A 53,713-nucleotide genomic window follows, 5' to 3' on the forward strand; every position below is an offset into this window, starting at 1 on the left:
GGTGGGGGTGTCCGGACGTGGCGGCGCCCTGAACGAGCGAAGCGAAGTGAAGTGCGCAGTCCGGACACCCCCACCCCCGCGGAGGCACCGGCCCCCGCGACCCCACGGGTGAGGCCCGACGGGATAGGTTCCCGCCATGACCACGACCACACACCGCCACCGCCCCCACGAGCGTCGCGTCAGCCCGGTCTTCCTGGCGATCCTCGCCGTGATGGGCGTCACCGGCTGGGCCGTGTGGACGGACTTCGCCGCCTCCACCAGCCTGGCGATCTTCCTCTTCGTGACCTCGGCGTGGATCGTCTCGCTCTGCCTCCACGAGTACGCGCACGCCCGCACGGCACTGCACGGCGGCGACATCACGGTCGGCGCGAAGGGCTATCTGACCCTGAACCCGCTGGCGTACACGCACGCCGTGCTGAGCGTGATCCTGCCGGTCCTCTTCGTCATCATGGGCGGCATCGGCCTGCCCGGCGGCGCGGTCTTCATCGAGCGGGACCGGGTCAGGGGCCGCTGGAAGCACAGCGCGATCTCGGCGGCGGGCCCCCTGGCCAACGTGCTGTTCGCGGTCGTGTGCACGGCCCCGTTCTGGCTGGGCGCCCTCGACGGCGTACCGGCCGCGTTCCGCTACGCGCTCGCGTTCCTGGCGTTCCTCCAGGTGACGGCGGCGCTCCTGAACTCGCTGCCGGTGCCGGGCCTCGACGGCTACGGGGTGATCGAGCCCTGGCTGTCGTACCGCTTCAAGCGCCAGATCGAGCCGTACGCGCCGTACGGCTTCTTCGTCGTGATGGCGCTGCTCTTCGTCCCGGCGATCAACGGAGCGTTCTTCGACGGGGTCGACGCCCTGATGCAGGCGCTGGGCGTCCCGGACGTATCCCGCTACTGCGGCTCCCAGCTGTACCGCTTCTGGGAGTCAGCACCCGAGATCTGCGCGGTCTAGCCCTCCGCCGCGCCCGAGGCCTTGGCGCGCCGGATGTAGTACCAGGCCATGTTCGACGAGAGACCGGCCAGCAGCACCCAGACGATGCCGAGGAAGCTGCCCTGGACGAAGGAGACGACGGCCGCGGTGACGGCGAGCGCGCAGACGACCAGGGCGTAGAGGGCGAGGCGGGGCATGGAGGTCGGCTCCTGTCGGAACGGCGATGGTGCCCGACCAGTGTCCCCCATACCGGGACCAAGCCCCGCGCGGGACCCCGCAGAGCCCCGCGCGCGGCTCAAAAGACCTAGACGTCGGTGACCCGAAGCCCCGCGTGCGCCTTGTACCGCCGGTTCACGGAGATCAGGTTGGCGACGAGCGACTCGACCTGGTGCGCGTTGCGCAGCCGCCCGGCGAAGACGCCGCGCATGCCGGGGATGCGCCCGGCCAGCGCCTGGACGATCTCGACGTCCGCGCGGACCTCGCCGAGGACCATGACGTCGGTGTCGATCTCGTCGATGGACGCGTCCTGGAGCAGCACGGCGGACAGGTGGTGGAAGGCGGCGGTGACCCGCGCGTCGGGCAGCAGCGCGGCAGCCTGCTCGGCGGCCGAACCCTCCTCGGGCTTGAGGGCGTAGGCGCCCTGCTTGTCGAAGCCGAGCGGATTGACGCAGTCGACGACCAGCTTGCCGACGAGCTCCGGGCGCAGCGCCTCCAGGGTCTTCGCGTGCCCGTCCCACGGCACGGCGACGATGACGATGTCGCTGCGCCGCGCGCACTCGGCGTTGTCGGCGCCCTCGACGCCGAGCCCGAGCTCGTCGGCCGCGGCCTGGGCCCGGTCGGCGGCGCGCGAGCCGATGATCACCTTCTGGCCGGCCTTGGCGAGCCGGTAGGCAAGGCCACGGCCCTGGTCGCCGGTGCCGCCGAGCACACCGACGACGAGCCCGGAGACATCGGGAAGGTCCCAGGGGTCCTTGGGGGCGGAAGCGGCGGCAGGGCGGGAGGAGGACGAGGAAGTCATGCCCCCGACATTACCGACCGGTCGCCCGGCCCGACCCCGTACGGGTGAGACTTCCGCGAACCCCCGCGCACGCCCCCGGCGCGGGCCCATGATGGGGCGCCATGGACGCCGTACGTGTCGCGCTGCTGCGTGAAGTGCTCGCCGGTACGGAGTGGCCGGCGGCGGCCCGCCGCTTCGCGGGCTCCCTGCGCTCCTCGGTCGTCTCGCACGGCGGCGGGCTGCTGCTCGTGGGGACGGAGGAGTACGAGCCCTGGCACCTGGCCGCGCATCTGGTCGACGAGTCGGCCTGGTCCGGCTGCCCGGAGCTGGCGCCGACGCTGGTGCGCCACCGGGTACGCCCCGGGGATCCGGCGCACCTGGCCGTGGGCCTGGGCAGGATCGAGACGGCCGGCCGAGGGGCGACGCTGCTGATGGTGGCGCCGACGCGCCCGGCGGAGGGGCTGCTCGAACGGGTCCACGACGCGCGCAGGGCGGGGGCGACGGTGCTGTCCCTGGACGCCGGCGACCCGGAGCTGCGCGGCCTGGCGCACGAGACGCTGGCGGTGGCGGCGGACGCGGAGGTGGACCTGGACACGGTCCAGCACCTGGTGAGCGCGGCGACCGGCGAGAACTGCCTGCCCCCGGCCCCGAGGGGCCGCCTGCGCTTCCGGGACCGGTTGTCGAGGCTGGCGGACCAGCTGACGGCCCCGCCACCGGCCCGGTGGTGAAGGCGCTCGAAGCGAAGCCGAGAAGACGCCGCGGCACGCCGTGACACGCCGTAATTCGGTTGCTCGGGGCAAGGGCTCCGCTCAGCATGGCACCTCGTGAAACGCCTCCTCCCCGACCTGGCCCCCTGGCGCTCCTCCCACGACTTCCGCCTGCTGTGGGTGCAGGGCCTCGTGGCGTACTTCGCCGGCTTCATGGCGCTGATCGCGCTGCCGCTCCAGATCAAGGAGCTCACGGACTCACCGCTGGCGGTGGGCGCGATGGGCGCAGTGGAGCTGGTCCCGCTGATCGTCTTCGGGCTGTACGGCGGGGCGCTCGCCGACGCCGTGGACCGCCGCAAGGTGATCGTGGCGACGGAGGCGGGCCTGGCACTGCTCGCGCTCGTCCTGTTCCTGAACGCGCTGCTGGAGCGGCCGCTGCTGTGGCCGCTGTACGTGGTCGCGGCGGGGGTCTCGGCGCTGGCCGGACTGCAACGCCCGGCGCTGGACTCGCTGATGGCGAGGATCGTGCCGCACGAGCAGCAGACGGCCGCGGCGGCGCTGAACTCGCTGCGCTGGCAGTTGGGCTCGATCGCGGGCCCGGCGCTCGCGGGCCTCGTCGTGGCGTACGCGGGTCACGCCCCGGCGTACGCGGTGGGGATGGCGGGCTTCGTACTGTCGGTGGCGCTGTGCCGACGCCTGTCGCCCGCTCCTCCCAAGCGGGACGCGGACAAGCCGTCGCTGCGCGGGATCGTGGAGGGCGCGCGGTACGCGTGGTCGCGCCCGGTGCTGCTCGGCACGTACGCGATCGATCTCGCGGCGATGTTCTTCGCCTTCCCGAACACGATCTTCCCGTTCCTCGCGGAGGACCTGGACGCGGAGTGGTCGCTGGGCCTGATGTACGCGGCCGGTTCGATCGGCTCCCTGGTCCTGGGCCTGACCAGCGGCTGGACGTCGAAGGTGCGGCGGCACGGGCTGCTGGTGGTGGCGGGGGCGACGGGCTGGGGTCTGGCCATCGCGGCGGCGGGCTGGTTCGGGAACGTGTGGCTGGTGCTGCTGTGCCTGGCGTTCGCGGGCGCCGGCGACATGCTGAGCGGCCTCGGCAGGGCGACGATCTGGAACCAGACGATCCCGGAGGAGCTGCGCGGCCGCCTGGCGGGCATCGAGGTGCTGTCGTACAGCGTGGGCCCGCAGCTCGGCCAGGTCCGGGCGGGCGCGATGGCCGGCTGGACGGGCACGCGGGCGGCGGTCTGGTCGGGCGGGGTGGCCTGCGTGGCGTCGGTAGGCCTGCTGTGCCTGGCGCTGCCGAAGCTGCTGGCGTACGACGCGAGGACGGACGAGGACGCGCTGGCCCGGAAGGCGGCGGTGGCGTAAAGAAAAGGGGCCCCAGGCCATGTCCGGACACGGCCCACCGGACACGGCCTGACCACCCCACCCCCTACCCCCACCCCCCCTATCCCCCGACCCGCCGTCGCCCCGCCCGTTCCTTCAGGAACAGGACGGCGAGGACGGCGACCCCCGCCGACTCGACGGCGAGCGTGGGCACGACCAGGTCCGCGTCGATCGACTCCTGGAAACCGAAGAGACCCGTGGTGAGGCTCAGGACGAGCGCTCCGAGGGTGCCCGCGGTGAAGAGCGCGGTGCCCGCGGCGACCGCCTCCAGGAGACGGCCGGGCGTCACGAGCAGCGCCGCCGCGAGGGCGAAGCCGACGATGCCGTTCAGCAGGAAGAGCACGCCGATGGTGGCGAGCTCGCGGTAGCCGCCGGCCCACAGGTGCAGGTGGATCGCGGCCATCGTGGCGGTCAGGGCGACACCGGTCAGCCGCAGTACGGCCGTCACGACGGCGCTTCTAGTAGCCGGTACCCGTGCCGCTGCCGTTGCCATTGCCGTTCCCGTTGCTCGGGGTCGTGCCGGACGTGCCGCCGACCGTGATCTGGGTCTTCATGCCCAGGTCCTTGTGGCCGTCGACCGGGCAGTAGACCTGGTAGGTGGTGCCGGACTTCAGGGTCACCGTGAGGGTGGCGGAGTCGCCCGGGGCGAGCGTCTTGGTGCGGTTCTCCGCGCCGCCGCCCTCGATCTCCAGGGCATGGTCGTGCTGACCGTCGTTCTTCGCGACGAAGGTGTACTGGCCCGGCTTGTCGGGCTGCGGGGAGAGCGCGATGTGGAAGTCGGTGAGATCGGCCTTCACCTGGGTGCCCGTGGCGCCGGCGGACGGCGCCGGCGCGGGGGTGCTGCTGCTACTGCTGCTGCCGCCGCCTCCCCCGCCGCCGCAGGCGGCCAGGAGGGCGGCCAGGGCGGCGCCGGACAGGCCGAGGGCGATACGGCCCCGGGTCCGGCGGGTGCGAGAGGTACGCGGCGTACGCGTCGTTTCGGTCATGGTCAGTTCCTCCGCAGGAGATACGACCGAGCGGGGCGAAGGGATTGCGCGGGCGGACGGACAATGGACACCAGCAACACCAGCAACACCAGGCAATCCCTTCGGGGCCGCGAAACGTATCCACGGGTATGCGGCACATGGGCACTTCCCTCGGGCAGGTCCCCGACGAGGCACTGCTCTCCGGTCTGACCACGGGCGACCAGGAGATCGCGGTGGCGTTCGTGCGCCGTTTCCAGCGGACCGTGTTCGGGGTGGCCGTCGCCGTCGTCGGCGACACCCAGCTGGCCGAGGACATCGCCCAGCAGACCTTCGAGCGCGCCTGGCGGCACGCCCAGGTGTACGACCCGCGGCGCGGCTCGGTGCGGACCTGGCTGACGACGATCGCGCACAACCTGGCCATCGACGCCGTACGGGCCCGGCGGGCCACCCCGGTGGCCCCGGAGGACCTGGACGCGCTGCTCGGCGCCATGACGGACACGCCCGAGCGGTACGCGGTGGCCGAGGAGGGCTCGGAGCGGGTCCGGCGGGCGGTGGCGACGCTGCCGCGCGAGCAGGCGCGGGCGCTGGTGATGGCGGGGATCTACGGGATGACCGCGCGGGAGGTCGCCGCGCGGGAGTCCGTACCGCTGGGCACCGCCAAGACCCGGATCAGGACGGGGACGGCGAAGCTGCGGGCGGCTCTGGAGCGGGAGGAGGAGCGGTGAGCGGCGTGGAGTGCGAGCGGCTGCGGGAGCTCGGTGCGGAGCTGGCGCTGGGGGTCCTCCCGGCCCTGGAGCGGGCCGAGGCGGTCGCCCATCTGGACCGCTGCCCGGAGTGCCGGGAGTACGTGGAGCAGCTGACGGCGGTCGGGGACGGGCTGCTGGGCCTGCTGCCGGAGGCGGAACCACCGGTCGGCTTCGAGAGCCGGGTGGTGGCGACCCTGGCACCGGCACAGGCACCCACGTCGGCACCAACACAGGCCCGCGCCCCCCGCCGATACAGGCTGCGCCGACTACGCCTGGCCGCCGCCGCGGTGGCCGCGGCCCTGGCCTGCGGCTTCGGCGGATGGGCCGTCGGCACCGTGGTGGAGAGCGCACCGGCGGTCTCGACGCATCCGGGGCATCCGGGCCTCTTCGAGGCGGCCCTGATGTCACCCGCCGGGCACGAGGTGGGCCAGGTCTTCGCCCACTCCGGACGAACGGGGCAGCCGGGCTGGGTCTCCATGTCGGTGGACCTGGAGGGCGGCGGCCACGGACCGGTGCGCTGCGTACTGGTCGCAGCCGACGGCAGCTCGACGGAGCTCGGCTCGTTCGCGCTCAAGGACGGATACGGCTACTGGGCCGCCCCGGCCCAGCTGGGCCCCGCGGCACCGACCGGAGTCCGGCTGCTCGGCACGGACGGGACCGTACTGGCGACCGCGAACTTCGCCTAGGCGAAGGCCCTAGCGACCCTCGCCCTCGCCCCCGTCACCACCCCGCTTGTCATGCCACCGAGGATCCGTCTCCCACTCCAGGTTCCGCTCCCGCGCCGTCTCCATGGCGTGGGCGGCCTCCTCGGGGGTGGCGTAGGGGCCGAAGCGGTTCTTGGCCGGGCACTCGGGGCCCTCCTCGACCTTCTTGTGCTCCAGGCAGTAGTACCACTCGCCCGGCTTGCCCACCGTGCGCTTCTTGAACAGGGCCATCGTCGGCTCCTTCCTCTGTCGCCATGCTGCCCCAGACGCGGTCGTTAGACTCGCTGACATGTCTGGCCAGTCGCTTCTCGTACCGGGGGAGCTCTCCCCCCACCGTTCCGTTCCCGGGTCCATCCGCCGCCCCGAGTACGTCGGAAAGCCCGCCCCCACCCCGTACTCCGGGCCCGAGGTGCAGGACTCCGACACGATCGAGCGGATGCGGATCGCCGGCCGTATCGCCGCACAGGCGATGGAGGAGGCCGCCAAGCACATCGCGCCGGGGGTGACCACGGACGAGCTGGACCGGGTCGCGCACGAGTTCATGTGCGACCACGGGGCCTACCCGTCGACACTCGGCTACCGCGGCTTCCCGAAGTCGCTGTGCTCGTCGGTCAACGAGGTCATCTGTCACGGCATCCCGGACTCGACCGTCCTGAAGGACGGCGACATCGTGAACCTGGACGTGACCGCGTACATCAACGGCGTCCACGGCGACAACAACGCGACCTACCTGTGCGGCGACGTGGACGAGGAGTCCCGGCTGCTCGTCGAGCGGACCCGCGAGTCCCTGAACCGGGCCATCAAGGCGGTCAAGCCGGGCCGGCAGGTCAACATCATCGGCCGGGTCATCGAGTCGTACGCCAAGCGCTTCGGCTACGGCGTCGTGCGCGACTTCACGGGGCACGGCATCAACTCGTCGTTCCATTCCGGGCTGATCATTCCGCACTACGACTCGCCGCACCACACGACGGTCATCCAGCCCGGCATGACGTTCACGATCGAGCCGATGCTGACCCTGGGCACCCACGAGTACGACATGTGGGAGGACGGCTGGACCGTGGTGACCAAGGACCGGAAGCGGACGGCGCAGTTCGAGCACACGCTCGTGGTGACGGAGACCGGGGCCGAGATTCTTACGTTGCCCTGACCCGATCCGGGGGTAGCTTTTTACCGACAGGACGTCGGGAACCAGTTGACTTAGGTATGCCTAACTAGGCAGGATCATCGTGGTCAATGTCGGTTCCCGACCCCCCGACCCCCCGACGGTCCCGGAGGCACGCCTTGGACACGCCCTTCTCGACGCTCATCCGCACCGCCTCGCACGAGCAGCACACGGAAGCCGAGTCGTCGACGTTCATGAGCGACCTCCTCGGCGGCCACCTGGCCGTGGACGCCTACGCGCGCTACACGGAGCAGCTGTGGTTCGTGTACCGGGCCCTGGAGGAGGGCGCCGAGGCCTTGAGGTCCGACCCGGTGGCCGGCCCCTTCATACAGCCGGAGCTGTTCCGCACGGCCGCCCTGGAGCAGGACCTCGCCCACCTGCGGGGCCCGGACTGGCGCGCGACCGTCACCGCGCTGCCCGCCACCGAGGCGTACGCGGCGCGGGTCGCCGAGTGCGCCCGTGACTGGCCCGCCGGATACGTGGCGCACCACTACACCCGCTATCTGGGCGACCTGTCGGGCGGCCAGATCATCCGGGACAAGGCCGAGCGGACCTGGGGCTTCGCGCGCAAGGGCGACGGCGTGCGCTTCTACGTCTTCGACGCCATCGGCAACCCCGCCGCGTTCAAGCGGGGTTACCGGGAGCTGCTCGACGCGGTGAACGCGGACGATCTGGAGAAGCAGCGGATCGTCGACGAGTGCAAGCGCGCGTTCGACTTCAACGGGGCGGTGTTCCGGGAGCTGGCGAACGAGTTCCCGCTGACGGCGGCCTGATCACTGAGCAGGGGGGCGACCCCCCCCCGCTCCCCCTCAAACTCAAACGACGAAGGTCCGCTCCAGCCGGACCCGCCCGCCCAGCTCGACGATGCCGTCCGGTCCGGGCGCGGTGAGCAACTGCGAGCCGCGCCCCTGGGTGATGTTGAGCGCCCGCCCCAGCTCGGCGGTGAGCAGCAGCGCCGCCGCGCCCGTCGCCTCGTCCTCGTCGATGCCGTCGCCGCGCCCGGGGAAGGCCCGCGCCCGGATCCGCCCGGCGGCCTCGTCCTCCCAGGCCCAGGCATAGATCCACTCCCCCGGCTCCGGGACGTCCAGGGCGTCGACCTCGGCGGCGGAGGCGTAACGGCGCAGGGTGCGCGGCGGGGCCCATTCGGCGCGGGCCTCGATCCAGGTGAACTCGCCGTCGCCGCGCACCCACACCTCGCCGGCGGGCGGCCGGACGACCTCCAGGTCGAGCAGCCAGGCCGCGCCGACGAGCGGGTGCCCGGCGAAGGGCAGCCGAAGGCCCGGGGTGTAGATGTCGACGATCCCGCGCTCCGGGTCGTCCACGAACACGGTCTCGCTGAAGCCGAGCTCCTTGGCGAGCGCCTGCCGGGACGCCTCGTCGGGGTGGCCGCGCCCCTCCCGTACGACTCCGAGAGCGTTGCCGTGCCGGCCGTCGCCCGCACAGAAGACCCGCAGGACGTCGATGTCAGTGACCGTCGTGTTCATGGCGGAATTGAAGCATTCGGAGGCACCTCCGGACAGGCGCCCCGGCTCCCTACTCACGCGTAACCCGAATCGGGACAATCCACCCCACTTGACCAGCCCTTGACCAAGCCCTGAAGCCCCCATGAGGCAGCTGTGACCAGGCCGTGTCCGGGGCGTCGGTCCTGAGAGGTGAATCACTGGACGGGTGGGTACTGCTGAGGTAAGCCTCGGTTAAGTTAGGTCCGCCTCACCCCGTCCCCAGCGTCGTGTCCCCGAGTGGAGCCCTCATGCGAGCCGTCCGTCTCACCGTCGTCACCGCCGCCGCCACAGCGGCGACTCTGGCCGCCGTCACGGGCTGCACCCAGAAAAGCGACGCGAAGTCGGAGGACGGCGCGGTGCAGGTCGTCGCCAAGGACGACTCCTGCGAGGTGTCGAAGAAGGACTTCCCGGCCGGTCACCTGAAGCTGAACGTGGAGAACCGCGGCAGCAAGATCACCGAGGTCTACGTCCTGTACCCGGACGACCGGATCGTGGCCGAGCGCGAGAACATCGGCCCCGGCACCAAGGCGTCGATCACCGCCGAGATCAAGGCCGGCGACTACGAGATCGTGTGCAAGCCCGGCATGAAGGGCGACGGCATCCGGCAGAAGGTCACCGCGACCGGCGCCGGTTCCGCCGCCGTCAAGCGCTCCCCCGAGATGGACGCCGCCGTCGCCGCCTACCGCCAGTACGTGCAGGCGCAGGCCGACGCGACCATGCCCAAGGTGAAGGTGTTCACCGACGCGGTGCGCGCCGGTGACATCGAGGGCGCGAAGAAGGCCTACGCCGACTCCCGTATCGGCTGGGAGCGCACCGAGCCGGTCGCCGAGTCCTTCGGCGACATCGACCCCAAGGTCGACGTCCGCGAGGACGGCCTGGAGGCCGGCCAGGACCCGGCCAAGGACTGGACCGGCTGGCACCGCCTGGAGAAGGCGCTGTGGCAGGACAAGAAGATCGGCGACCGCGAGAAGCAGCTCGCCGACCTCCTCGACAAGGACCTGGCCGACTGGCAGAAGCGGGTCGGCAAGGCCGACATCACGCCCACCTCCATGGCCAACGGCGCCAAGGAGCTCCTCGACGAGGTCGCCACCGGCAAGGTGACCGGCGAGGAGGAGCGTTACTCCCACACCGACCTGGTCGACTTCAAGGGCAACGTCGAGGGCGCCCAGAAGTCCTTCGAGCTCCTGAAGCCGGTCGCCGTCAAGAACGACCCCAAGCTGGTCGCCGAGCTCGACAAGCAGTTCGCCGCCCTGAACACGCTGCTCGACAAGTACCGCGCGGACAAGACGAGCTACGTCTTCACCTCGTACGAGAAGGTCGGCAAGGAGCAGCGCAAGGAGCTCTCGGACAGCGTCAACGCGCTCGCCGAGCCGCTCTCCAAGCTGGCCGCCGCGGTCGTGAAGTAGAAGAGGGGACGATCCTGATGAGCACGCCCTCTGACGAGAGCATCACGGAGAGCACGGAGCCGGCCGAGTCCGCCGCGCAGGGCACCACGCCCTCCCGCCGCAGCGTCATCGGCTGGGGCGGGGCCGGGCTCGCGCTCGGCGCCGTCGCGGCCGGCACCACCGTCGCCCTGACCCGGGGCGGCGGCGAGGCCACCCAGACCGTCGCCGAGAGCGGCGCGGCCGTCCCCTTCCACGGCGCGCACCAGGCCGGCATCGCCACCGCCGTCCAGGACCGCCTGCACTTCGCGTCCTTCGACGTGAAGACGAAGGACCGCGCCGAGCTGATCCAGCTCCTGAAGGACTGGACCCGGGCCGCCGAGCGCATGACGGCAGGACACGAGGTCGGCGAGGGCGCGTACGGCGGCCTGCCCGAGGCCCCGCCGGACGACACGGGCGAGGCCCTCGGCCTCAAGCCCTCCCGGCTCACCCTCACCATCGGCTTCGGCCCCTCGCTCTTCGACGGCCGTTTCGGTCTCGCGGAGAAGCGGCCCGGCGCCCTGGTGGAGCTGCCCAAGTTCCCCGGCGACAACCTGGACCCGGCCCGCACCGGCGGCGACCTGTGCGTCCAGGCCTGCGCGGACGACCCGCAGGTCGCCGTGCACGCCATCCGCAACCTGGCCCGCATCGGCTTCGGCAAGGTCGCGGTGCGCTGGTCCCAGCTGGGCTTCGGCAAGACGTCCTCGACGACCCCGGACGCCCAGACCCCGCGCAACCTGTTCGGGTTCAAGGACGGCACCCGCAACATCGCCGGCACCGAGACCGACCGCCTCGCGCAGCACGTGTGGGTGTCGGGCAAGGGCGCCGAGGGTCCGGCGGCCTGGATGGACGGCGGCTCGTACCTCGTCGCGCGCCGGATCCGGATGAACGTCGAGACCTGGGACCGCACCTCGCTCGCCGAGCAGGAGGACGTCTTCGGCCGCGACAAGAAGGAAGGCGCGGCCGTCGGCAAGGCCAAGGAGCACGACGAGCCGTTCCTGAAGGCGATGAAGCCGGACGCGCACGTGCGCCTGGCGCACCCCGACTCCAACGGCGGGGCGACGATCCTGCGCCGCGGCTACTCCTTCACGGACGGCACGGACGGCCTGGGCCGCCTGGACGCGGGCCTGTTCTTCCTCGCGTACATGCGGGACGTCCGTACCGGCTTCATCCCGGTGCAGACCTCGCTGGCCCGCAACGACGCGCTCAACGAGTACACCCAGCACGTGGGTTCGGCACTGTTCGCGATCCCGCCGGGCGTCCAGGGCAAGGACGACTGGTGGGGCCGGGCGCTGTTCGCCTGAGGTCGCGTACAACCCCGTCATAGGAAGGGACCGACGTGTTCGGCAACTATCTGATCGGCCTGCGTGAGGGTCTTGAGGCCAGCCTGGTCGTCTGCATCCTCATCGCGTACCTGGTGAAGACCGGGCGCAGGGACGCCCTGCGGCCGATCTGGATCGGCATCGGCGTCGCCGTCGCGCTCGCGCTGGCGTTCGGCGCCGGCCTCACGTTCGGCTCGCAGGAGCTGACCTTCGAGGCGCAGGAGCTGCTCGGCGGTTCGCTGTCGATCGTCGCCGTGGTCCTGGTGACCTGGATGGTCTTCTGGATGCGGCGCACCGCGCGGCATCTGAAGACCGAGCTGCACGGCAGGCTGGACGCGGCGCTCCAGATGGGCACGGGCGCGCTGGTCGCGACCGCGTTCCTGGCGGTCGGCCGGGAGGGCCTGGAGACGGCGCTGTTCGTGTGGGCGTCGGTGCGGGCCTCCTCGGACGGCACGCACGCGCCGCTGATCGGCGTGGTCCTGGGCCTGCTGACGGCGGTGTTCCTGGGCTGGCTGTTCTACCGGGGCGCGCTGAAGATCAACCTGGCGAAGTTCTTCACCTGGACCGGCGGCATGCTGGTCGTGGTCGCCGCCGGTGTGCTCGCGTACGGCGTGCACGACCTCCAGGAGGCGGACTTCCTCGGCGGTCTCGCCAACAAGGCCTTCGACGTCTCCGCGACGATCCCGCCGGACAGCTGGTACGGCACGCTCCTGAAGGGCGTGTTCAACTTCCAGCCCGACCCGACGGTCCTTCAGGTCACGGTGTGGGCGCTGTATCTGGTCCCGACGCTCGCCCTGTTCCTGGCCCCGGTAGGGTCGGGGGCGTCCAAGCGGGTGGCGAAGCAGAAGGCGACCGAGACCGATGAGAAGGCTGAGGCGACCGGCGTGGAGACGGCCGGCTGACACGCTCCTCGCGGCGGCGACGGCTTCCGTCCTCGCCCTGACCGCGAGCGGCTGCGTGACGGTGCACGGCGAGCGGGAGCTGACCCCCGCCGCGACGAAGGCCGAGGCCGAGCAGGCCCTCAAGGACTTCACGGACGCCTACAACAAGGCCGACAAGGCGTACGACCCGGCCCTCGACGCGGGCCGGGTCACCGGTCCGATGGGCGAGATCAACCAGGCGGGCCTGAGGTCGCGCCAGAAGTCCACCCCCGGCGGCAACCCGGACCACCGGCCGCTGGAGCTCACGGACGCGAAGTTCTCCATTCCCCGGAAGGCCGGCTGGCCGCGCTTCTTCGTCGCGGACACCGACTCGAACCGGGACACCGACCAGGGGCCCGGCGACAACCGCTGGCTCCTGGTCTTCGTGCGTGGCGGCGCCCAGCAGCTCTGGGAGGTCGCCTATCTGTCGATCCTGAGCCCCGGCGACATCCCCGCGTTCAAGAGCGAGGCGGGGTACGCGGTGCCGGTCGGCGCCGGGTCGCAGGGCCTGGCGGTCGCGCCGCAGGAGCTGGGCGAGCGGTACGTGTCGTTCCTGAAGGACGGCGGCACCGGACAGCGGGGGCCGTGGGCGCCCGGCCCGCACACCACCGAGTGGCGGGCGGCGCGCGCGCAGGACGCCAAGCGGCCCGGGATGGTCACGCAGTACGTCGACCGGGCCGACAGCGCCGGGGACTTCGCGCCGCTGGGGCTCGCGACGCGGGACGGCGGGGCCCTGGTCTTCTTCGCCACCCGCTACTTCGAGCGCGAGACGGCGGCCCCGGGCTACCGGCCGAAGGTCGGCAAGGACGTGCGGGCGCTGCTGACCGGCGAGGTCAAGAACACGATCACCAAGCGGTGGGTGTCCAGCCAGTCGGTGGTGGTGAAGCCGGCGGGCACGGAACGCGACGCGGTCACGGTCGTGGGCCGGCTCCAGGGCGTGACGGCGGCGGAGGGGTCGTAGCCCCTCCTCTCCCACCGTCCTTCGCGCCGTACGGGCTCAGCGGCCGATCGGCCAGGCCGCCTCGTGCTCCGCGGGTTCCCCCTGCTCGGCCCGGAGTGCCGCGTGGCGGGCGCAGGCGTCGGTGAGGGTCTCCAGGAGGTTCAGCGGGTCGGGCAGCGGGTGCTCGGGGCCGCGCAGCCAGGAGTGGACGGGCTGGCTGCCCTCGTCACCCGGGAGCCGGGACGGCGGCACGAGCACGTAGCTGCCCCGGCAGTGCCAGCGGAGCCCCGGGTGCTCGTCCATGGTCTCGGGGTGGCAGTCCAGCTCGCAGGGCCACCACTCGTCCTCGTCCTCGGGGGTGCCGCGGGTGGCGGTGAAGAAGAGCATCCGGCCGTCGTCGGCGCGGTCCTCGGCGGCGCCGGAGACGGCGACGGGGCCGACGTCGACGCCCTCGGCGAGCAGCCGGTCGAGAGCGGCCTGACCTGCGGCGAGGGGGACGTCGAGGACGTCGTGGACCATGCCGGTGGCGGTGACGAAGTTCGCCTCGGGCTCGTTGCGGGCCCAGCGCTCGATCTGGGCGCGGTCGGTGGTCGACTGCGTCTGCCAGGCGAAGGAGACGGGGTGCCGGGCGGGTGTGGGACAGCCGATCCGCTCACAGGAACAGCGGTAGCCGACGGGGTACGCGGCGGGGGCCAGCGGCATCCCGGCGGCGGCGACGGCCAGGAGCGCGTTCTCGCGGTCGTTCTCGACGTCGGCCGCGCTCCGCTTGGGGCGCCTGCGCAGCCACTGTGCGAGTTTGCTCTCCGTGCCGCGGTAGCGGCCGATGCCGTCGCCCATCTATCCCCTCACACCTCGTGCTCGCCCGTTCGGTCCCACGGGCTCTCCATGGTCCCACCATCCTGCGCCTCGGGTGACCGGAGTCGGGAACCGGGGGGTGGGCCGGTTCTCACGGACGGGCCCCGAGGCCGCGCAGGGCGTAGTCGACGAGGGTGTCGGCGTAGGCGTGGGTGAGCGGCAGGGTGCGGTGCAGCCAGCGGTGGTGGAGCGGTCCGACGAGCAGTTCCAGGGCGATCCGGGGGTCGACGCCGGGGTCGATGTCGCCGGCCGCCTGGGCGGCCTCGATGCGGCGCACGTACAGCTGGAGCGAGGGTTCGAGGAGCCTGGCGGTGAACTCGGCGCCGAGGGCCGGGTCCACGATGCCCTCGGCGGCGAGGGCGCGGGTGGGGCGGTCGTAGACGGGGTCGTTGAGCTCGTCGACGGTGGCCCGCAGGACCAGCTTGAGGTCGGCGGCGAGGTCGCCGGTGTCGGGGATCTCACTCCCGCCGCTGCCGCCGAGCGCCTCGCTCGCCTGCTCGGCCAGGTCGAGGAAGGCCTCCATGAGGACGGCGGGCTTGGAGTTGACCGGCCACCAGCGGTAGATGGTCTGCTTGCCGACGCCCGCGCGGGAGGCGATGCCCTCGACGGTGGTCCTGGCGTAGCCGTTCTCGGAGACGAGGTCGAGGGCGGCGGCGTAGATGGCGCGGCGGGAGCGCTCGCTGCGGCGGGAGGAGTCGGGGGCCTTGTCGGGGGCCTTGTCGGGTCCCTTGTCGGGTCCCTTGGTGTCGGTCATTCCGTAAACGTAGCAGCCAGCGAGACGTATCGTCTCGCCACTCTCTCCGCCACCCACTCGTCATCCGAACCACCCGAACGGTCCACTGCGCACGGCCCCCGGAGAGCGGACCATGGGCTCAACGCTCAGCGACCGTAGAGGAGCCCTCTTTGCGCCACACTCCGCGCGAGGCCTCGCCCCGCCGTTATCTGATGTGCCCACCCACGCACTTCAAGGTGACGTACTCCATCAACCCCTGGATGGACCCCACCAAGCCGGTCGACCTGCCGCTGGCCCTCGCGCAGTGGGAGGACCTGCGCGACCGCTACCGCGCGCTCGGCCACACCGTGGAGCTGCTCGACCCGAGTCCGGGACTGCCGGACATGGTCTTCGCCGCCAACGGCGCCACCGTGGTGGACGGCCGCGTCCTCGGCGCGAGGTTCGCGTACCCGGAGCGCTCGGACGAGGCGGCCGCGCACCTGGACTGGTTCCGCAGGAACGGTTACCCGGACGACGGTGTCCGGGTGCCGGAGCACGTGAACGAGGGCGAGGGCGACTTCGCCGTCACCGACTCCTGGATCCTGGCCGGCCGGGGCTTCCGCTCCAGTCCGCTCTCGCACGACGAGGCCCAGGAGTTCTTCGGCCGCCCGGTGATCGGCCTGGAGCTGGTCGACCCGCGCTACTACCACCTGGACACCGCGCTGTGCGTCCTGGACGACGCCCGGGACGAGGTCATGTACTACCCGGACGCCTTCTCCCCCGGCAGCCGCTCCGTCCTGGAGCGGCTCTTCCCCGACGCCCTGATCGCCACCGCCGAGGACGCCGCCGCCCTCGGTCTGAACGCGGTGAGCGACGGCCGGAACGTGCTGCTCCCCCAGGCGGCCGTGGGGCTCTACGGCCCGCTGCGGGAGCGCGGCTTCGAGCCGGTCGGCATGGACCTGGGCGAGCTGCTCAAGGGCGGCGGCAGCGTGAAGTGCTGCACCCAGGAGCTGCGCGACTAGGGCCGCCGGAAAACCTAGCCCTCCTCGGGCGGCCAGGAGTCGCCCCACTCGATGTCACGGGCCTGCTTGTACAGGGGCCCGTGGCGCTTGGTGACCGTCTCGCGGGCGAGGCCGTCGGGACCGCACAGCTCCAGCAGGACCTGGCCCTTGCGGATCTGCGGGCGGCGGACGATGCGGGCGGCCGTCGGGGTCACCGGGAAGCGCGCCGCGGCGACGTACGCGTACTTCTCGTCCTCGTACGGCAGCGAGCCGCCCTTCACCTTCCGGTGGAGGGAGGAGCGGCTGACCCGGGCCGAGAAGTGGCACCAGTCGGTGCCCGGCGCGATCGGGCAGGCGCCGCTGTGCGGGCAGGGCGCGGCGACGGTGAAGCCGCGCTCGATCAGGAGGGTGCGGGCGGCGATGATCCGCTCGTAGCCGTCGGGGGTGCCCGGCTCCACGATGACGACGGCCTGGGCGGCGCGGGCGGCCTCGGTGACGAGCGCGGTGCGGTCGGCCTCGGTGAGCTCGTTCAGGACGTACGAGACGGTCACCAGGTCCGTGTCGGCGAGCCGCAGCGCCCCGCCGATCCGCTCCCGGCGCCACTCGGCCTCGAAGGCGCCCTCGGCGAGCTCCCGGCCCAGGGCGAGGGCGGGCTCGGCCCAGTCCAGGACGGTGGTGCGGGCGGCGCCCTCCCAGGCCTCCGCGACGGCCCAGCCCGCCGCGCCGGTGCCGCCGCCGACGTCGGTGTGGGTGGCCGGCGTCCAGTCGGGCGCGGCGTCCACCAGGCCGTACAGGGCGCCGCGTACCGCCTCGAAGGTGGCGGGCATCCGGTAGGCGGCGTAGGCGGCGACGTCGGACCGGTCGCGCAGCAGGGGCGCGTCGGTCGGGGTGGTCCCCCGGTAGTTGGCGATCAGCCGCTCGACGGCCTGGGCGGCCTGGCGCGGCGGCAGCCCGTCGAGGAGCGCGGCGAGGGCGGCGCGCAGGGAGTCGGCGGAGGGGTGGGAGGCGTTCACCGGCCCATTTTAGGCGGGCCCGGCGGGCGTCCGGGCGGACGCCTGGGCGGGCGCCTGGACGGACGCCTAAGCAGGCGTCTGAGCGGGCGTCTAAGCAGGCGTCTGAGCGGGCGTCTAAGCAGGCGTCTAAGCAGGCACCTCGGCGGCCCGGCGCCAGGGGCGGCAGAGCAGCAGGAAGCAGGCGACGGCAGCCACCGCGCAGACGACCTGGACGAGGGCCATGGGGACGGCGGTGTGCTCGCCCGCGATGCCGACGAGCGGCGAGGCGACGGCGCCGATGAGGAAGGAGGAGGTGCCGAGCAGGGCGGAGCCGGAGCCGGCCGCGTGCGGGGTGCGCATCAGGGCCTGGGCCTGGGTGTTGGGCATGGCGAGGCCCATCGCCGACATCAGCACGAAGAGCCCGGCGGCCACGGCCACGAGTCCGGGCTCGCCGAAGACGCCGGTGGTCATCAGGAGCAGGGCGACGGAGGCGAGCAGGATGATGCCGAGGCCCCAGCCGAGCACCTTGTCGAGGCTGACCCGGCCGACGAGCAGCCGCCCGTTGATCTGGCCGACGGCGACGAGGCCGACGGAGTTGAGCCCGAAGAGCAGGCTGAAGGTCTGCGGGGAGGCGCCGTAGATCTCCTGGACGACGAAGGGCGAGGCGGAGATGTACGCGAAGAGGACGGCGAAGGCGAGGCCGCCGGCCAGCATGTAGCCGGTGAAGACCCGGTCGGCGAGCAGGCCGCGCATGGTGCGCAGGGCCTCGCCGACACCGCCCGCGTGGCGCCGCTCGGGCGGCAGGCTCTCGGGCAGGAAGCGCCAGACGACCAGGGTGAGGAGGAGTCCGACGCCGGTGAGGACGTAGAAGACGCCCCGCCAGTCGGTGATCCGCAGGATCTGGCCGCCGATGAGCGGGGCGATGATCGGGGCGACCCCGGAGATCAGCATCAGGGTGGAGAAGAACCGGGCCATCTCGACGCCGTCGTACAGGTCGCGGACGACGGCGCGGGCGATCACGATGCCGGCCGCGCCCGCGAGGCCCTGGAGCAGCCGGAAGCCGATGAGGAGTCCGGCGGAGGGGGCGAGGGCGCAGACGGCGGTGGCGAGGACGTACACGATCATGCCGACGAGCAGCGGGCGCCGCCGGCCCCACTTGTCGCTCATGGGGCCGACGACGAGCTGGCCGAGCGCCATGCCGGCGAGGCAGGCGGTCAGGGTGAGCTGGACGGTGGCGGCGGGTGCGCGGAGCACCTCGGTGACCTCCGGCAGGGCCGGCAGGTACATGTCCATGGAGAGCGGCGGGAGTGCGGTGAGGCCGCCGAGCACGAGGGTCACGAGCAGCCCCGCCTTGCGGGCGGTGGCGGCCGGGACGCCGGCTATGTGGGGTTTGGTGGTGGTCCGGCCGCTCTCCGGCATCGCTGCTCCGTTTCGTTGAATCCTTCCCTATGTTAGGGGCGTCGGACGGGGGTGGGACCCGGGGCGTCAGGCCGGGCTGGACCTCGGGGCGTCAGGCGGGCGTGAGCCCAGGGCTTCCCGCCTCGGTGACGAAGGAGGCGGCGGTGCTCACCGGGGCTCCGGGGGTCGTGACGGCGGAGACCGTACGGAAGTCGGCCCGCGCGCTGTCCCGCCCGAGCGTGACGGTGACGTACCCGCGGCGCCCGTTGTAGAACTTCAGGTGCGGGTTGGCCTGGAGCAGGGTGGCGTGGTTGGCCGGCTTGTCGGCGCCGTTGCGGCCGCTGGCGATCGAGGTGGTGACGAGCTCGGTGCCGACGGTCCTGGACGCCGGGTCCCTGAAGTCGGCCTTGATGTCGGCGGCGAAGGCGACATGGACGTCGCCGGTGAGCACCAGCAGGTTGTCGACGCCGGTCGCGGCGGCCCCCGCGAGGACCCGCTGCCGGGAGGCCCGGTAGCCGTCCCAGGCGTCCATGGACAGCTTGTAGCCGGCGGTCGGCAGAGTGCGCCGCTCCGCGAACATGACCTGCTGCGGCACCACGTTCCACAGGGCCTTCGAGTCGCGCCAGCCGTCGATCAGCCAGCGTTCCTGGGCGGCGCCGGTGAGGGTGCGCTCCGGGTCGTCGATCGCGGGGCCCGGCACCTGCCAGCCGTCGCCGTACGCCTGGTCGGAGCGGTACTGGCGGGTGTCGAGGACGTCGAACTGGGCGAGCGTGCCGAAGGTCAGGCGCCGGTAGAGCCGGGCGTCCGGCCCGGTGGGCCGCTGGGGCGCCCGCAGCGGCTGGTTCTCCCAGTAGGCCCGGTAGGCGGCCGCGCGGCGGATCAGGAACTCCTCCGGCGGCACGTCGTTCTGCGGGATGTCGTCGGCGTAGTTGTCCTCGGTCTCGTGGTCGTCCCAGGTGACGACGAAGGGGTGGGCGGCGTGCGCGGCGATCAGGTCGGGGTCCGACTTGTAGAGGGCGTAGCGCAGCCGGTAGTCCTCCAGGGTGAGCGTCTCGTGGGCGAAGACGTCGGGGAGGGTGCCGGGCTTGTAGTGACGGTCGGCGGCGGTGGAGTCGATGGGGTACTCGTAGATGTAGTCGCCGAGGTGGAAGACGACGTCCAGGTCCTCCTGGGCGAGATGCCGGTGGGCGGTGAAGTAGCCGTCGGGGTACGCCTGGCAGGAGACGGCCGCGAGCCGGAGCCGGGAGGCGCGGGCGCCGGGAGCGGGCGCGGTGCGGGTGCGGCCGGTCCGGCTGGTCCAGGGGCCGGCCCGGAAGCGGTAGAAGTACACGCGGCCGGGGGCGAGTCCGGCGACCTCGACGTGGACGGTGTGGTCGAACTCGGAGTGCGCGGCGGTGGTTCCACGCCGGACCCCCTTGGTGAACCGCTCGTCCTGGGCGAGCTCCCACTGGACGGCGATCCGGGCCCCGGCGGGCAGGCCGCCGCCGGGCTCGTACGGGCGGGGGGCGAGCCGCGTCCACAGCAGGGCGGAGCCGGGCAGCGGGTCGCCGGACGCGACCCCCAGGGTGAACGGGTCGTCGGATACGCGGCGGGCGTCGAGTTCGGCGGCGGCGGCCGTTCCGGTGGCGGGCAGGTTCACCGCGAAGGCGAGCGCGGCGGCGGCGCCGGTGGCGGTGAGGAAGCGGCGGCGCCCCAAGTGGCGGGCGACGGCTCGCAGTTCGTCGGCGTGGGTCCGTACGTGCGTCATGTACCCCTCCCCTGACGGATGTTCTCCTTCCGGTATTGCAGGGGGCCGGGACGACCTCACGTTGTCGGGTACAGAACATCCACGTGTCGGACGGATGAGTTCATGGAGCAAGGGCCTGCCGTACGCTGCGCGCCCATGAGCATCGCAGTGGTGACGGGAGCGGGATCGGGCATCGGCCGGAGCGTGGCGCGGGCCCTGGCGGAGGCCGGCTGGCAGGTGGCCCTGGCCGGCCGCCGCCTTGCCGCCCTGGAGGAGACGGCATCCCCGCTACCCCCCTCGGCCGTCCTGTGCGTCCCGACGGACGTGACCTCACCCGCTCAGGTCACATCCCTCTTCACGGCGGTACGGGACCACTTCGGCCGGGTCGACCTGCTCTTCAACAACGCGGGTACGTTCGCGGGCGGCGGCGTCCCCGTGGAGGACCTGGACCCCGAGACCTGGCGCCAGGTGGTGGACGTCAACCTGACGGGCGCGTTCCTGTGCGCGCAGGCCGCCTTCCGCGCGATGAAGGACCAGTCGCCGCAGGGCGGCCGGATCATCAACAACGGCTCGATCTCGGCGCATGTGCCGCGCCCGCACTCGATCGCCTACACGGCGACGAAGCACGCGATGACGGGCCTGACGAAGTCCCTGTCGCTGGACGGACGCCCGTACCGGATCGCCTGCGGCCAGCTCGACATCGGCAACGCGGCGACCGAGATGACGGCCCGCATGCAGACCGGCATCCTCCAGGCCAACGGCGAGCTGGCGGCGGAGCCGGTGATGGACGCGGCGGACGTGGCGGCGACGGTGGTGCACATGGCGGCGCTGCCACTGGAGGCGAACGTGCAGTTCGCGACGGTGATGGCGACGACGATGCCGTACATCGGGCGGGGCTGAGCCCCGCCCGGCGCCCCCCTACGCCTGCCCGGTCTCGAACCGCGACACCTTCCCCCCGTCCACGGTGAATCGCCAGGCGGTCCGCATGGCCCCCCAGGTGTCATTGACATAGGTGGCAACGAGGACCCGCCCTCCCTCGGCCTCCGCCTCGACCTCCATACGCCCCCCGGAGGAGAAGACCTCCCGCTCGGTCCAGTCGGCCAGATCCCGGTCCGACCCGTCGTCGGACATGGTGGCACCGGGGGCGAGAGCAGCCTGGAAGGCCGCCCGGTCATTGGCATTGAGCGCGACGACGAAGGCCCGCACGGCGGGGTCACTGAGCTGCTCCACGGGAATGGTCATGCACCACCCGTACACCGGGGGAGGCCGCGGCCGGGGATCCCACACCGGGAGGAGCCTTCTCCTGGGCCAGCGCGGGGCGTGAGGGGCAGACGAGTCGGGCTGTACGCCGGGTTCACTCGGCGGAGCTTTGTGACCTGCATCTTCGGGTAGCGGACCCCGGTTGACCTGCGGAAGCGGGTCACGGAGGTGCACGCAGGTGCACGGAGGTTCACACCCCCGATCGCACCGGATCGCACCGGCGGCGGAGAGCGCACGACGGGACCAGATCCCGGAAAGCAGAAGGCCCCCGGCGGGAACCAGGGGCCGTCTGAACTACCGGGAATGGAACTCCCCGATGTTCCACCCCTCAAGACTTTGGCCGGTCACGGGGCGGTACTCGGAAGCACTGATCCGAGCGGCTCCATGCTGCCAGATTTCGGGTCAGCGGGACAGGCGGATGCCCGTTTTGCGCTGCCCGTACAACAACGTCTTGGCCTGCTGGCCAAGCTCCCGGTGTTGTCCCCCCGGATGCACCACCTCCTGGCCGAGGGAGACACCGACGGCACCTACGCCCGGTGGTCTCGCCAGCGGGGCGGCAAGGACTCCGCGGCAGCCGATCACGCCTGGATTGTCACCCGCGCCGTGGCCGCTGCCGCCGCTCGCGCCGGATGGTCCCGGACTGACTTCATCCAGGTCATGCTCGACGGCCCCTACAAGGCCGGTGCGCACGCGCGCCTCATAGAGCGCCGCCGCGAACGCACCCGGGCCGTCGAGTGGCTCTCCCGGGCTTGGGAGGGCGCCTCCGCTCACGTCGTGTCGACCGATGCCATCTCTGCCCGTACGGACTTCCACACCGCCCTCGCCGAGCTCCGCGCCCAGGTCGAACGGACCCCGTGGCCGGGCGTCGCGGGGAAGACCGACCTGAGGAACCTGATCGCCCGACTGGACGTCTGTGAGCAGGCCGGCGGCTGGGACCACGCCGTTTCCGAACGGGACCTGGCCGAGCGGATGGGGTGCAGCCGGGAAACGGTACGGAGGTCGAACGGGCGTCTCGTCGAGCGGGGTCTGCTCCGCCAGCTCAACAGCGGCTCCGCCACCGAGGCCGCGGGCTGGATGCTGATCAAGCCGGTGGTGGAGCGTTCGTCTCAGAGCTGGACCACTACCCAGGGGCCGAAGGCTGGGGGGGTCCTGAGTGGCCCAACGGCGAGACAGCCCGCGGCCGATACCGACTCCCGCGCGGCCTCGAAGGTCATGCCGGAGGACGTCTTCACCCACTTCGGGCTCGGGGGCAGTGGCCTCGCCGTCGTCGCCGCGCTCGCGGAGAACCCGGATCAGACGATCGAACAGCTCCAGGGCACCGCCTCCGTCTCCCGCCCGACCGCGTACCGGGCCATCGGCAAGCTCCTCGCTCTCGGCCTGGTCGTGAAGGAAGGAGAGACCTACCGGCTTTCCGAGCAGGCCCTCAACGGCGTCGGCGCGCGGACCGAAAAGTGCCCGGCGCCGGTCCGGACGTGGGATGAGGCCGCCGAGCGCCTCGGCGTCACTGGGGCCAGCGAGCGCCGCAAGAACCGGCACGCGGCCCAGCGCGAGCACTGGGAGAAGCTCAGTGCCCGCCGCGCCGAGAACCGCTCTACTGCTGCTCCCCGATGCCGCCCGCACGTCGCGGACATGGACCTGGTCGGCGAGGACGGCCTGGTGGTCGACCCGTTGTCCGGCGAGGTGATCGACGGCCTGTATGTCGCCGATGACGGGGGCTGGATCTGGCACGAGACCGAGCCCGATCGAGCCGTGCTCCGTGCCCGCGCACGCGCCGCGGAGGAGGCATGGATGGCCGCCTGACCTGCGATGTCTCACCACTGGACCACCTCAAGATCAGATGGAAGAAGTTAATGCACAAGCAGCAAGCCCCCGCCGCGGAGACAGGCACGCGCGCGGGCCTCGCCCAGCTCACCGGCGCGCGGAGGAAGCTCGCCCTCGCCGTCGGGATCGGCGCCGTGGTGATCGCCGGTATCGGGTTCGCCGGGTCCTACGGGGCTGTGGTCGACCTCGCGGTGGCCAAGGGGTTCGGCGGCTTCGCGCACGTCCTACCGATCGGCATCGACGCGGGCATCGCCGTACTCCTCGCACTCGACCCGCTCCTCACCTGGCTCGGGGTTCCCTTCCCCGTCCTCCGTCACGTGGCGTGGCTGTTGACGGCCGCGACCATCGCCTTCAACGCCGCCGCCGCGTGGCCCGACCCCATCGCGGTCGGCCTTCACTCCGCCATGCCGATCTTGTTCGTGGTCGTGGTCGAAGCCGTACGCCACGCCGTCGGCCGCCTCGCCGACATCACCGCCGACCGACACATGGAGGGCATCCGGCTCTGGCGATGGCTCCTCTCCCCGGTTGCCACGCTCAAGCTGTGGCGTCGGATGAAGCTGTGGGAGCTGCGCCGGTACGAGGACGCCGTGGGCCTGGAGCGGGACCGGCTGATCTACCAGGCCCGGCTTCAAGCCCGGTTCGGGCGTGGGTGGCGGCGCAAGGCCCCCATCGAGGCGGTCATGCCGCTGAGGCTGGCCAAGCTAGGCATCTCGCTCGTCGAAACCGCGCCCGCCGGCCTCGCGGCAGCGGGCATCGCAGTGGAACGGCACCCCAGTCCTCAGCCCGTCCACGCTGGCGTTCCAAAACTGGCCATACCCGAGGAGCGAGTCCTGACCGCACGCGAAGTGGTCGACGTCCCTTCCCCGAAGACGGTCCTCGCAGCGGACAAGCCGCGGCACGAAGTCCACGTGCGCATCCCGGTGCAGGACATGCCGGAGCCCGAAAAGACCGAACAGCCGGAGGCGGGACAAGCCGAGGAGGCGACCGCAGCGCCTACCGTGAAGGCCGAGCGGCAGAAGCCGGACACGCGGGCGACCGACCGTGACAGCAAGCCGGAAAAGCCGCAGGTGACGCCCGTCAGTCCGGAGTCGAAGAGCCCACTTGCCGCCCGCAACGCGCGGGTGTCCAAGGAGGCGGCCAAACGGTACGCCGCCTACTCCGACGGCTGGTCCCAGGCACAGAAGGACACACCGGACATCACCTTCTCCGAGTTCGCCGAGCAGCTTGGCGTGTCCACCCGGACACTCCGCCGAGCCCTCGCGGACAAGGTCGACGCCTGACCGGCACCTGGTGGTCGCTCTCGGACCGAACGCACCGGTTCGAGGACGGCCGCGAGGTCCCCGGCCTCGCACCCCCTACTCGAAAGGAAGGCCCCATGCCCACACCCGACCCCGCCAAGGCCGCCATCACCGCAGCCGGGGCCATACGCAAGATCAACCACGCCAGTCTCGACGGCCGGCTCATCGCCCCGCAGATCTCCAGCACGGTCCAGGGCCTCGTGGCCGCCGTCGACCGGATGCCACAGGCCCTCGCCCAGCTCGCCGCTCAGCTCCGCCGCCGCCAGGAACAGGGGCAGGTCCGGATGGATGACGGCTCGGAATCCGGCGACGCCGTCCGCGCAGTGTTGGCCTACCTCGACGACGCCGCAGGCGACCTGGAGGCCCTGTCGGTCTCCCTGCACAACGCCGCCTCGCCGCTCTTCTACATGGCGCACGCCGACACGAAGGAGATCGCTGTATGACCACCCCCATTCGCTTCCAGTGCCCCGCCGAACACGACGGGCTGAGCGCCCCGACCTACGGCATCCACAGCTCCCGCCCGGAGTTCATTCGCGCCTCCGTCGACCGCAACGCCTGCGAACACATCACCGACGCCGAGCGGGCCGAGCTGTGGGCGGGGCGCGTCCCCGCCCGACTCAAGCCGAAGGACGAGACCGAGTGACCCGCCGCCAGCTCGGCACCGGACCGAGTAGCCAGAAGACCGCCCCGCCGCCGCGTGGTCCGTCCCCGGTGGACGTGCGCCTCACGGGCGACGACACCGCCGTACGCCGTCTCGTGGCCGCGATGCAGTCGGCCGGGAACTGTGGGTCGGCGAGCTTCCGGCCGATGCGAGACGGAGAAGGCACTCGCGCCTACCTCATGGTCGTTGTTCCGGAGGGGACGTCATGACCGGTGACCGACCTCCAGCCCCACGCCTCCCCACCGAGACCGAGTTCTTCGCGCGGAAGGACCGCAAGCGCCGGCTGGCCGACACGTTCGTCCGCGATACCACCGCGGCGCTGGCCGAGACCATCCGCGGCAGGGGTGCCGTTCTCGACACCCCGACCTGCCTGCGCGAGATGCGGGACGTTCTGCGCGATGTGGGTCGGCGCCGACACCGAGACCGGCCGCCCGCTCCTCGCGACGGCCCTCGACTACCTCCACCGCGCAACCGAGAAAACCATGTAACTCCCATCCCCTGCACCGGAGATCCGGATCAGTGGAGGCTTCACCACGACAGCGAAGCGCGAGAAATCCCAACGCGCTAGATATCTTGACGCGCGAGAAATTTCCATGGTTGGCTTCGTAGCACCTGAACACAACCGAAAGAAGGGGGAGTGCGTGGCACGCGCCCGCACCATCCGCAAGTTCCACGCGGAGCTCCGCGTCGGGGACCTACACGTCGATCAGACCCTCAACTCCGCCCACTTGTTCGGCACCAAGACCAGCGAAGACGCCGGACCGTCCGCCCAGCGGAAGAAGGACGCCGCCTGGACGGCACGACTCACGAAGATGTGGGACCCCTTCGCGCTGCTCCCGGCGATCGTCTCCCTCCGCAAGGACGGCCGGTACTACCTGCTCGACGGCCAGCACTCCACGGAGGTGGCGGTGGAGAAGGAAGGCGCCGACTTCCTCCGGGACTGCATGGTCTACGAGGGGCTCACCGACGAGCAGGAGGCGAAGCTGTTCCTGGCGGCGAACCGCGACCGCAAGGCCGTGAAGCCGTTCGACATCTTCCGCGTCTCCATCACCGCCGGCGACCCGCGCAACACCCGTATCCTCAAGGAGGTCGAGAGCCTCGGCCTGGGCATCTCGGGCAGCACCTCGGCGAACAAGATCGGCGCGGTCCAGGCGCTCACCGCCATCGCGGTGATGGACGAGAAGCACGCCGCCCGGGACGAGAACAAGAACCTGATTTACCCCCTCGACCTCCCCGAGGGACGTTCCCCGCTGATCCCGCAGGTACTCCAGGTCGTTGAGGACGCGTGGGGCCGCAACTCCGCGACGTGGGAGGGGATCATGCTGCGCGCCGTCGCTATGGTCCTCGACCGCAACCCCGGCGCCCGGCTCGACCGCCTTAGCCGCAAGCTCGCTGGCCACAGCAAGCGCAAGCCGATCACGGTCGCGCAGTGGAAGGAGTCCTCCATCGCAAACACCGTCGGCGGCGGCGGCTCCTCCTCCCGCTCGGCCCCCCTCGCAAAGCTCATCGTCAATGAGTACAACGACGGCCTGACCGACACCTCGGAGCACCTGCTCCATCCCGGCCGACCCGACAAGGATTGAGCCACCCCACACGAAGGCCCCCGCCCCGGAGATCCGGACCCGGCGGGGGCCTTCGTCGTTTTCGGGCCGTATTCAACTTCCCTGGCTCAAGGCTCCCTTGACGCGCTCGGGTCCGAGCGAAATCGTCATGCAAAAGTGCGCAACCGACTCGACATGGGAGATCGCCATGGATCTACAGTTCGTCGGGATAGACCCCAACACCCAAGGCAACGGCTCGCCCACCGTCTGGGTGGACGCGGACCAGCAGGAGATCGTGATCCAGGGGTGGAAGGCCGATGAGGACATGTCGGCCAAGATCAGTGAGACCGAGTGGGTGCCGAGCCACGAGACCGGCATCCCCGAGCACGAGACCAGTTCAAGCGCACGGGCGTCCACCCCGACGCGGACCCCGCGACCGCGGACTGGGGCGGCTGGGTGCCGCTGGTGAAGGAAACCGTCGCTCGCGGTGTCGTGATGCGCCGGGCCCGCATCGTCTCCGAGCCGGTCACCGACTACATCCGCTTCGAGCACGCCGGAACCACCGTGAACCTGGCCGCTGGCGAGCTGGTGCGCTGGCTTCCGCGCCGGATGGCCTCGGACATCACGTTGCCCGGAAACGACTTCTGGATCTTCGACAACAAGGTGGTCCAGTTCAACCACTTCACCGGCGCCGGCGACTGGGCGACCCCGAAGTATTCGATGTCCGAGGACGCGGACGTGGTCAAGCTCTGCGTCTCCGCCTTCGAAGCGGTCTGGGAGCGCGGCATCCCGCACGAGCAGTACACCGTCTGAGCCCGCCCGACACCGAACAGACAGCCCATGCCCACCTCTCCCTCCTCCAGCGCTCAGGCCGCACGCGAGGCCGTCGCCGCGCGCCTGCGGGAGCTGATGCTGGACGCCGGGATCGACGGCAAGCGGCTGTCTGCCCGGTGTGGCTGGAACCCGGCGAAGACCTCGCGCGTGCTGACCGCCAAAGCGGCGCCCTCCGAGAGCGACATTCGTCTCTGGTGTGCCGCCTGCAACGCCGACAACCAGGCCGCCGACCTCATCGCCACCTCCCGCGCCGTCGAGTCGATGTACCAGGAATGGCGCCGCCTCCAGCGCAACGGGATGCGCAAGTTTCAGGAACAGGTCTACGCCCTCAACGAGAAGGCGTCCCGCCAGCGCGTCTACGTGTCCAACGTCGTACCCGGCTTCTTCCAGACACCCGCGTACGCCACCGCCCTGATGCGCTCCACCACCCGCTTCCAGGGCACCCCGGACGACGTCGCCGAGGCCGTCACCGCCCGAATTGCCCGCAGCCGCTTCCTCTACGAAGGCGGCCACCGTTTCGCCGTGGTCATCGAGGAGGGCGTGCTGCGCCACCGCTTCGGCACCGCCGAGGAGATGGCCGGCCAGCTACGGCATCTGCTCACGGTGATGCCTCTGGCCTCCGTCTCCCTCGGCGTCATCCCCTCGGGGGCCGAACGCACCGTCTGGCCGCTGGAGGCGTTCTACCTGTTCGACGACGAGCACGTGGTCGTCGAGACGCTCACCGCAGAGATCAACGTGCACCAGCCTCGCGAACTCGCCGACTATGCCCGCGCCTTCGCCGAGCTGTCCAAGATGGCCGTCTACGGCGACCAGGCCCGCACTCTCATCACGGCCGCGATCGACGCTCTCCGGTGAATCCGCGCAATCAGCCGCAAACGCATTGAGGGGTAATCACCGGTCTCCCTAGCGTGTGGAGTGCCGCTCGGGGGCTTGAAGGACCCTCCAAGCGGCCCCCCGAAAGCAGCGGCCCGTACCGCGCCCGCCCGTAGTGCGGGCCGCTGCGCCAACTCCACACGAGGAGAAGCCGATGACCGCGCCCCTCCCTCGCCCCACGCCGGACAGCGCCACGGACGAAGAGCCCCCGGCCTATGGCGTACCGAGCGCCCGCCTCGTCTCCCGAGCCGAGGCCGGTCTCGCCCGGTTCCTGGAGCGCGAGCCCGACCAGGCCGACGAGGAGGCCGCGCAGTGAGCACCGCCGGCTCCTTCTTCCACGAGGACAGCCACCCCTGGCTGCACAAGCAGGTCCGCGACATCGCGAGCAGTGGCGAGGGGGAGCTCACCGCCATCGTCCACGAGAAGAACGGCACCCGGACCGTCCGCGTCGCGCACATCCGTCCCGCCTCCGGCATCGAATGGACGACGGCCGCGGACAACCTCCAGCTCATCCCGTGAGACAGCGCTAGCGGTCCTCGCGTACGCCGTCGTCGCCACCGTCGCCGTTCTCGCTCTGGCCATCGCCGGCACGCCCGGCGGGTAGCCCACCGACTTCCGCCCGCCGGAGAACCGGCCAGGAGCGGATGCACCACCAGGCACCACTCGAAACACCGTCGAGAGGAGCACCACCATGTCCAGCACCACCATCGAACGCCGCGAGCTCGGCCGCTTCCTGGCCGTCGCCAGGAAGCAGTTCGCCGACGGCGAGGGTCCTGCCGAGATGTTCTCCCGGGCCGTGGACGCCGCGTGGCACCAGATTCTCGGCACCTCCGAGTACGCGGCGTTCAGCACCGCGCACGCCGGGACCGTCCTGGGGCACCGCGAGATGAGCGGCTCCGGCCCGATCGGCTGGGTGGCCACGTACGAGGAGGCGTACGGGCCGCTGCCCGAGATCTGGTTCACCGACGCCGACGGCATCCTCGACGAGGGCGCGCTCGCCCGATACAAGGAGACCGGCAAGGTGGCGGCCGAGTGGGACTGCGGTCCCACCACCGGGGATGGCGACGACGCCGCGCCGGGCAGCCGGTGACCCTCACACGTATCGACGGAGCGTCCCGGCCTACCGCTGGGGCGCTCCGCCTCGTTGAGGCCAGCACCACCAGGCCGAACTCCATCGACATCGCCGAGTACGTGGAGCGGATGACGGCCCACTGCCCCTACTTGTCCCCCTCTGTGGAGCGCGGGTTGACCACCTGGACCGTCTGCCGCGCCGACGGCAGCGCAGACGCGGTGGAAGCCGAGCTGTTCCATGCCGGTGCGCAGGCCGCCGAATGGCTACGGCCTCTGATCCACCGGCCGCACGGGTTCCTGTGGTGCGAGAACATCGTCATCCTGGGCGAGGTGCCCGGGGTCCGGCACCGTGATCTGTTGGCGTGGCCGCACTGGGCTCTCAAGAACCTGTATGGGCCCGTTGGGATCATGTTCGGCAAGTTCTACGCGGGCGAGCAGGAGGACACACGGGCAGGCGAGCACATCCCGGTCGCCCCGGTCTCGTTCCTCCCCGTGAGAGCCGTGATGCGTCGGCGCGACCCGCAATTCCTCCACGCGACCCCCGACCTGGCCGCCGCGCTCGCCGTGGCCAACGACGACGGCCGCAACGTCTTCGAGCACACCCCTTACGACTGGACGGAGATCCGCACATGGGCGAAGCGCTTCCTCCCCCCGGTGAAGCCCTCGACTGCCTCAAGGCCCACATCGGCGAGCCCTTCACGACCCGGCTCCTGAGCGACCGCCGCGGCTCGCGGGCCTGGAAGATCGAGGGCCCCGAGGGCACCGTCGCGTTGAAGGCGAACACCCCCGACGACGACACCGCCCGCGACAAGGCCGCCGAGACGGCGCAGGAGGACGACCACCTCGTTCGCCTCACCGACGTGGGCGCGCTGAGCCGCGGATACCGGGTCGGCGCCGGAGCCTGGGAGGGCGGCCGGTGGCTCGCGGTGCGCTGGATCGACGGCGCCCCCGTGTGGCGGGCGTTCGCCCCCGCACGCGGACCCCAAGACGACCGTCCGTCCGTACGCCCCTGGCTCCTGGGCGTCGCCTGGACGTGGGCCGAGCGGCTGGGACAAATGCACGCCGCCGGATGGGCACACGCCGACGTCCAGCCCACCAACACCCTGATCACGGACGAGGGCGCCGCGGCGGTCATTGACTACGCCCTCGCCTGCGGCCCCGGCGACGGGCGGCGTCTCCCGTACCGGGGCGCGCTCACCCACACCACGGCGCCCGAGATCGCGGTCGCCATCCTCTCCACCACCGCCGACACACACATCCAGGCGGAGCCGCCGGCCGACATCTGGGGACTGGGTGCGTCGCTCTTCTGGTGCTGGACGGGACACCGGCCGGTCGCCTACGCGGACGCCACCCCTCACGAGGACAAACTCAAGGCCATCGCGACCGGGGTCACGCTCTCACTCGACGACGTCCGACCGTGGGTGTTCCCCGAGTTCGAGAAGGTGATCCGCGCGTGTCTGACCCCGGCTCCGGGGGATCGGCCGTCCTCTACGGATCTGGCCGCCCTCCTCACCCCGTGATCGCGCTCCGTCCCCTCGCGGACGCCGACGCCCCAGCCATCCGCCGCGTCTACAGCGGGGCAACCATCACGTTCCTAGCCCGCCCCGCCATGACCTCCCAAGAGGCCGAGGACTACGTAGTGCGGGTGCGGGAGTGGGCGGCTGCCGATCCGGTCGAGCAGTACATCCTCGGCGTGGATGTCGCTGGGGACCTGGTCGGCGTCGTCAAGCTCGGCCGTCGCCCTGACGGTCACGGCCGGGTGAGCTACGTCCTGCGAGAAGACTGCTGGGGCCAGAGCTACGCGACGAAGGCGGTCAAGGAGCTCGTCGTCTTCGCCTTCACCACCGCGGGCCTCGACTCCCTCGGCGCCAAACACCACCCCGACAACCCCGCGTCGGGGCGGGTGCTGGCGAAGGTGGGATTCACTCGGCTCGGAATACAGAGGGGGATGATCGAGTACCACCTGGCTGCAAGGCCATGAGCGCGGGGAGCACCCCGTCCGCCACCGCGGATCCGACGTTCACACAGCCTGCGGCACCACCACTTCAGTCGAGAACACAGGCGGCGATCACCAATCACTTGAACCCAACACTGAAGCGCCCCCTCTGGAGACGGGGGCGCAGAAGTTTACGGGTCCTGCCAAGTCCACACCGGTGCAATCTGTCTCACAGAGGCAGGCTACTAGAGCATGGTCTGACCAGGAGATACCGACTTAGCCCTAGCCGTCCGCGCTTTCGGTGCCGGTCGAAGCTCAGGGAGGTACTTAGAGAGGCGCAACGTTATCGAGTCGCGCAGACGATCGACGGAACCGCCTGCCTCCAGAGCCGCCTCGGGCGCCACATCCAGAGTGTAGTGACTAAGCGCAGCCGCATCAGTACCGATCACCCGCCAGAGCTTCAACGGGTTCGGGGTGTTCGTCGCAGAGAGTTCCGTGTCGAACACATAGATCCATGCGGGAGGATTTTCGGCCGAGGCGTTCCCCTCCTGCACCAAACGCCACGTGCCATCGGGATGAGGAACGAGATCGGGGCGGCCGAGATGGCGCTGCCAGCTGTCCCACACTGCCTGCGGGATGGCCAGGATGCACCCTGCCGACGCGTCATGTGCCCCAATTTGAAACTTGAACATCATCTGATAGAAGGTGCGCTTGAAGGCGTTGGCAATATTCGGCCCCTCCACACCTTCAGAGAGCCATTGTGGGTGCGACTCAACGCTCGCACCGAACTCGCCCTTATGCATATGACGAGCGTTGCCGAGGTTCTTGACCGCCCTGGCGTACGTGCCATGGAAATCCATGGTTTGAATTTCGAAGATGCCATATTGACCGACGGTTACGGCTCCAGCATCACCAGGCAGCAGCTCGATCATGGTGGCATCGAACGAGAACTCGGGCGAACGACTTGTGGGGCTGATCGAGATCTCACCGCCAAGCTTGTTCTGAAAGTAGACGATGGTTGGCTTACCCTCAGCCACACGATTCCGCAGATCATCCGCAGCCTGGGGTTCCTCAAGCACTGGAACAGCAACGATGCTCACGTCGTCGTCAGAGGCATACCCGAAAAGCCTGTGGGCTGCGTCGTGCAGCATAGGGACATCGAGAGCTCTAAACGGGCAAGCCAACCAGTCCTGCCGCTCACCATTGCTGGTGCTGCTGATCGTGCAGACACCTTTCGAGTTCTCCTGCTTCACGCAACTGTGCTCTTTGCCAGTTACATCCGTAAGGAAGGGACACCGTTCGGTCTCTTGATCACTGAGGCTCGCCGGCGTTTCCGCAACGATAGGATAAACGCGATGCCCAAACCACTCGGCAATGAAGTTGTTCGACTGCTTCTTGATAGCCCTACCCCCGGACACTTACTCCCCCTCCTCTTCGACGTCTTCCCCCGGCATTTCGAAAGCTAGCTGTTCGAGTGCCGCATGCGCGTTCTTGGACGCTGCCTGATGAAACGGTTCGTGCAGTTCAAATCCGATTGCCTTGCGCCCTGAAGCGGCGGCAACTGACAGGGAGCGCCCTGTACCGCAGAAGGGGTCAAGAACCGTGCCCCCAGGCGGGCACGAACTGAGGATCCGCGGCTTGATCAAGTCCACAGGGAAGGTTGCAGAATGGCCGTCGGACCCCGAACGCACCGTGGTTTTGACGACATCCAGAGCGCCCCGTTCCACTTCCTCGATGTCGTAGTAGTACTTGGCCCGCCCCTCTTTCGGACGCTTCACGAAATGGAAGAAGTGCTCGTGGCCAAGCCTGAGTCGGTCCTTCTCCGGCCTGGGGGGAACGTTGGGCTTGTGCCAGATCAGATCGTTGCGGAGGATCCACCGACGATCCTGCATGGCGATGGCGAAGCGCGCCGGGATGAGGAGCAACTGCTTCTCCTGCCGGAAGCCGCCCATAGGCGTACGTCGGCGCGACCGCGGGTTGTCCCCCAGGCCCTGCCGGCCATCGTGGCGGATGCTCGACCAGCGTGCGAAGTAGGTGTCGCCGATGTTGATCCACATGCTGCCGCCGGGCTTCAACGCCGCGGCGCCGCGTTGCAGGATCTCTACAAGGTGACCAATGAACCACTCAGGGAGTGGTTCCAACCCGAGCACTCCTCCGTGCTTGCGGTACCAGTCGTACGGCGGGACGTCGGTCTGCACCCGACTCTCATCCTCGGCAAGCCACTCCTTGAGGATGTCCTCATTGTGCTCCTGGCCGTAGCTGCGCAGCCCCCAGTACGGGGGAGAAGTGATCAACAGGTCGATCGACTCGGCAGGGAGCTCAGCCATGAGGTCGTACGCGTCCCCCTGGTGAACCTTGATCCGGTCGTCGTGGGTCGCGAGCTCATCGACCTCACGAACTGCCTGCGTCATCTCTTCTACCTGTGCAACCACAACGAGAAGGGTAGAGGGTCGCTCCGACATTCATGCCAGAAGCAGCCCCTCGTGTGATCTACTACCGCGTTCCCATCACAGATGGTGACCAGGAAGGCGCACTCGGCAGTTCTCAGATTGTCGGCCCTCTGGGGAGGCACGCCTGACCGAGCTCATTCGCACCACCACGGCGCCCAGGTGCACACGGCCTCCGGCAGCTCCGGCTCGGTTGGCGGCTTCGGCAGAGGCCGGCGGTTCCAGGGGGCCGTCAGCCCGCGCTCCTGGCGCTGCTTGGCCGTGAGGCGGTTCGTGGGGTGGTTGAGGACGCTCATGGGCGTCTGCCGACTGAACGGCGCCGGGCCCGCCCAGTCAGGCCGCTCTTCGTCCTCAGGCGTCTTACGCCCTCGGAGCCGGTCCAGGGCGCTCTCCTTCTCCAGCTCGTACGCAGCCTTGCCCCTGCGTGTCGTCCACGCCTCGAAGGGGGCCTCGTCCACCCAGTACAAGGGTCTGCCCGTCGAGGGGTCCAAGACAGGCACGGGGCTGATCATCCAGGATGGCGGCTCCGGGCTGTACGGGGCCGTAGGCGACTCCGGCGGCGACTCGGCCAGGATCGCCTCCGCGTACTCCCTACGAGCCGATATCCCGATCACCGGCACATGCCGCAGCACCCTCCGTGCCGCCTTGCGCCGCCTACCCACGGCCGCTGTCCTTCCTCACGATCGGAACCAGCACGGGGTAGTCCCGCCGCCGTCGTGGTGGTGGAGGGGCCTCCGGTCGGGTGAAGTCGACTACCCGCTTCTCGGGCAGCGTCTCGGCCTCGCGCAGCGTCTCGTACTCGCGTCGCGCCTCTGGGGTCGTCAGGTCGATGACCGGCTCGACGTCGAATCGGCGCTGACGAAGGACCTCGGGGAGAAGCATCGTGCCTCCTGGAATTCACCGCTGGCGTGGCTCGACGTCCACACCAGCGGGGCGGGTATCAACGTCAACGTGGTCCGCGACGGCCAGGAAGGAGGTGGAGAACGAGCGGGCAACTCGGCTTCTTCAACTCCCCCGGCGCGACGGGCTCGGTGAGAGCCCGCCTCCCGTACCCGGCCAGCGGGGGCTTCACGCGTCTCGTGTGTTCAGCTCGGCGGCCACGTCATGCCACGCCCCCGCCGGGATCAGGATGGCCCGCCAGGGCCGGTTGCGGCCGTCCCGCAGGATGCGCAGCGGCGTCCAGGCCGTGCAGTGCTCGACATCGCGGGACAGTGAGCTCGACGGCAGGGCGACCTCGTTCAGCTCGCGTCCGCTGGGGAGGTAGAGGTCGACGACGGCGGCCCGGAGCCATCGGCTGCCGTTGTGGCCGCGCTCGAACCGGTCGAACCGAAGGAGCGCGTTGCCCTGGACGACCTTCCACCACAGGGTTCCCGACGCCCAGAAGCACCCGTCTGGGGCCTCGTCGTACACCTTGACGCCCGGCATGACGCGGGCCGCCGGCCCGGCGCTCGGCGGAGGGGCGAAAGAGTCGTGCAGGTAGCGGTAGGCCGTCGCCCACTGCGGCGGCGGGGCGGTGGTCACCAGACGTCCGAGTAGGCCGCGGCCGGACGCTCCGCCCGCCACGCGGCGGCCTGGTCCGGGTTCTGCTCGACAGCGGTCAAGCCGCCGCGGGAGGTGCGCCACCCTGTGTTCAGGTACCGCTGGACGGCATACTCATGGCTTGCGACGCGGACGTGGTAGAGGTTCAGGTAGCTCATGCCCGCGCTGGCGGCCCGGTTGCGCTCGTTCTTCGCACGCCGCACCTCCACCCACGAAGCCGTGCTCCCGCCCAGCATGGGGTAGTTCGGCCGCAGACTCTCCGCCGCCGCCTGCACCTCAGCCGCCCGCTGCCGCTCCGCGTAGGCGCGGCCCGCGTTGATCCAGAAGTCGCTCATCACTTTCTCCCTATGAAGTCCAGTACCCCTCTGGTGGGGCTCACTTCTGAATCGTGAGGCTCTGCTATTTCGTCGCGATAATCACGGGCGGAAACTGGGGATACGAAGTCCCTTCAAGGAGGTCCTCATGGAATACCGCCAGACCCGCGCCCGTGTCCCCCTCCTCGACACAAAGAGCCGGGCGCAAAAGTCGGTGAACCGGGATGTTGGGCTCCAGGAGAACCCGGTCACCTCGGAGTACCGGGACATGACTCCGGACGACGGATACCGACCCGGCGTCTTCCGTAGCGACGTCATGCTGCACCCGGACATGCAGCGCCACGACGGTTGGCGCCCGGCCGGCTCGTTCAGCCCCAGCTCGTACAACGGGCGCAGGGAGGGGCACGTCACCCTGGAGGAGTTCAGGCAGGCCCTCGTCAACTCCATGCGTGAAGGCGAGGAGCAACACGGCTGCCGGTTCACGATCCGTTGATCCGGACGGCGGCTTACGATCATGCGGCGCGGAGCCGGTAGCTGGGGGTGGTCCCCGATCCGCGCCCATGGAGAACAAGAATGATGAAGCACAAGACGACAGTCGGCACGCTGGCCCTGGTCGGGACACTGGCCTTGACCGGCTGCGGGGGTGGGGGCGAGAAGCCCGCGGCCGACGCGAAGGCTCCCACTTCGTCGGCTCCGGCCAAGCCGGTTCCGCCGTACAAGATCACGCTCCAGAAGCTCATGGGCGGGGTTCCGCACATCGACGTCGAGGTCGACTCGATGGAGAATCTGCGCGGCGTGTTCGAGAAGGTCGCCACCGACTCCAAGGAGATCGGCCAGCACCAGATCCGGATCGCCTGTTCCACAGGCGGCACCAAGGGCGGCAACGGCCAGGCGGAGATGATGAACTTGCTGGCGTACGGCACGTACACGCCGAACCTCTGGCAGGGCGACATCAAGCTGCCCAAGGGCGGCGCGACGTTCACTGAGGAGACGGGTAAGTCCTGCCCCGCGAAGTAGGTTCTGCGTAGCGTCGGGGCCTCACGAATCCGTGAGGCCCCGAAATGGGGGGCTCGAAGGTATGTCCGTCCGCTGCCCTATGAGGACGGCACCCGTCTCGTGAGTCTCCGCGCTGGTCTGTGCTGGACTATCGAGGTCAGCTCTCGGCAGCCTCAACGGCCCGAACCGCCTTACTGTGCTTGTCGAGGATGCCGCCGATGCGCTCCAGGGCCACCGTGGAAGGGTTGATGTCGTTGGTGCCGACGAGGTGGTCGATGAGCGTGCCGAGGCCATCGTTCCCATTGGATGCGTAGAAGAGCACCTTGGCGTTCTGGTCGCGCGGGATGCGGCGAGGAATGTGCTGGATGCCGCGGCTGGCGAGTTCGGCCTCGATACGCTCGACCTTGCGCACCCCAAGCCGCTTGTCCCCCGTGATGTCCTTGAGCCCCCGCGCGCCCCAGAGGAAGAAGCCCTGTGTCTCGACGATGGTGGCGATGCCATCGAACATGGCGCTGGTCGTCTCAGGGGTCACGGTGGTCATGGGGCAGTCCTTGTCGTCCAGTTGGGTCAGCGAGTAGCAGCGTACGGTGGGGCTGCCGCCCGTGCTGGAGGAGTTGACGTGGACGGGGTTCATGCCGTAGCGCTGCCCCGGGGCCAGGGAACTCCGCGGGGCGAAAATTTGCGGGGCGCCAATGGCTCCCCTCTGCCGCTACTACAGGTACGAGCGTGCGGTCGCTGGCGCCGGCGCGGGGTTCGACAGTATCGAGACCTGTCCCCGCGATTACTCCTGCTGGAGCCACGTGCTTACTCACGCTAGAGCCAGGGGTGGCGCGCAGCGCCTGGCGTCAGCATTTCAGGCAGTGCCCTGGCAGTAGATAGCCTGACCTGCATTTTTCCCGGGTCCGGGAAATGGCTCACCGGCAGCAGCAAGCTCCCGCCGGATTAATTCCGCGGGGGCCCTTCACTTTTCCGCACGCGTGGGGATGTAGATCGGCCGGGCGCTGAATGGCACGAGCACGTCGGCCCGCATGAGGGGCGCGGTGACGTGCTGGCCGCAGCAGACGTAGGGCTTCCCGCCGTCGGGGGTCACCTCCCACACGACCGGGCTCTCGCACTGTTCGCCCTTCGTGGTGAGGATGGTGCAGATGTCGGTGTTGATGTCGGTCATGACGTGTTCTCCTCCTCGGCGCGGTGTCCAGGGACGTCCTGGTAGCGGACCGCGCGGACACCCCTAGCACCCCTCCGCGGAGGCGCCGGAGCATTCGTGCGGGCTGGTGATTTTCTCAGGCCGGCTCAGTGCGCGGGACGGGGATGGTCGGGATCTTCGCCATGGCGTTGCCGTCCCACTCATCGCGGGGTCGGATGTAACCATCGGCCACCTTGGAGTTGGGAGACCAGCGGCCCTGTTTGCGGATGGCCGCTCCGGACGCTCCGTGCTCGTCGGCGATGGTGGCGCCGCTGGCGCGTGCACCGTGGGCGGTGAGCTTGAGGCCGTTCTCGTCGTAGAGGACTCCGGCCTTCTCGGCGAGGGCCTGGATGATGTCGTTGACGCTCTCGGCGGACAGGGCCTCGCCCACGTTGCCCCAGCGGTCGATGCGGCGCAGGATCGCGCCGTCGGTGATGCCGGCCGCGGCGAGGACATCGCGGTATTCGGTCCAGGAGGTGACGGGGTCGAGGAGGTCGTCGCGCCGTGGCATGGTGACCCACTCACCTTCGGCGGCCTGGTCGGTCTTGCTGCTCGCGAAGAAGAGTCGGACGCCCTTGCGGGGGACGACCACGACGTCCGGGATCACTCGGGCGGCGAATTCCTTGCGGCGGGTCATGGCCCAGACCGACCAGACAGCGATGAGTCGGTCTCGCAGGCCACGCAGGGTGTCGGTGTCGCACTGCTGCACCATGGCGGCGAAGCCGTCGATGTCGACGGTCGCGGATTTCTTCACCCGGCGCCCGGTGTCGGCGAGGCGCTTCTTGTGGGCCTTGATGAGCAGTCGGGCCGGCCGCGGGTCGGGGTGTCGCTCGACGGGGACGCGGGCCCAGGTGTGCGCGGCGAGGATCGCGGCGACGGCCTGGCCGAGGGCGGACGCGCCGTACGGCTGGCGGGTCTTGTCGCTGGGGATGTCGCTGGTGACCCTGATCCACTCGGTCAGGGTTTCGGTGGTCATGGGGAAGTAGCTGCGCCCCATCGCCGTACACCACGCTTCGGCCCTCTTGAGCCAGAAGTCGTATTTCCGGTAGGTCTCGCGAGGGATAGCCGCTTTGAGTGCTTCGACCGTCTCAGGGCTCAGGTCATGATCTGCACTGTCATGAACGAGAAGATGCGTTTCGTGATCGACGGGGAGGAGCTCCGCATCGATGATATCGAGCTCGGACATGAGTTCCTTTCCTAAATCCCGGTAAGCACGGTTACCAGGACTAAGACATACATTAGTAAGGAAGTTGACGCCATGTCGGGCCGTTCCGGATCTTGGACTCGACCGGCAGCCCGATACATCGACCTCATGTCGGATTTCTCGAACTGCATCTTTTAGACCGTGTCCTACATGGTCAGTTTGAGGAGCCGTTTGTAGCAGCAGATGGCTGCGGCGAGGCCGAGAAAGGCCAGGTAGTTGCGGGGGTGTCGTTCGTAGCGGTGGTTGAGTCGGCGGTAGCCGGTCAGCCAGGACATGGTCCGCTCGATCACCCACCGGCGGCGCCCGAGCCGTTCGCTGGACTCGATGCCCTTGCGGGCGATGCGGACGCCGATGTGCTTACCCCAGAGCCATTTCCGCAGTTCAGGGATGTCGTAGGCCTTGTCGGCATGCAGCCGCTGGGGCTTGGAATCGGCTGCGTGGGATTCGTGTCCCATGTGGAAATGGGACAGCATCGGCTTCAGGGCCTGACTGTCGTGGGTGTTGGCCGCGGAGAGTCCGACGCGTAGGGGCAGTCCGGCCGCGTCGGACAGGACGTGCATCTTGGAACCCGGCTTACCTCGGTCCACGGGGCTCGGACCTGCAAGTTCGCTCCCTTTTTAGCGCGGACGTGAGCGGAGTCGAGGACCGCCCGGGACAGGTCGATCAGGCCGTGGCCGTCCAGGAGCCCGAGCACCTTCTGGTGCAGTCAGCCCCAGACCCCGGCACGGGACCAGATCAGGAACCGGCGGTGCACGGTCGACTTCGACGCCCCGAAGCACGGCGGCAGGGCACGCCACGCACAACCGCTGACCAGGACGTAGATGATCGCGGCGAACACCGCCTCGTCATCGATGTTCGCGACCCCACCGCCCTGCGGCCGCACCCGAGCAGGAGGCAGCAACGGCTCCGCGATCTCCCACAATCCATCCGGAACGATCCATCCCCACCGCCCACTCCCCATGACCAGCCCAACAGACCACCAGCCATGTAGGACACGGTCTTAGACCTCGACCTCGACCGGAGTTCTTCGACCGCCTGCGGCACGAACTTCCCCTACTGGAAGTTTTTAGTTTTTCTATGGGCAACCGCGACACAGCAGCCAGCGCTATCGCGAAAAAGCCCACCGCGGAATCGACTTCGCCGGCCGCCACGCACACCTGGACAGGCACCCTCCCGAACGCAGTGGCATTGGGGCCGCGTCCTCGCGGCCGGCGAGCTCCACGAGAACTTCGCCGAGAACCAGGACCAGACGGTGCGGCGCCAACACCGCCTGGTCCTCCTACACCCGCTACCGCACGGGCCGGATCACGTCGATGGACTCGGCCCACGCTGCCGCCCAGAACGCCCCCCAGCTCGCGGTCACCGCCCACGCCGTCCTCCACGGCCTCGCCCGCGTCGGCACCGGCTCCCACTCGATCGGTTCCACGAACCTGCGCGCGTCCGCCGCCTGCCTGCGCATCACGGACAGCTCAGCCAGTTTCATCTCCAACAGCTCCGCCTGCGCCTGCGCCTGCCTGATGACGTCCTCGGCGGCTGCGACGGCCAGGGCCTCGACGCACGAGACCACCGCGTCCAGCTCGGCGGACCACCGCTCGAAGTCGGCCCGCTCACGCTCGATCTCCGCCCGCAGCTCGGCCAGCGGGCCGACGACCGGCGCGGCCAGGACGTAGTCGTCATCGTCGTAGTGCGCGGCCTGTACGTACGGCTTCGGCGCGGGCGGGGCAATCACGTAATCGTCGTCGTCCCAGAATTCGGGGCGGACGAACGGCTCCGGCTCCGTCCCCTCCACCCACAGCGCGCGCGGGTCGGCGTACTCCGTACCGTTCGGGTTGTCGTCCCACAGCACGCGCACGCCCTTACCGATGGCGCTGTACGACGTACGCCCGGTGCGGCCGTCCAGACTGAAGCGAACGTTCGGCTCCCAGAAGCCACGTCCGGTGTTGGGCTGCTCGCTGACGGGCGCGAGGTCCAGCGTGAGCGGCAGGTCCGGCAGCGCGACCGGGCGGCGCGGCACCACCAGCGTCATGGACAGCAGCGCCCCGCAGATGTCGACCCGCTCCGGCTGCTCGCGTTCCTCGGCGAGCTGCTCCCAGCACTCCGCCTCTTCCGGGTCGACGGGTGCGGACTCGCCCGCCTCGATCCTCCAGATCGCGCGGCGCTGCGCCCGGGAGATCTGCGCGAGGTCCTGCGCGGGCATCTCCTCGTCGTCCTGGTCGTCGGGGAACTCAGGGTCGTTGAAGGTGCAGCCGGGCTTCCAGTCAGGCCCCACGTACTTCTCCAGGGTCTCCGTCATGGTGGGCGCGGTGCTCTTGTCCGCGTGCTTCCAGACGACCGGCGCGCGGTGTACGTCGCCCACGGTCTCCCACTCGCCGCTGATCTCATGCCCGTTGCGGTCGGCCAGCGCCCACGCCGCCGTACGCGACGCTCCCCGCGTCCCGAGCCGCTCCCCGCCGCACGCGCACGTCAGGGCGCTGCGTACCTCGGGGGCCGCCTGCGGGTCGATGACGAGCCACACGTAGGGGTGGTGGCTGCACTCGTCGGCGGCCTCGGAATCCTCGGCGGCAGGCTCTTCGAGCTCCGGCACGTAGCCCGTCGACCCCATCGGGCACGACGTCTCCAGCATCACGCGGCCGTCCTTGTGGTTGGCCATGGCGTTCTTCGTGTCGGTCTTGGTCGGGTACCAGGTGACCCCGCCGCACGAGCACTCGCCCACGTAGCCGTAGACGTCCGTCCGAGGAGATGCAGCGTCGTCCCTCGTCATCGCACGCACGCTGACCACGTGCTCCGCCGGGTCCCACACGGGCTCGCCGGCCGCAACCGCGCCCCGCTCCTCGTAAATCACCTGGAAGGGCTCGGGCAGGCCGTACCAGTCGCACAGCCGCTCCACGGACTCCTGGAGGGTCTCGCCCGCCTGGGACGGTACGGCGTTCTGCTCGTGGTTCTGGAGGTGGAAGGAGGACGCGCCCGCCCCGGCGGGGAAGAAGCCGATGCGGCACTCAATCTCCGGGAACCCGTCGAAGGTGACCGAGCGGAGCCGGTAGCCCTTGGGGTGGGTCGCCCAGTCGTTGACGTCCCGTACGCGGGCGGTCGTCTGCGGCTCGGCGGGGACCGGGGCGAAGCCGCGCACCCGGTGCAGGTTGGTGCTCACGTCGGTGAAGCCCGCGTCCTGCAGGATCTCGGCGAACTTCTCCAAGCGCTCGTCCCACAGCTTCCGGTCCGCGAGCTTGCGGGGGCGGCGAGGGTCGTTGTTCAGGACGGGGACGACGCAGACGGCGTGCATGTCGTTCATGACGAAGAAGCCGTGCGGCCTGGTGGTGTCCTGGTCGTTGTCGTGGTGACCGGCGGCGGCTAAGACCTCCTTGGTGTGCCGGATCTCCCAGCGCAGCGCGCGCGGCTTCGGCTCGTACCGAACGGCGGGGGCCTCTTCCTTCCTCTCCTGGACCTCCACGTCACGGCCGGCCGGAACGTGGGCGTTTCCCTGCGCGGGCTCTTCTGTGTCGGCGGCGTCCGCGCCGTACTGTTTAGCGAGGTACGCGACGAGGCGCGGCATCCACTCGATACCCAGCGCCGCGCCCAGGAGAGCCGCCGCGACGACCGGGGCGACGACGTCGCCGATCTGCTGACAGACGCTCGTACGGCTCCCCTGCACCGGGTAGTCGTGCGGCATCGTGATGAGGGAGAGGATCTGCCGGATGGTGAACCGGCCGCCCTTCTCGCCGACGTCCACGGAGCGGATGCGGGAGGTGAACGCGGTGTACGGCTTGGCGTCGCTGATGGTCACGACGTTGCCGCCGCCCGTGCGCTTGCCCACGCCCCGCGTGAAGACCTGCGTGCCCTCGGGCAGGCCCGTTGCCGTCGCCGCGCCCGTACGCAGCCCCGGGGCCTCCAGGGACACGCCAGAGTGGCCGTCGCGCCGCGCTACGAGGAGCGACCGCACACGCTGCGTGGGGCTGCCGAACTCGGCAGCGTCCGCGATCGTCCACTCAGCCATGCCCCAGCCGGAGAGCTGAAAGTCCGCGACGATCTCCCCGCGCAGCTCCTTGGGCAGCTTCGAGGACTGCTCGACGGCCACCCACTCCAGGGGAGCCCCGGCGGCCTGCAAGCCGAGGGACCACACGGCCACTTCGAGCATGAGGTGACCCGTCGCCCCGCTGTAGTCGGCCATGTCCGCGCGGACGTCCGCCCAGGTCTCCCCGTTGGGCTCCTTGTGGCTCAGCTCCTTGCCGAACTCCGGGTAATCGCCCATGCCCCCGAAGGGGATGAACCCCGCCACGCGCCGCGCCAGGTCGAAGCCCTCTTCGAGAATGTCGATGTTCTCCGGCAGCAGACCGGCGCGCTTGCCGCTGTCGGTGTAGTCCGTGCACGGCGGCGTCACGATCAGCCCGCGCACCTCATGGAACACCGGGTCCGATGGGTCAAGGCTGGTCACGTTCGCCTGAATCGCGAGGAACCCCGCCGCCTTGAGCGTCCGCACACAGTCCGCGTCGTTGTCTACGTTGATGATCTCGACGTCGCGGCCGAGCTGCTGCCGCAGGACGTCCCGCAGACCAATGACCATGCCGCCCGGCCCCGAGAAAAGGTTCAGCACCAACAGGGGCGCGTCGTCCCCGCGCGGCTCCAGGAACCGGGCGAGCTCGGGGAACCGGCGTACGACGTCGCTCTCCGGCCGCTCCTCCGCGCCCGGCTCCGGCTGCGCCTCGCCCCGGGCCACCGCGTCCGCGAGGATCGCCCGCTTCATGGCCGGGCGCTTCGGCTCGTACTCACAGACCGTCTCGCCGGAGTCGACGTGCGTCACGGTGTAAGTACCGGCCAGCATCGACACCACATAGGTGTGGCCGAGGAGTTCGGCCCGTTCGCGGCCCTTCTCGCCGCTGAACTGGATGTCGTCGGCCTTCGGCGCGCTCTTGGACACGACCTTCTCCCCCACGGTGCTCTTTGTCGTCCCGGTGCTCTTCGCCGCCTTCGCCTCCCGCTTGGCCCGGATCGCCTCGGCCTCCGCGTACAGGGCCGCCGCCACATCGGGGTGCGGGTTGGTCTCCCCCGCCGCCAGTGCGGCCGTCACCATCTCCGCGACCAGCTCGTGCAGGCGGCCCTTCCAGGCGACCCAGGAGCCCAGCTCGCCGCCGACCTTGCCCGCGATCTTGTGCGCGACGTCCCAGGGGTCGCCCTGGTGGCCGTAGGCCTCGACCAGACGGCGCGTGAGGTGCTCGGCACAGACACCGACCCTGCCCATCACGGAGCTGCCCTCCGCGAGGATGTCGACGACGAACCGGCCCGGCGACTTCCGGGCCCGGCACCCGCTGTGCTCCCAGCCACCAGGGGCGCACTCCATCGCGTCGTTGCCGTGCGGCTCGTCAGTGCCGACGATGACCCAGCGGTCCGTGGGGATCTCGTCCAGGCCCTCGCGGGTCAGGTAGAAGACGGCCCGCTTACGGAACGCCCCGTCCACCGCGCCGCCGCCCGAACCGGCCTCCATCAGCCAACCGGACGCGCTGCGCTCCCAGCCCCACGGATACGACGCCATGATGCCGACGCGGCCGTATCGCTCGACGCGCCACACGCGCGGCTCAAGCTCGGTTTCCACCGACTCCGCCGACCACTCCACGCGCTCGGAGTTCATGTGCCCATATCGCGCCCACACGTCCGCCGCCCACGCCGCCGACGCCGAGTCCTTCCGGCACCACTCGACCGCCGCCGCCAAGTCCTCCGCGTCGCCGTCCTCGCTCTCCGCCCACCAGAACCAGCCGCCGGACGACGAACCGATCGTGGAGAACGGGGCCCGCGCGACCTGCCAGCGATCCCGGCCGTACGACCGGGAGCACAGCCGGTAGCCGTGCCCGGCCGCCGTCGTGAACGTCCAGTCCTGTCCGTCGTCCTCGGCCCGGTGGTGCTCACCCTCGTACGGCTCGACGGACTCGGCCGCCTGGAGCTCGACGGGGAACACCGGCTCCGGCTGCTCCTGGTCGCCGTCGCCGTCGAGCGGGCGCACCGGTGCCCGCCACGCGGTCTTGTTGCCAGATGACAGGGTCACGATGGTTCCGCGCAGCTCACCGGCCAGCACATGGCCGCGCTCCGCGAGCATGTCGTCAGTGACCTTGGACGCCACCGACGCCAGCATCCGGTACGCCGCACCCGTGGCCGGATTGCACACCGGCGCGAGGACGGGAGAAAGGCACGTGCGGCATTCGCAAACCAGACGGAACCCAACACCAAAGGTGTTGTCGAGGATGATTTCTACGTCCGTCGGAGTGCCCGCGCACGGCTCCGAGATTTCCTCGGCGTACGGAATCATGGACGTCAGGTAGCTTTCCGCGAGAACGGTAACCAGCGGCTCACCGGTCGCCCCCTCCGGAATTTCATGCATGTCGTACGAGCTCGCCCACACGTAACGCGACTCACCGACCCCGGTCGCCCCGGTCGCCCATACGGTCATGGAAAAACCGGAAGCGTTCGCATCCTTCTGTACGGCGGACATAGTGTACTCACCGGGCAGGGTGAATTCCGGCTCCGACTCTTCGACCTCTACCGGCTCCGGCGCAGGGGCGATCTCCGCGATATTCGAGCGGACCCACTTGGTCACGGCCCCCGTGGACTTGTAGCCCTTCCGGATGTACCGGCCGTCCAGCGTGATGACGTCGTACACGGTCATCATCTGGTCGTAACGGCCGCGCATGTGGCGCTCGCCACAGTAGGCCACGGTTCGGCCGTCAGCGTCGGCCACCACGAAATAGCGCGCAATGCCGTTCTCTCGCACGGCTGCCTGAACGGAGGCAGAGCTCTCCCCCGGAGCGTGAGTCATTTTCGAGAAACCCCTATCGAAAATCGTCGCCTGGATTACCCGGGTTCAGCGGGCACGCCCTTTTGGGCATGGGTCGATTATCTCGTAAATTCGCGGGAGGATACCAGAGGAAATGGGGACGAGAAGCGTGATTAAGGCGACGTCCAGGGGGTGGGATTCAGCTTGCGACAAACCCGATGCCCTGGACACCCCGGCAAAACGTGAGATGTCGCGCTAAAAACGACCCCCCGGCCCTTAAGTAACTTCTGAGGGCAAATACGGTCCTGGCCTGTCTCACAGCAGACGGCCATTCAAGCACAAGCAGTGTCACTTTCCGAGACAGTGGCCCGAGTTCCCCGTCCAGGCTGCTAGCATCTCGTTTCGAGAACTCCAGTCGCCTGGACTCTCGCGCCCCGCCGGGGTTCACCCTCCGCAAGGAGCGGCCGGCGGGGCTTTTCCGCACCCAGATGCTGGCGGGTGTCCCACCACGGCGCGGGCGCCATCTCCGAAATCCCCCGTCACCCGTTCCTAGAACCTCGTAGCCTGGCCTGTTCTAACCAGAGCGTGAGGGGAGTTGGTGGCGTGAGCGAGACCAAGGAGAAGTGGCGACCGACGCAGCACGGCGCCAACATCGGCCACACATCGGCGTGGATGGCGCACCGCAAGGTCGCCCTCGACATGCACCGCATCCTCAGCGAGGACGATCCCGACCGTGCGGTCATAGACGCCCCGTACACGGTGATGGCGCTGCGGCACGTGATCCGGGGCGTCCGCATGGCCCACGAGCACCTCAAAACCGAGCCGGCGAAGGAGCTGCCGCGCGAGGCGCTGGCCGACTTCGACAAAGCCGTGCCGGGCGGCAAGAAGGCCCGCGACGTGATCGAGCACTTCGACGAGTACGCCATGGGGATCGGGCACCTCCAGCAGCCGGGCGGGTCCCGTCGGGACAAGACGCCGGACGACGACCTGTCGGAGCAGTACAACCACCGTCTCGAATGGCGAGTGATCGGCGACGAGCGGCGGCCGGTGTACGTCGCGGGGCCGTTCGAGGTCGACCTGGTGGCATCGGAGGACGCGGCCTTCCGGCTGGTGTGCGACACGTACGAGGCCCTGCTCCTGGACGAGGGTAACCCGTGGCCGCGTGGCTGGGCGTACGAGCTCCAGCGCGGCCCCCGGCGGTCATGAGGGAGCGGTTCAGGACTGTCGTGCCTCACCAGTTCTCGGAGGCCCTCGGCGAGACTCACTGAGACTCACGCATCAGCGCTGGCCGGATGGCTCTCTGCGCTCCGGCCGGCGCTGCGTCCCCATGCCACACTCAACTCATGACCGGTTCGATCCGGCCAACCTAGCGACGAATTACCCAGCAGGACTTAGCAGTTGCTCGCGCGGAACGCCCCTCCAACCCGCGCGAACCCACTCGGACCTCGGCCGAACCCACCCGAACACGGGTCTTGGCAGTTTCCGCATCACGTCCTCGCCGCTGTCAGCCGGCGCCTCTACGCTCCAGGCACACCCCGGTTCTCGGGACGCGTACACCCACACCACGCCTTCTACGAAGGGAACTTCGTCATGCCCGCATGGCCGCGTATCACCTGCCCCGTCTGCCGCCGATCCGTCGCTGTGAACCCGGACACCCGGCGGGTCACCGACCACAAGCATCCGCGGCCCCGCGAGCGCGCCCTCGACCTGGTGCTGTGCCACGGGTCCGAGCGCGAGGTCGAGCTGGGCGGGGTGGTGTTCCTGCCGTTCGACGAGGACAAGTCGGTGACAGAGGAGACGCTTTTCTGACCCCGGCCGGCTCAGGGTTCAAGACCTTAGAGTGCCCGCCATGTACTCGACATGGATCTCCCTGGCAGCCGAGCAGACCGCGGGCTTCGACTGGTCTCCGCTCATCACCGGCATTGGCGTCCTCGGCGGCGCGGCGGTCGCGGGTTTCTTCGGACTCCGCACTCAGGCCCATCAGCGCAAGGCGGCGGAGGCGCAGGCCGACCGCGACGTGAGCAAGTGGCACCGGGAGCTTCGACGCACGTCATACGTGGACTGTGTAGTGACGTACGAGAGGCTGCGGGACATGGTTGAGCCGCTCGGCCGGATTCTTCCCTCGATCCGAAACAGCCCGTTGTCCCCGGAGCAGGAGACCGAGTTGAACGGGCTGCTGGCGACGCTGGACGAGCGCTACGAGGACATGTTCCGCAAGTGCCAGATAGTGCGGCTGGAAGGACCGGCTGACGTTGCCCACACGGCTAAGGGGCTGTACCTCGCCGCGGCGGACTTCCGGCAGGCGGCCAGAGAGCGGGCGCGGGCCGCACAGGAGGGCACCGGGCGAGTCGACGGGAGCACGTGGGACTCCTCGACCGCAGACATGATGAACACGCTGGAGGAGTTCATCGAGATGGCCCGAGGCGTGATCGCGGTGGACTGAACAGGTTCTCCACCGCCCCTGGCGAATCCTGGCGAACAGCGCAAGTGCTCCTCCATGGCCGGTACCGTCACCGACATGACAAACGGCCATGACATGACGCCGCCCGCTCCTCCTGCCGTACCGGGCACGCTGCGGCTGCGGCTGGACCCCTGGGGGACTCATAGCGAGGTGAAGCTCCGGGTCAGCCCGGAGATCGCGGTGGACCTGCTCCGCGAGTTGAAGGGCGCGGGCGGGGACGCCGGTGAGCGCCAGGAGTTCGGCGCCATGGGTGAGCTGATCGTGCTCGGTCTGATCATCCGGGACAACGGCGGCTGGATGACGCTGCGAACCGCGATCGAGGCCCTGGCCAACCGGAACAAGGACAAGCACATCCGCCTGGAGTTCGGCGAGGCGGTGCTGGAGATGGACGGTTATAGCGCCAAGGAAGTCGAACGGCTTCTCGGCCCGGTGCGCGAGAGCTTCGACGAGGCCGCTACCCGCTGGCAGCAGTTTGCGAGCCAGCAGCAGGACACTTCCGAGCTGGAGCCGCCGACGTCGGAGTGAGCCGACAGTGAAGCCGTCGCGCCGCGCGGACAGTGGCCGGCGGAGAACCCATACCTCGGCGGCCTCGTTGAAACCGGCGTGTTGGTGACGATCAGGTTCGAGGCCGTCACGAGGTGCGCCCCGGGCCGGGATACATGGCCCTGTGTGCGGCCTGCGGGGTCGAGCCGCGCCCGGAGGGCTATGGGCTGCTCGTCGGCCGGGAGGCGGGCAGTGGCCGCCGGTACGCGCTCCTGCACACCGACCTGGAGCTCTGCTCGATGGTAACGACGGCGCTGCGACCGGAGTTCCTGCCGGGTGAGCGGATCGTGCTGCCCGAGACCGGCATGGTTCAGGTGCCGGACGGGGTGGAGTGGGATGGGTGAGCCGGCCCGCGCCATTCTCGCGACGTTCACGGTGCCGGTCGGGGTTCAGTCGTCGAGGCGGATGCTGATCTTCGAATCGCTGTCGACGACCACGTAACCGGGGTGGCGAGGTTCGTAGGCGCCGGGTCCGACGCCGAGGAGGGCGACCTGCGCGAGGAAGACGGCGGTGTTGTAGTCCTCTGGCATCTGCTCGGGGTGCTCGGTCACGAGCGGTCCTCCTCAGGCCGTCCCCAGACGGGGCAACCGGGTTGGTGGGTGTGCAGAAGGACGACCAGGCCGTCCGGGGTGGTCGGCTTGCGCACGGTGGTTACGTGACAGCACGTAAAGCGGTTGAGGACGGAGCGGGCGCTGGCGGGGAACTCGTTCCAGGATCGCCTGATGCGGGTGGGGCGCCCGGCTCGGCGGCGGTGTCTCGGCATCACACGCCCCCCTTCTGCTTGCCGCGGGGAGGCTTGATCGCCGGGTCGATCCAGCGGTTGATGCCGGTGAAGTGGGCGCGGACGACGGCGCCGATCTCGCGGACGGTCTTGCCGTCGACATAGAGGTCGTTCGCCTTCACGAACCAGGCCGGCGGTGTCTCGCCCGGCCACCAGTCCGCAGGCTTCGCCAGGTCGGCGCTGTGCTTGGCGGGAGCGGCGGCTGGGGGCATCGTCTTGCGCTCGCGGCGCCCCCAGCGCGGGGCAGCTGTGGTGCGTTCTGTCTCAGGTTTCTGCCTTGCAGCGTGAGACTGAGATTGAGATTGATCGGTGTTGTAGGCCCTTTCAGGGAGATCTGTCTCAGTCTCAGTCTCAGCACGTGCGGCAGGGTTCTGAGACTGGTGTGGCACGTCGCTCACGATCTCCAGGGCGTCCTTGAGCACCCAGACAGAGCGCCGCTTGTCGTGCGGGTCGGGCTCGGAGAGCACCACATCAGCCATGACGCGGTAGGCAGTTGCGCGAGAGACGCCCTTACCGCTCAGCATCTTTACGACGGCGCGGGAGTCGGCCCGGCCGCCTGCCTCCTCCAGGATACGAACGATCTCAGCGGCGGCTTCGTCGCACTTGTATCTGTCGTTCTCGGCCTTCGACTTCTTGGACGCTACATCTTCGAACCGCCGGTCGGAGTAGGCACCGGTGAGACTGGCCACGGTGGTGGTGACGAGCTTGTCGCCGGCCGGGATCTTCCGCTCCTCGATCTCGTACTCGAAGGGCGGGAAGTCCTCGGAGCCGAGGTTGTTCTTCTCCACGAGGATGAGTCCGCTGGACGAGCCGCGTTCCTTGGTGAAGGCCCAGTGGCAGCGGACGGCGTCGCGGATCGCGTGGGTGCCAGAGATGGCGTCACCGGCGTCGCCGCCGCTCTTGCGGACGTGGGTGATGACGATGATGGTGCAGTCGGTTTCGTCCGCCAGCCGGGCCAGGGGATCGAGCGCCTTGCGGATGTCCTCGGCCTTCGCGCTGTTCAGCTTGTCGTCCAGGACTCCCAGCAGAGGGTCGATCCCCACCACCTTCGCCTGCTCAGCGATGATGCGTTCACGGAGCTGGTCGATGAAGCGGGGGAAGCTGACGCGCAGCTCGTCACCCGTGAGGCCGTTCCGCACGGTGAACTTGTGCACGAGGCCGAGGTCCGCCTCGGCCGCCGCGAACCGGGCGGTCAGCGTGTACTTCCAGGAGTCCTCCACCGCCACGTAGAGGACGTGGTGCTTCCGACCCGCCAGAGCGCCGTTCGAGGTACCGCGCGTCACCCGGGCCAGTAGACCGATCGCCACGGTGGTCTTCGCGCACCCGCCGCGGCCGGACATGACGATGACGTGGTTGGCCGGCGCGATTCCGAGCCCGCTGACGGGATCGATGACCAGCCACTCGGGCTCTTCGATCTCCTCCAGGACCGGACACGGAGACTCGGCGACGAACAGGACCGCCTGCCCGCGCTCGGCACGCAACCGCTCCTGCTCCTTCTCCTCTTCGACCCGACGCCGACGCCCCTCGGCGCGTTCCCGCTCGTACTGGGGATCATCCTCGCCGTCGGCCACGTTGGCTTCGGATTCGCCGCCCGAAACCCCCGAATCCTTGTGGTTGTCGCCCGGCCTGGAGCCGCTCGCGGGGCCCCAGCTGAGCAGATCCTCCATGTCCGGTGTCATCCCGTGGTCACGCAGGATCTCCTCGGCCTCCTCGTAGGACGTGGTCATGCCGCCACCCCCCGAAGCGCCCGGGTGAGCTTGTTCTCGGCGTCCCAAGCGGTCAGGCCGATGCGCTCAGCGGCCGTGGCGAGGACCCCACGTACCATGTTTTCGTCCGCCCCCTCAGCGACGGCGTCCGCGAGGCGGCAGGCCGACCACCACAGATGGTTGTCGCGGTTGCCCTCGGTCTGGGCCAGGAGATCGGCAATGACGCCCAGAATCCGCACCCAGCAGCAGGAGCCGCCCTCCCCGGCGTACCGCTCGGGCTGTGCGCGCACCAGGTTCTCGATCCAGCCGGGGACGGGGATGATCTCGGCGTCCCAGTCCACCGCTTCGTAGACGGCCCCGGTCTCGTGACGGGAACCGGGTGCGACGACATAGCCGCCGTACTCGGACGTCGCGGTGACGCCGCCACGGATATCGAATCCCCGGCCGGCGAGGGCGCCGAGCCCGTTTCCGAGCGGGTGTTGCGGCTGACGGAACCAGTGGTGCCGCCGCCCCTCTCGCGTGTTCACGACGAAGGTCCGAGGCACGGGACGGTCGTGGTCGGCGCACAGGTCGGTGAGTACGGTCCCGGTGTCATCGTCGAGCACCAGCAGGCCCGAGGGGGAGCAGGCGATCCCGATGTTGCGCAGACCGGTCCCGTACCAGCGCTCCGCGGTCTCCCGCGAGTTCGAGGCGCAGGCCGACCACTTCAACGTGGGGTGCTTGCCGCGCTGGTGGGGCTCTCCCTTGTCGCGCTCGGCCTTGAGCGTGTCGGGGTGGTGCATCCGGAGGCAGGACGGAGAGGGCGAGTGCGGGTGGTCGACGGGGAAGAGGTACAGCCCCATGCCTTGGAGCCGCACGGCTGCATCGCCGAGCCGATCCCGTTCGGCTAGGTCGGTTGCCGGGGAATTTGTGAACATGTGAAACTCTCCTTGAGGCAGTGGTGGGTTGGTGGTGCTTCTCGCTCGCTGTGGCGGCCCCCGGAGTCGTAGCCGGGGGCCTCGCTCATGTCCGGCGGGGCACCTTGTGCGCGAGCGGTGCCCACTGGTGGCCGTGCCGGTGCATCCGTTCGAAGCGGCCCACCGACCACTCGCCCGCGCGGAGGCCGGCAAGCTGCTTGATGTGGTGGACGAGGTGAAGGCGACGGACGCCGTGGTCCTCGACCTGGCCTTCGACCTCGACGCGGACACGGACGTCGACCCGGGGTCGCCGACCGGCGACGAATCCGAGGACCTGCAAGGCGACCAGGCGCCCCTCGTAGAGGGCGGGTTGCAGTCGGGGGACGAGACCGCCGCGGTTGGGCAGGCGTCCCGAGCGGGCCGTGAGCCGCTGGACGATCTGCGCGGTGGACTCAGTGGTGGGGGTGACCGGCATGAAGGTTCCTTTCGGTGGTGTCCGGTGTGCACGCTCAGGCCGCGGCCGGCTCGACGACGAATTCCGCACGGCCGCAGAGGCTGATGTCGGCGAGGGCCTGGAGGACCGGGTCGTCCGGGTCGGGCGCGAACAGGTCGGCGGCGCCGACGCCGAGGGCCAGGGCGAGGAGCCCGACGACGTGCGGCGGAGGGTTCACGCGCCCCGTCTCGTAGGTGAAGATCGCGTTGCCGGTCTTGTCGACGCGCTTGCCGAGTTCCGGCTGGCTCAGGCCGCGCACGATCCGCGCGGCGGTCAGACGAGCCGGGACAAAGGTGGGCATGGCTGTGCTCCCGATTCACGGAGATGGAATGAATCGGGTGACTGTAGGCATAAGTAATTTTCAGACTGTTAATGCCTGCGTGCGGACGAGTGAATGACGCTGTCCGATGACACGTCACGTGCAGTCCGACGCCGATTGCACGCTGATCGCATCAGCATGTGATGGGATCAGTGCGAGGCCCTGAGAAGCGAACCGTCCGCGACCTCGCGGAAGCATCGCCTGGCGGAGGTGGTTGCCGCCCTGGGGTCGGAGCGGACGGAGCCGAGATGCCCCGCGCCAAGTCCTCGAACACTGAGTCGACGCACGCCGGCGACCGCCTGATCACTCCCGCCGAGACCGCACGCCGTCTCGGCATCGCGCCCGGCACGCTACGGAATTGGTCGGCAGCCGGGAAGGGACCCCGCCGCTACCGGATGTCG

General features: G+C 69.8%; 61 protein-coding genes and 2 pseudogenes (1 of these 63 cut by a window edge). 35 read left to right on the forward strand and 28 right to left on the reverse strand.

The annotated features are described in order from the left end of the window. Positions 1-136 precede the first annotated feature (136 nt). Positions 137-937: a site-2 protease family protein gene (locus ABTZ54_RS29795; protein WP_351669037.1), complete on the forward strand. Its 801-nt coding sequence runs from the start codon at positions 137-139 to the stop codon at positions 935-937. On the opposite strand, the gene ABTZ54_RS29800 is transcribed toward ABTZ54_RS29795, so the two are convergent. Together ABTZ54_RS29800 and npdG are read right to left on the reverse strand one after the other, a co-directional pair. Then, positions 934-1,164: a hypothetical protein gene (locus ABTZ54_RS29800; protein WP_351669039.1), complete on the reverse strand. Its 231-nt coding sequence runs from the start codon at positions 1,162-1,164 to the stop codon at positions 934-936. The genes ABTZ54_RS29795 and ABTZ54_RS29800 overlap by 4 nt on opposite strands. Positions 1,165-1,220: 56 nt before the next feature. After that, positions 1,221-1,934 carry an NADPH-dependent F420 reductase gene (gene npdG, locus ABTZ54_RS29805; RefSeq protein ID WP_351669041.1) on the reverse strand — a complete coding sequence of 238 codons (714 nt, stop codon included), beginning with the start codon at positions 1,932-1,934 and terminating at the stop codon, positions 1,221-1,223. 101 nt (positions 1,935-2,035) lie between these two features. Between npdG and ABTZ54_RS29810 the strand changes: the two genes are divergently transcribed. Together ABTZ54_RS29810 and ABTZ54_RS29815 are read left to right on the forward strand one after the other, a co-directional pair. After that, positions 2,036-2,641, forward strand: a complete 606-nt coding sequence (locus ABTZ54_RS29810) for a hypothetical protein (protein WP_351669042.1) — start codon at positions 2,036-2,038, stop codon at positions 2,639-2,641. Positions 2,642-2,737: 96 nt separating this feature from the next. Then, on the forward strand, positions 2,738-3,991 hold the full coding sequence (locus tag ABTZ54_RS29815; protein ID WP_351669044.1) for an MFS transporter: 1,254 nt from the start codon (positions 2,738-2,740) through the stop codon (positions 3,989-3,991). 79 nt (positions 3,992-4,070) lie between these two features. Here ABTZ54_RS29815 and ABTZ54_RS29820 read toward each other — a convergent pair whose 3' ends face one another. Further along, complete coding sequence (locus tag ABTZ54_RS29820) at positions 4,071-4,457, reverse strand: hypothetical protein (protein WP_351669046.1); 387 nt, start codon at positions 4,455-4,457, stop codon at positions 4,071-4,073. Positions 4,458-4,467: 10 nt separating this feature from the next. Continuing rightward, entirely contained in the window at positions 4,468-4,995 is a 528-nt protein-coding gene (locus ABTZ54_RS29825; protein ID WP_351669048.1) for a plastocyanin/azurin family copper-binding protein, read from the reverse strand. A 128-nt stretch (positions 4,996-5,123) separates the two neighbouring features. On the opposite strand from ABTZ54_RS29825, the gene ABTZ54_RS29830 reads away from it, so the two are divergent. Together ABTZ54_RS29830 and ABTZ54_RS29835 are read left to right on the forward strand one after the other, a co-directional pair. Continuing rightward, positions 5,124-5,699, forward strand: coding sequence for an RNA polymerase sigma factor (locus ABTZ54_RS29830; protein ID WP_351669050.1), 576 nt, complete (start codon positions 5,124-5,126; stop codon positions 5,697-5,699). Further along, on the forward strand, positions 5,696-6,406 hold the full coding sequence (locus ABTZ54_RS29835; protein ID WP_351669052.1) for a hypothetical protein: 711 nt from the start codon (positions 5,696-5,698) through the stop codon (positions 6,404-6,406). Before ABTZ54_RS29830 ends, ABTZ54_RS29835 begins: the two co-directional genes overlap by 4 nt. Positions 6,407-6,415: 9 nt before the next feature. Here ABTZ54_RS29835 and ABTZ54_RS29840 read toward each other — a convergent pair whose 3' ends face one another. Beyond that, on the reverse strand, positions 6,416-6,655 hold the full coding sequence (locus tag ABTZ54_RS29840; protein WP_351669054.1) for a hypothetical protein: 240 nt from the start codon (positions 6,653-6,655) through the stop codon (positions 6,416-6,418). Between the two features lie 58 nt (positions 6,656-6,713). Here ABTZ54_RS29840 and map point away from each other — a divergent pair, with 58 nt between their 5' ends. Both map and ABTZ54_RS29850 read left to right on the forward strand, forming a co-directional pair. After that, positions 6,714-7,571: a type I methionyl aminopeptidase gene (gene map / locus ABTZ54_RS29845; RefSeq protein WP_351669056.1), complete on the forward strand. Its 858-nt coding sequence runs from the start codon at positions 6,714-6,716 to the stop codon at positions 7,569-7,571. A gap of 86 nt (positions 7,572-7,657) precedes the next feature. Then, positions 7,658-8,359 carry a biliverdin-producing heme oxygenase gene (locus ABTZ54_RS29850; RefSeq protein WP_351669058.1) on the forward strand — a complete coding sequence of 234 codons (702 nt, stop codon included), beginning with the start codon at positions 7,658-7,660 and terminating at the stop codon, positions 8,357-8,359. 42 nt (positions 8,360-8,401) lie between these two features. On the opposite strand, the gene ABTZ54_RS29855 is transcribed toward ABTZ54_RS29850, so the two are convergent. Next, positions 8,402-9,070, reverse strand: coding sequence for a PhzF family phenazine biosynthesis protein (locus ABTZ54_RS29855; RefSeq protein WP_351669060.1), 669 nt, complete (start codon positions 9,068-9,070; stop codon positions 8,402-8,404). Positions 9,071-9,336: 266 nt separating this feature from the next. On the opposite strand from ABTZ54_RS29855, the gene efeO reads away from it, so the two are divergent. Genes efeO through ABTZ54_RS29875 form a run of 4 tightly spaced genes read left to right on the forward strand, consistent with a single transcriptional unit; the run spans position 9,337 to position 13,712 of the window. Then, positions 9,337-10,494: an iron uptake system protein EfeO gene (gene efeO / locus ABTZ54_RS29860; protein WP_351669062.1), complete on the forward strand. Its 1,158-nt coding sequence runs from the start codon at positions 9,337-9,339 to the stop codon at positions 10,492-10,494. 17 nt (positions 10,495-10,511) lie between these two features. Next, positions 10,512-11,813, forward strand: a complete 1,302-nt coding sequence (gene efeB, locus ABTZ54_RS29865; protein WP_502997338.1) for an iron uptake transporter deferrochelatase/peroxidase subunit — start codon at positions 10,512-10,514, stop codon at positions 11,811-11,813. A gap of 35 nt (positions 11,814-11,848) precedes the next feature. After that, the gene (gene efeU / locus ABTZ54_RS29870) at positions 11,849-12,733 is read left to right on the forward strand and encodes an iron uptake transporter permease EfeU (RefSeq protein WP_351669064.1); all 885 of its coding nucleotides are present in this window, start codon (positions 11,849-11,851) and stop codon (positions 12,731-12,733) included. Beyond that, positions 12,693-13,712, forward strand: coding sequence for an SCO2278 family lipoprotein (locus ABTZ54_RS29875; RefSeq protein WP_351669066.1), 1,020 nt, complete (start codon positions 12,693-12,695; stop codon positions 13,710-13,712). Before efeU ends, ABTZ54_RS29875 begins: the two co-directional genes overlap by 41 nt. A gap of 36 nt (positions 13,713-13,748) precedes the next feature. Here ABTZ54_RS29875 and ABTZ54_RS29880 read toward each other — a convergent pair whose 3' ends face one another. Continuing rightward, the gene (locus ABTZ54_RS29880; protein ID WP_351669068.1) at positions 13,749-14,528 is read right to left on the reverse strand and encodes a bifunctional DNA primase/polymerase; all 780 of its coding nucleotides are present in this window, start codon (positions 14,526-14,528) and stop codon (positions 13,749-13,751) included. 109 nt (positions 14,529-14,637) lie between these two features. Beyond that, the gene (locus ABTZ54_RS29885; RefSeq protein ID WP_351669070.1) at positions 14,638-15,300 is read right to left on the reverse strand and encodes a TetR/AcrR family transcriptional regulator; all 663 of its coding nucleotides are present in this window, start codon (positions 15,298-15,300) and stop codon (positions 14,638-14,640) included. Between the two features lie 149 nt (positions 15,301-15,449). Here ABTZ54_RS29885 and ddaH point away from each other — a divergent pair, with 149 nt between their 5' ends. After that, positions 15,450-16,280, forward strand: a complete 831-nt coding sequence (ddaH, locus tag ABTZ54_RS29890) for a dimethylargininase (protein ID WP_351669071.1) — start codon at positions 15,450-15,452, stop codon at positions 16,278-16,280. Between the two features lie 14 nt (positions 16,281-16,294). Here the strand turns inward: ddaH and ABTZ54_RS29895 are convergent, their stop codons facing one another. The 3 genes from ABTZ54_RS29895 to ABTZ54_RS29905 all read right to left on the reverse strand — a co-directional run bounded on the left by ABTZ54_RS29895 (position 16,295) and on the right by ABTZ54_RS29905 (position 20,396). Further along, entirely contained in the window at positions 16,295-17,272 is a 978-nt protein-coding gene (locus tag ABTZ54_RS29895) for a small ribosomal subunit Rsm22 family protein (protein WP_351669073.1), read from the reverse strand. Positions 17,273-17,398: 126 nt separating this feature from the next. Continuing rightward, positions 17,399-18,670, reverse strand: a complete 1,272-nt coding sequence (locus ABTZ54_RS29900) for a Bcr/CflA family multidrug efflux MFS transporter (protein ID WP_351669074.1) — start codon at positions 18,668-18,670, stop codon at positions 17,399-17,401. Between the two features lie 91 nt (positions 18,671-18,761). Beyond that, positions 18,762-20,396, reverse strand: coding sequence for an alkaline phosphatase D family protein (locus ABTZ54_RS29905; RefSeq protein WP_351669076.1), 1,635 nt, complete (start codon positions 20,394-20,396; stop codon positions 18,762-18,764). A 135-nt stretch (positions 20,397-20,531) separates the two neighbouring features. Here ABTZ54_RS29905 and ABTZ54_RS29910 point away from each other — a divergent pair, with 135 nt between their 5' ends. Further along, positions 20,532-21,275 carry an SDR family oxidoreductase gene (locus ABTZ54_RS29910; RefSeq protein ID WP_351669078.1) on the forward strand — a complete coding sequence of 248 codons (744 nt, stop codon included), beginning with the start codon at positions 20,532-20,534 and terminating at the stop codon, positions 21,273-21,275. An 18-nt stretch (positions 21,276-21,293) separates the two neighbouring features. On the opposite strand, the gene ABTZ54_RS29915 is transcribed toward ABTZ54_RS29910, so the two are convergent. After that, a complete protein-coding gene (locus ABTZ54_RS29915) occupies positions 21,294-21,617 on the reverse strand; it encodes a nuclear transport factor 2 family protein (protein WP_351669080.1) in 324 nt (107 codons plus the stop codon). A 321-nt stretch (positions 21,618-21,938) separates the two neighbouring features. Between ABTZ54_RS29915 and ABTZ54_RS29920 the strand changes: the two genes are divergently transcribed. The 14 genes and pseudogenes from ABTZ54_RS29920 (at position 21,939) to ABTZ54_RS29985 (ending at position 31,715) form a co-directional block, all read left to right on the forward strand. Continuing rightward, positions 21,939-23,435: a MarR family transcriptional regulator gene (locus ABTZ54_RS29920; RefSeq protein WP_351669082.1), complete on the forward strand. Its 1,497-nt coding sequence runs from the start codon at positions 21,939-21,941 to the stop codon at positions 23,433-23,435. A 50-nt stretch (positions 23,436-23,485) separates the two neighbouring features. Beyond that, a complete protein-coding gene (locus tag ABTZ54_RS29925; RefSeq protein WP_351669084.1) occupies positions 23,486-24,736 on the forward strand; it encodes a DUF2637 domain-containing protein in 1,251 nt (416 codons plus the stop codon). A gap of 95 nt (positions 24,737-24,831) precedes the next feature. Continuing rightward, entirely contained in the window at positions 24,832-25,197 is a 366-nt protein-coding gene (locus tag ABTZ54_RS29930; RefSeq protein ID WP_351669086.1) for a hypothetical protein, read from the forward strand. Beyond that, on the forward strand, positions 25,194-25,397 hold the full coding sequence (locus tag ABTZ54_RS29935; RefSeq protein WP_351669088.1) for a hypothetical protein: 204 nt from the start codon (positions 25,194-25,196) through the stop codon (positions 25,395-25,397). The genes ABTZ54_RS29930 and ABTZ54_RS29935 overlap by 4 nt, the downstream gene beginning before the upstream one ends. Before the next feature lie 659 nt (positions 25,398-26,056). Further along, complete coding sequence (locus ABTZ54_RS29940; RefSeq protein WP_351669090.1) at positions 26,057-26,998, forward strand: DUF6551 family protein; 942 nt, start codon at positions 26,057-26,059, stop codon at positions 26,996-26,998. A 166-nt stretch (positions 26,999-27,164) separates the two neighbouring features. Then, complete coding sequence (locus tag ABTZ54_RS29945; protein ID WP_351669092.1) at positions 27,165-27,425, forward strand: hypothetical protein; 261 nt, start codon at positions 27,165-27,167, stop codon at positions 27,423-27,425. Then, a pseudogene (locus ABTZ54_RS29950) lies at positions 27,353-27,769 on the forward strand (DUF6879 family protein); the annotation flags it as partial. The gene ABTZ54_RS29945 and the pseudogene ABTZ54_RS29950, both read left to right, overlap by 73 nt. A gap of 27 nt (positions 27,770-27,796) precedes the next feature. Next, the gene (locus tag ABTZ54_RS29955; RefSeq protein WP_351669094.1) at positions 27,797-28,645 is read left to right on the forward strand and encodes a DUF5753 domain-containing protein; all 849 of its coding nucleotides are present in this window, start codon (positions 27,797-27,799) and stop codon (positions 28,643-28,645) included. A 172-nt stretch (positions 28,646-28,817) separates the two neighbouring features. Continuing rightward, entirely contained in the window at positions 28,818-28,979 is a 162-nt protein-coding gene (locus ABTZ54_RS29960; protein ID WP_351669095.1) for a hypothetical protein, read from the forward strand. Further along, positions 28,976-29,182 (forward strand): hypothetical protein, encoded by a 207-nt coding sequence (locus ABTZ54_RS29965; protein WP_351669096.1) that lies wholly within the window; start codon positions 28,976-28,978, stop codon positions 29,180-29,182. The genes ABTZ54_RS29960 and ABTZ54_RS29965 overlap by 4 nt, the downstream gene beginning before the upstream one ends. Before the next feature lie 172 nt (positions 29,183-29,354). After that, the gene (locus ABTZ54_RS29970) at positions 29,355-29,753 is read left to right on the forward strand and encodes a hypothetical protein (RefSeq protein ID WP_351669098.1); all 399 of its coding nucleotides are present in this window, start codon (positions 29,355-29,357) and stop codon (positions 29,751-29,753) included. Continuing rightward, entirely contained in the window at positions 29,750-30,448 is a 699-nt protein-coding gene (locus ABTZ54_RS29975; RefSeq protein WP_502997339.1) for a DUF6875 domain-containing protein, read from the forward strand. The genes ABTZ54_RS29970 and ABTZ54_RS29975 overlap by 4 nt, the downstream gene beginning before the upstream one ends. Then, the gene (locus ABTZ54_RS29980) at positions 30,364-31,254 is read left to right on the forward strand and encodes a protein kinase domain-containing protein (protein ID WP_351669100.1); all 891 of its coding nucleotides are present in this window, start codon (positions 30,364-30,366) and stop codon (positions 31,252-31,254) included. The genes ABTZ54_RS29975 and ABTZ54_RS29980 overlap by 85 nt, the downstream gene beginning before the upstream one ends. Next, a complete protein-coding gene (locus ABTZ54_RS29985; protein ID WP_351669102.1) occupies positions 31,251-31,715 on the forward strand; it encodes a GNAT family N-acetyltransferase in 465 nt (154 codons plus the stop codon). The genes ABTZ54_RS29980 and ABTZ54_RS29985 overlap by 4 nt, the downstream gene beginning before the upstream one ends. Positions 31,716-31,915: 200 nt before the next feature. Here ABTZ54_RS29985 and ABTZ54_RS29990 read toward each other — a convergent pair whose 3' ends face one another. The 6 genes from ABTZ54_RS29990 to ABTZ54_RS30015 form a co-directional block, all read right to left on the reverse strand. After that, positions 31,916-32,923 (reverse strand): PDDEXK family nuclease, encoded by a 1,008-nt coding sequence (locus ABTZ54_RS29990; RefSeq protein WP_351669104.1) that lies wholly within the window; start codon positions 32,921-32,923, stop codon positions 31,916-31,918. 165 nt (positions 32,924-33,088) lie between these two features. Further along, positions 33,089-34,102 (reverse strand): DNA-methyltransferase, encoded by a 1,014-nt coding sequence (locus ABTZ54_RS29995; RefSeq protein ID WP_351669113.1) that lies wholly within the window; start codon positions 34,100-34,102, stop codon positions 33,089-33,091. Between the two features lie 152 nt (positions 34,103-34,254). Further along, the gene (locus tag ABTZ54_RS30000) at positions 34,255-34,575 is read right to left on the reverse strand and encodes a hypothetical protein (protein ID WP_351669115.1); all 321 of its coding nucleotides are present in this window, start codon (positions 34,573-34,575) and stop codon (positions 34,255-34,257) included. Between the two features lie 196 nt (positions 34,576-34,771). Continuing rightward, positions 34,772-34,999, reverse strand: coding sequence for a hypothetical protein (locus tag ABTZ54_RS30005; protein WP_351669117.1), 228 nt, complete (start codon positions 34,997-34,999; stop codon positions 34,772-34,774). Between the two features lie 186 nt (positions 35,000-35,185). Then, positions 35,186-35,638: a hypothetical protein gene (locus tag ABTZ54_RS30010; RefSeq protein WP_351669119.1), complete on the reverse strand. Its 453-nt coding sequence runs from the start codon at positions 35,636-35,638 to the stop codon at positions 35,186-35,188. Beyond that, complete coding sequence (locus ABTZ54_RS30015; protein ID WP_351669121.1) at positions 35,635-35,991, reverse strand: hypothetical protein; 357 nt, start codon at positions 35,989-35,991, stop codon at positions 35,635-35,637. The genes ABTZ54_RS30010 and ABTZ54_RS30015 overlap by 4 nt, the downstream gene beginning before the upstream one ends. A 127-nt stretch (positions 35,992-36,118) precedes the next feature. Between ABTZ54_RS30015 and ABTZ54_RS30020 the strand changes: the two genes are divergently transcribed. Further along, the gene (locus ABTZ54_RS30020) at positions 36,119-36,463 is read left to right on the forward strand and encodes a hypothetical protein (RefSeq protein WP_351669122.1); all 345 of its coding nucleotides are present in this window, start codon (positions 36,119-36,121) and stop codon (positions 36,461-36,463) included. Positions 36,464-36,543: 80 nt separating this feature from the next. Continuing rightward, entirely contained in the window at positions 36,544-36,987 is a 444-nt protein-coding gene (locus tag ABTZ54_RS30025) for a hypothetical protein (RefSeq protein ID WP_351669124.1), read from the forward strand. A gap of 136 nt (positions 36,988-37,123) precedes the next feature. Here ABTZ54_RS30025 and ABTZ54_RS30030 read toward each other — a convergent pair whose 3' ends face one another. The 5 genes and pseudogenes from ABTZ54_RS30030 to ABTZ54_RS30050 all read right to left on the reverse strand — a co-directional run bounded on the left by ABTZ54_RS30030 (position 37,124) and on the right by ABTZ54_RS30050 (position 45,462). Further along, positions 37,124-37,507: a hypothetical protein gene (locus tag ABTZ54_RS30030; RefSeq protein ID WP_351669126.1), complete on the reverse strand. Its 384-nt coding sequence runs from the start codon at positions 37,505-37,507 to the stop codon at positions 37,124-37,126. Positions 37,508-37,927: 420 nt separating this feature from the next. Further along, positions 37,928-38,134: a hypothetical protein gene (locus ABTZ54_RS30035; RefSeq protein ID WP_351669128.1), complete on the reverse strand. Its 207-nt coding sequence runs from the start codon at positions 38,132-38,134 to the stop codon at positions 37,928-37,930. 115 nt (positions 38,135-38,249) lie between these two features. Further along, positions 38,250-39,338 carry a site-specific integrase gene (locus ABTZ54_RS30040; protein WP_351669130.1) on the reverse strand — a complete coding sequence of 363 codons (1,089 nt, stop codon included), beginning with the start codon at positions 39,336-39,338 and terminating at the stop codon, positions 38,250-38,252. Between the two features lie 164 nt (positions 39,339-39,502). Next, positions 39,503-40,317, reverse strand: a pseudogene (locus ABTZ54_RS30045) (IS5 family transposase). Positions 40,318-40,644: 327 nt separating this feature from the next. Further along, positions 40,645-45,462: a DNA cytosine methyltransferase gene (locus ABTZ54_RS30050; RefSeq protein ID WP_351669131.1), complete on the reverse strand. Its 4,818-nt coding sequence runs from the start codon at positions 45,460-45,462 to the stop codon at positions 40,645-40,647. 1,254 nt (positions 45,463-46,716) lie between these two features. Between ABTZ54_RS30050 and ABTZ54_RS30055 the strand changes: the two genes are divergently transcribed. The 5 genes from ABTZ54_RS30055 (at position 46,717) to ABTZ54_RS30075 (ending at position 49,461) form a co-directional block, all read left to right on the forward strand. Further along, complete coding sequence (locus ABTZ54_RS30055) at positions 46,717-47,319, forward strand: hypothetical protein (RefSeq protein WP_351669133.1); 603 nt, start codon at positions 46,717-46,719, stop codon at positions 47,317-47,319. Between the two features lie 384 nt (positions 47,320-47,703). Further along, positions 47,704-47,922 (forward strand): hypothetical protein, encoded by a 219-nt coding sequence (locus ABTZ54_RS30060; RefSeq protein ID WP_351669135.1) that lies wholly within the window; start codon positions 47,704-47,706, stop codon positions 47,920-47,922. 40 nt (positions 47,923-47,962) lie between these two features. After that, positions 47,963-48,556, forward strand: coding sequence for a hypothetical protein (locus ABTZ54_RS30065; protein WP_351669137.1), 594 nt, complete (start codon positions 47,963-47,965; stop codon positions 48,554-48,556). Positions 48,557-48,631: 75 nt separating this feature from the next. After that, positions 48,632-49,099, forward strand: coding sequence for a hypothetical protein (locus tag ABTZ54_RS30070; RefSeq protein WP_351669139.1), 468 nt, complete (start codon positions 48,632-48,634; stop codon positions 49,097-49,099). 134 nt (positions 49,100-49,233) lie between these two features. Further along, positions 49,234-49,461: a hypothetical protein gene (locus tag ABTZ54_RS30075; RefSeq protein ID WP_351669141.1), complete on the forward strand. Its 228-nt coding sequence runs from the start codon at positions 49,234-49,236 to the stop codon at positions 49,459-49,461. A gap of 45 nt (positions 49,462-49,506) precedes the next feature. Here ABTZ54_RS30075 and ABTZ54_RS30080 read toward each other — a convergent pair whose 3' ends face one another. The 5 genes from ABTZ54_RS30080 to ABTZ54_RS30100 all read right to left on the reverse strand — a co-directional run bounded on the left by ABTZ54_RS30080 (position 49,507) and on the right by ABTZ54_RS30100 (position 53,294). Then, positions 49,507-49,668 carry a hypothetical protein gene (locus ABTZ54_RS30080; RefSeq protein WP_351669143.1) on the reverse strand — a complete coding sequence of 54 codons (162 nt, stop codon included), beginning with the start codon at positions 49,666-49,668 and terminating at the stop codon, positions 49,507-49,509. A 211-nt stretch (positions 49,669-49,879) separates the two neighbouring features. Continuing rightward, a complete protein-coding gene (locus ABTZ54_RS30085; RefSeq protein ID WP_351669145.1) occupies positions 49,880-51,625 on the reverse strand; it encodes an AAA family ATPase in 1,746 nt (581 codons plus the stop codon). After that, positions 51,622-52,521, reverse strand: a complete 900-nt coding sequence (locus ABTZ54_RS30090) for a bifunctional DNA primase/polymerase (RefSeq protein WP_351669147.1) — start codon at positions 52,519-52,521, stop codon at positions 51,622-51,624. Before ABTZ54_RS30090 ends, ABTZ54_RS30085 begins: the two co-directional genes overlap by 4 nt. Positions 52,522-52,606: 85 nt before the next feature. Then, on the reverse strand, positions 52,607-52,975 hold the full coding sequence (locus tag ABTZ54_RS30095) for a hypothetical protein (RefSeq protein WP_351669149.1): 369 nt from the start codon (positions 52,973-52,975) through the stop codon (positions 52,607-52,609). 34 nt (positions 52,976-53,009) lie between these two features. Beyond that, positions 53,010-53,294 carry a helix-turn-helix domain-containing protein gene (locus tag ABTZ54_RS30100; protein WP_351669151.1) on the reverse strand — a complete coding sequence of 95 codons (285 nt, stop codon included), beginning with the start codon at positions 53,292-53,294 and terminating at the stop codon, positions 53,010-53,012. A gap of 266 nt (positions 53,295-53,560) precedes the next feature. Between ABTZ54_RS30100 and ABTZ54_RS30105 the strand changes: the two genes are divergently transcribed. Continuing rightward, on the forward strand, positions 53,561-53,713 hold the 5' portion of the coding sequence (locus tag ABTZ54_RS30105) for a helix-turn-helix transcriptional regulator (protein ID WP_351669153.1). 105 nt of this gene lie beyond the right edge of the window; only the first 153 of its 258 coding nucleotides appear in the window; the start codon lies at positions 53,561-53,563; its stop codon lies off the right edge, out of view.

This window comes from Streptomyces sp. NPDC094032 (assembly GCF_040303965.1).
GTDB lineage: Bacteria > Actinomycetota > Actinomycetes > Streptomycetales > Streptomycetaceae > Streptomyces.

Excerpts from the sequence above, each read along its gene's own strand:
- ABTZ54_RS29795 (WP_351669037.1), top strand. The coding sequence starts at position 137 with ATGACCACGACCACACACCGCCACCGCCCCCACGAGCGTCGCGTCAGC.
- ABTZ54_RS29800 (WP_351669039.1), bottom strand. The coding sequence starts at position 1,164 with ATGGGGGACACTGGTCGGGCACCATCGCCGTTCCGACAGGAGCCGACC.
- npdG (WP_351669041.1), bottom strand. The coding sequence starts at position 1,934 with ATGACTTCCTCGTCCTCCTCCCGCCCTGCCGCCGCTTCCGCCCCCAAG.
- ABTZ54_RS29810 (WP_351669042.1), top strand. The coding sequence starts at position 2,036 with ATGGACGCCGTACGTGTCGCGCTGCTGCGTGAAGTGCTCGCCGGTACG.
- ABTZ54_RS29825 (WP_351669048.1), bottom strand. The coding sequence starts at position 4,995 with ATGACCGAAACGACGCGTACGCCGCGTACCTCTCGCACCCGCCGGACC.
- ABTZ54_RS29830 (WP_351669050.1), top strand. The coding sequence starts at position 5,124 with ATGCGGCACATGGGCACTTCCCTCGGGCAGGTCCCCGACGAGGCACTG.
- ABTZ54_RS29840 (WP_351669054.1), bottom strand. The coding sequence starts at position 6,655 with ATGGCCCTGTTCAAGAAGCGCACGGTGGGCAAGCCGGGCGAGTGGTAC.
- map (WP_351669056.1), top strand. The coding sequence starts at position 6,714 with ATGTCTGGCCAGTCGCTTCTCGTACCGGGGGAGCTCTCCCCCCACCGT.
- ABTZ54_RS29850 (WP_351669058.1), top strand. The coding sequence starts at position 7,658 with ATGTCGGTTCCCGACCCCCCGACCCCCCGACGGTCCCGGAGGCACGCC.
- ABTZ54_RS29855 (WP_351669060.1), bottom strand. The coding sequence starts at position 9,070 with ATGAACACGACGGTCACTGACATCGACGTCCTGCGGGTCTTCTGTGCG.
- efeO (WP_351669062.1), top strand. The coding sequence starts at position 9,337 with ATGCGAGCCGTCCGTCTCACCGTCGTCACCGCCGCCGCCACAGCGGCG.
- efeB (WP_502997338.1), top strand. The coding sequence starts at position 10,512 with ATGAGCACGCCCTCTGACGAGAGCATCACGGAGAGCACGGAGCCGGCC.
- ABTZ54_RS29875 (WP_351669066.1), top strand. The coding sequence starts at position 12,693 with ATGAGAAGGCTGAGGCGACCGGCGTGGAGACGGCCGGCTGACACGCTC.
- ABTZ54_RS29880 (WP_351669068.1), bottom strand. The coding sequence starts at position 14,528 with ATGGGCGACGGCATCGGCCGCTACCGCGGCACGGAGAGCAAACTCGCA.
- ABTZ54_RS29885 (WP_351669070.1), bottom strand. The coding sequence starts at position 15,300 with ATGACCGACACCAAGGGACCCGACAAGGGACCCGACAAGGCCCCCGAC.
- ABTZ54_RS29900 (WP_351669074.1), bottom strand. The coding sequence starts at position 18,670 with ATGCCGGAGAGCGGCCGGACCACCACCAAACCCCACATAGCCGGCGTC.
- ABTZ54_RS29905 (WP_351669076.1), bottom strand. The coding sequence starts at position 20,396 with ATGACGCACGTACGGACCCACGCCGACGAACTGCGAGCCGTCGCCCGC.
- ABTZ54_RS29910 (WP_351669078.1), top strand. The coding sequence starts at position 20,532 with ATGAGCATCGCAGTGGTGACGGGAGCGGGATCGGGCATCGGCCGGAGC.
- ABTZ54_RS29915 (WP_351669080.1), bottom strand. The coding sequence starts at position 21,617 with ATGACCATTCCCGTGGAGCAGCTCAGTGACCCCGCCGTGCGGGCCTTC.
- ABTZ54_RS29920 (WP_351669082.1), top strand. The coding sequence starts at position 21,939 with ATGGAACTCCCCGATGTTCCACCCCTCAAGACTTTGGCCGGTCACGGG.
- ABTZ54_RS29925 (WP_351669084.1), top strand. The coding sequence starts at position 23,486 with ATGCACAAGCAGCAAGCCCCCGCCGCGGAGACAGGCACGCGCGCGGGC.
- ABTZ54_RS29930 (WP_351669086.1), top strand. The coding sequence starts at position 24,832 with ATGCCCACACCCGACCCCGCCAAGGCCGCCATCACCGCAGCCGGGGCC.
- ABTZ54_RS29935 (WP_351669088.1), top strand. The coding sequence starts at position 25,194 with ATGACCACCCCCATTCGCTTCCAGTGCCCCGCCGAACACGACGGGCTG.
- ABTZ54_RS29945 (WP_351669092.1), top strand. The coding sequence starts at position 27,165 with ATGGATCTACAGTTCGTCGGGATAGACCCCAACACCCAAGGCAACGGC.
- ABTZ54_RS29955 (WP_351669094.1), top strand. The coding sequence starts at position 27,797 with ATGCCCACCTCTCCCTCCTCCAGCGCTCAGGCCGCACGCGAGGCCGTC.
- ABTZ54_RS29960 (WP_351669095.1), top strand. The coding sequence starts at position 28,818 with ATGACCGCGCCCCTCCCTCGCCCCACGCCGGACAGCGCCACGGACGAA.
- ABTZ54_RS29970 (WP_351669098.1), top strand. The coding sequence starts at position 29,355 with ATGTCCAGCACCACCATCGAACGCCGCGAGCTCGGCCGCTTCCTGGCC.
- ABTZ54_RS29980 (WP_351669100.1), top strand. The coding sequence starts at position 30,364 with ATGGGCGAAGCGCTTCCTCCCCCCGGTGAAGCCCTCGACTGCCTCAAG.
- ABTZ54_RS30005 (WP_351669117.1), bottom strand. The coding sequence starts at position 34,999 with ATGCTTCTCCCCGAGGTCCTTCGTCAGCGCCGATTCGACGTCGAGCCG.
- ABTZ54_RS30015 (WP_351669121.1), bottom strand. The coding sequence starts at position 35,991 with ATGAGCGACTTCTGGATCAACGCGGGCCGCGCCTACGCGGAGCGGCAG.
- ABTZ54_RS30020 (WP_351669122.1), top strand. The coding sequence starts at position 36,119 with ATGGAATACCGCCAGACCCGCGCCCGTGTCCCCCTCCTCGACACAAAG.
- ABTZ54_RS30025 (WP_351669124.1), top strand. The coding sequence starts at position 36,544 with ATGATGAAGCACAAGACGACAGTCGGCACGCTGGCCCTGGTCGGGACA.
- ABTZ54_RS30030 (WP_351669126.1), bottom strand. The coding sequence starts at position 37,507 with ATGACCACCGTGACCCCTGAGACGACCAGCGCCATGTTCGATGGCATC.
- ABTZ54_RS30035 (WP_351669128.1), bottom strand. The coding sequence starts at position 38,134 with ATGACCGACATCAACACCGACATCTGCACCATCCTCACCACGAAGGGC.
- ABTZ54_RS30040 (WP_351669130.1), bottom strand. The coding sequence starts at position 39,338 with ATGTCCGAGCTCGATATCATCGATGCGGAGCTCCTCCCCGTCGATCAC.
- ABTZ54_RS30060 (WP_351669135.1), top strand. The coding sequence starts at position 47,704 with ATGCCCGCATGGCCGCGTATCACCTGCCCCGTCTGCCGCCGATCCGTC.
- ABTZ54_RS30065 (WP_351669137.1), top strand. The coding sequence starts at position 47,963 with ATGTACTCGACATGGATCTCCCTGGCAGCCGAGCAGACCGCGGGCTTC.
- ABTZ54_RS30070 (WP_351669139.1), top strand. The coding sequence starts at position 48,632 with ATGACAAACGGCCATGACATGACGCCGCCCGCTCCTCCTGCCGTACCG.
- ABTZ54_RS30075 (WP_351669141.1), top strand. The coding sequence starts at position 49,234 with ATGGCCCTGTGTGCGGCCTGCGGGGTCGAGCCGCGCCCGGAGGGCTAT.
- ABTZ54_RS30085 (WP_351669145.1), bottom strand. The coding sequence starts at position 51,625 with ATGACCACGTCCTACGAGGAGGCCGAGGAGATCCTGCGTGACCACGGG.
- ABTZ54_RS30090 (WP_351669147.1), bottom strand. The coding sequence starts at position 52,521 with ATGTTCACAAATTCCCCGGCAACCGACCTAGCCGAACGGGATCGGCTC.
- ABTZ54_RS30095 (WP_351669149.1), bottom strand. The coding sequence starts at position 52,975 with ATGCCGGTCACCCCCACCACTGAGTCCACCGCGCAGATCGTCCAGCGG.
- ABTZ54_RS30100 (WP_351669151.1), bottom strand. The coding sequence starts at position 53,294 with ATGCCCACCTTTGTCCCGGCTCGTCTGACCGCCGCGCGGATCGTGCGC.